The sequence below is a fragment of the Kluyvera sp. genome (genome assembly GCF_965301105.1).
Map to the genome: position 1 here is coordinate 1 of NZ_CBDKZX010000005.1, position 57671 is coordinate 57671.

Sequence of the window (57671 nt, forward strand, 5' to 3'; positions counted from 1 at the left end):
GCATTGCGATTCCGCACGGCACTACCGATACCCGCGATCAGGTGCTGAAAACCGGCGTTCAGGTTTACCAGTTTCCGCAGGGCGTAACCTGGGGTGAAGGGCAGACCGCCTATGTCGCCATTGGTATTGCCGCCAGCTCCGATGAGCACCTTGGCCTGCTGCGTCAGCTGACGCACGTGCTGAGCGATGACGAGGTAGCTGAACAGCTGAAGACCGCCACCACCGCGGAAGAACTTCGCGCCTTGTTGATGGGTGAAAAACAGAGCGAAGCGCTGAAGCTGGACAACGACATGTTGTCTCTGGACGTTGCCGCCAGCGATCTGGTGACGCTGCAGGCGCTGAACGCCGCGCGGCTGAAAGAAGCCGGTGCTGCGGATGCGAACTTCGTGGCGAAAGTGATCAACGAGCAGCCGCTGAATCTGGGGCAGGGCATCTGGCTGAGCGACAGTGCGGAAGGCAACCTGCGCAGCGCTATCGCAGTAAGCCGTGCGGCCACTCCGTTTGCTGTAGGCGAGGAGACGGCTTCCGTGCTGCTCACCGTGGCGATGGCCGATACGCAGCCGACCGCGGTGCTGAACCGCCTGGTCAACCTGCTGCTCGACAACAAAGCTGAACGTCTGCTGAAAGCTGATGCCGCCACGCTGCTGGCATTGCTGACCAGCGATGATGCAGCGGCTGATGATGTGCTGAGCGAAGAGTTCGTGGTGCGTAACGAACACGGTCTGCACGCTCGTCCGGGCACCATGCTGGTAAATACCATTAAACAGTTTAACAGTGACATCACCGTCACCAACCTCGACGGCAGCGGTAAACCGGCTAACGGTCGCAGCCTGATGAAGGTGGTCGCGTTGGGTGTCAAAAAAGGTCATCGTCTGCGCTTTACCGCCCAGGGAGATGATGCTCGCCAGGCGCTGGACGCCATTGGCGAAGCCATTGCTTCAGGCCTTGGGGAGGGCGCATAAATGAGCAGAAGAGTAGCCACAATTACCTTAAACCCGGCCTATGATTTGGTAGGGTTCACGCCAGAAATCGAACGCGGCGAAGTCAACCTGGTGCGTACCACCGGGCTGCACGCGGCGGGTAAAGGCATCAACGTGGCAAAAGTGCTGAAAGATCTCGGCATCGATGTGACCGTTGGCGGCTTCCTGGGGAAAGACAACCAGGACGGTTTTCAGCAGCTGTTCAGCGAGCTGGGTATTGCCAACCGTTTTCAGGTGGTGCAGGGCCGCACGCGCATTAACGTTAAGCTGACCGAAAAAGACGGCGAAGTTACTGATTTTAACTTCTCCGGTTTCGAAGTCACTCCGGCGGACTGGGAGCGTTTTGTCAACGATTCCCTGAGCTGGCTGGGCCAGTTCGACATGGTGTGCGTCAGCGGCAGCTTGCCTGCCGGCGTCAGCCCGGAAGCGTTCACCGACTGGATGACCCGTCTGCGCAGCCAGTGCCCTTGCATTATTTTCGACAGCAGCCGCGAAGCGCTGGTTGCGGGTCTGAAAGCCGCGCCGTGGCTGGTGAAACCGAACCGCCGCGAGCTGGAAATCTGGGCAGGCCGTAAGCTGCCTGAAATGAAAGACGTGATCGATGCCGCCCACGCGCTGCGTGAGCAGGGTATCGCCCACGTGGTGATTTCGCTGGGCGCGGAAGGCGCGCTGTGGGTGAATGCCTCCGGCGAATGGATTGCCAAGCCGCCGTCAGTGGAAGTCGTGAGCACCGTAGGGGCAGGGGATTCGATGGTTGGCGGTCTGATTTATGGCCTGCTGATGCGCGAGTCCAGCGAGCATACCCTGCGTCTTGCCACCGCCGTTGCGGCGTTAGCAGTAAGCCAGAGCAACGTCGGTATTACCGACCGTACCCAGTTGGCCGCGATGATGGCGCGTGTCGACCTGAAACCTTTTAACTAACAGCAGGGGAGAGGCGTATGAAAACGCTGCTGATTATCGATGCCAAACTCGGACAGGCTCGTGCTTATATGGCGAAGACCCTGCTGGGCGCGGCGGCGCAGAAAGCGCGCCTGGAGTTAATTGATAACCCAAACGATGCCGAACTGGCCATCGTGCTGGGTTCCACGCTGCCAGCCGATACTGCGCTGGTAGGCAAACAGGTTTATCTTGGCGATATCAATCGCGCGGTTTCTCATCCGGAACTGTTCCTGAGCGAAGCCAAATCGCACGCGCTGCCCTATGAAGCTCCGGCGCAGGCCGAGCCGACGGCAACCGGCGCGGTGAAGCGTATTGTCGCGGTGACCGCATGCCCAACCGGCGTTGCGCACACCTTTATGGCGGCGGAAGCGATTGAAACCGAGGCCAAAAAGCGCGGCCTGTGGGTGAAAGTAGAAACCCGCGGTTCCGTGGGCGCTGGCAATGCCATCACGCCGGAAGAAGTTGAACAGGCTGACCTGGTTATCGTGGCGGCGGATATCGAAGTGGATCTGGCGAAATTTGCCGGTAAGCCGATGTATCGCACCACGACCGGCCTGGCGCTGAAGAAAACCGCGCAGGAGCTGGACAAAGCGATGGTCGAGGCCAAGCCGTACCAGCCTGCTGGCCAGAGCAAATCGCCTGCCGATGCGGCGAAAAAAGAGAGCGGCGGCGGGGCATATCGTCACCTGCTGACCGGCGTTTCTTACATGCTGCCGATGGTGGTAGCGGGCGGTCTGTGTATCGCGCTCTCCTTCGCGTTTGGTATTAAAGCCTTTGAAGTCAAAGGCACGCTGGCCGCGGCGCTGATGCAGATCGGCGGTGGTTCAGCCTTTGCCCTGATGGTACCGGTGCTGGCAGGCTTTATTGCCTTCTCCATCGCAGACCGTCCGGGTCTGACGCCGGGTCTTATCGGCGGTATGCTGGCGGTGAGCGGCGGCTCCGGCTTTATCGGCGGTATCATTGCCGGTTTCCTGGCCGGTTACGTGGCGAAACTTATCAGTACTAAGCTGAAGCTGCCGCCGAGCATGGAAGCGCTGAAGCCGATTCTGATCATCCCGCTGGTCTCCAGCCTGATTGTCGGTCTGGCCATGATCTACCTGATCGGTACGCCGGTTGCGGCGCTGCTGAACTGGCTGACCCACTGGTTGCAAACCATGGGCACCGCTAACGCAGTCCTGCTGGGCGCTATCCTTGGGGCGATGATGTGTACCGATATGGGTGGTCCGGTGAACAAAGCGGCATACGCGTTCGGCGTGGGTCTGCTGTCTACCCAGACTTATGCACCGATGGCGGCGATTATGGCTGCCGGTATGGTGCCACCGCTGGCGATGGGTATCGCGACGCTGGTTGCGCGTAACAAGTTCGACAAAGGTCAACGTGAAGGCGGTAAAGCGGCGCTGGTGCTGGGGCTGTGCTTTATCTCTGAAGGGGCGATTCCGTTCGCTGCCCGTGACCCGATGCGCGTTCTGCCATGCTGTATCGTTGGCGGCGCGGTAACCGGCGCGATCTCGATGGCGGTAGGCGCGAAGCTGATGGCACCGCACGGTGGTCTGTTTGTTCTGCTGATTCCTGGCGCTATCACGCCGGTGCTGGGCTACCTGATTGCGATTGTCGCGGGTACGCTGGTGGCTGGCCTCTCTTACGCGGTGCTGAAGCGCCCGGAAGGTGAAGTTGCGGTAAAAGCGTAAGCGTTCAGTGAATGTGAAAAAGGGCCGATGATTCGGCCCTTTTTTTACGTCTGATGGCGGCTACGCCTTATCATGCCTACCCGAATCAGTAGGCCCGGTAAGCGCAGCGCCACCGGGCAATCAAGCCGCTGCGGACTCAGTCTGCTGCGCTTTCAGCCACGCAATTTCTTCCGCCCAGATATCCGGATTAATGGTTTCCAGCACCAGCGGGATACCGTCAAAACGCTCATCTTGCATGATAAAGCGGAACGCGTCGTGGCCGATGTTACCTTCACCCAGGCTGTGGTGGCGGTCAACGCGGCTGCCGAACTCGCTTTTGGCGTCGTTCAGGTGCATACCGCGCAGGTACTGGAAGCCGACAATACGTTCAAATTCCGCGAAGGTGTCTGCGCAGGCTTCTTTGGTGCGCAGGTCGTAGCCGGCGGCAAAAGCGTGGCAGGTATCTATGCATACGCCGACGCGCGACTTGTCTTCTACACCGTCAATGATGGCGGCCAGATGCTCAAACTTAAAGCCGAGGTTGCTGCCCTGGCCCGCCGTGTTCTCAATCACTGCCGTCACACCTTCGGTTTGCGCCAGCGCGATGTTGATAGACTCGGCAATCCGCGCCAGACATTTGTCTTCATCAATCTGCAACAGGTGGCTGCCCGGATGGAAGTTCAGCAACGTCAGCCCCAGTTGCTGACAGCGCGTCAGCTCGTCGATAAAGGCTTCCCGGGATTTCTCCAGCGCTTCTTCAACCGGATGGCCGAGGTTAATCAGGTAGCTGTCGTGCGGCAGAATTTGCGCCGGGGTGTAGTGGTACTTTTCACAGGCGGCTTTGAAGTCGTCGATAATCTCGGTGGTCAACGGCGCGGCGCGCCACTGACGCTGATTTTTGGTGAACAGGGCGAAAGCGGTCGCTTCGATTTCTGCGGCCCGAATTGCGGCGTTGGCCAGACCGCCTGCGGCGCTGACGTGCGCTCCGATGTATTTCATAAAAAGTAAACCCGCCATACTCAAATTGGGAGAGTGAGTATAGCGGGTTCAGGGGGGTTAGTCGTTGTCGATTATGCCATCAGGTAATGAATCGCGTAGTTAATCGCACCGCCGCCAACAATCAGCCAGATGAACAGCACCAGCGCCATCATCAGCGGTTTCGCACCGGCTTTTTTCAGTGCGCTAACGTGAGTGGTCACACCCAGCGCCGCCATGGCCATCGCCAGCAGGATGGTGTCCAGCGTAATCAGCATTTGCACAACGCTGTTGGGCAGCAGATGGAACGAGTTAAAGATAGTGACCACGATGAACATGATGGCAAACCATGGGATCGTGATTTTACTTTTCTGCGCCGCGCCTGCCGGAGCCAGCTGTTTTACTCGCGCTGCCATAAACAGCAGGAACGGAGCCAGCATCATCACGCGCAGCATTTTGGCAATCACCGCCGCGTTTTCGGTTTCCGGCGTCACCGCATGACCGGCTGCCACTACCTGCGCGACTTCGTGCATGGTCGAACCGATGTAAATGCCGTAGGTTTCAGGGGTAAACCAGTGCGCCAGCAGCGGGTACATGGCCGGGTAGATAAAGATAGCCAGCGTCCCGAAAATCACCACCGTTGCGACCGCGACGGTCACTTTGCTGGCTTCGGCTTTAACAACAGGCTCGGTTGCCAGTACCGCCGCAGCACCACAGATGCTGCTACCGGCGCCAATCAGCCAGCTGGTGTGTTTGTCCAGACCGAACACTTTCTGCCCGAGCCAGCAGGCCATCATAAAGGTACTGCACAACGTCAGGGCGTCGATAACAATTCCGCTCACGCCCACGTCAGCAATCTGGGCGAAGGTCAGACGAAAACCGTAAAGAATGATGCCCAGACGCAGTAAATGCTGTTTAGCGAACAGCACGCCGCCGTCGCACGACTGCCAGAGTTTCGGGTAAATCGTGTTACCAATCACCATCCCAAACAGGATGGCCAGCGTCAGTGCGCTCATGCCGACGCCTGCTACGGCCGGGATATTGCCGATCCAGACTGCCGCGCCGGTAATCACGGCGCTCAGTGCGAGCCCAGGGATAAAATGTTTGATACCGCGATGATGATGCGTTTCTAAGGTGACCTGTGTCATAACCTTCTCCTTTGTCTGGCTAAAAGGTTACGCTCGGCTGGCTTAAAGGTAAAATTGATTATATATTTATAATTAATCGTAATAACTGGTAAGGGCGGCTCTTGCGGGCTGAAAACATATGCATATCACGCTGCGGCAGTTAGAAGTTTTTGCGGAAGTGCTGAAAAGCGGTTCGACGACTCAGGCTTCGCAGATGTTGGCGCTGTCGCAGTCGGCGGTCAGCGCGGCGCTCACTGACCTTGAGGGGCAGCTCGGCGTTCAACTCTTCGACCGCGTCGGCAAGCGGCTGGTGGTCAATGAGCACGGACGGCTGCTGTACCCGCGCGCGCTGGCGTTGCTGGAGCAGGCGGGCGAAATTGAACAGCTGTTCCGTGAAGATAACGGCGCCATCCGCGTGTATGCGAGCAGTACTATCGGCAACTATATTTTGCCGGAGATTATCGCGCGCTATCGCAAAGATTTTCCTTCGCTGCCGCTGGAGCTGAGCGTGGGCAACAGCCAGGATGTGATTAACGCCGTGGCCGATTTCCGCGTCGATATTGGCCTGATTGAGGGGCCGTGCCATTCGGCGGATATCATTGCCGAACCGTGGCTGGAGGATGAGCTGGTGGTGTTCTCCGCGCCAGACAGCGCCTGGCTGCAGGGTGAGGTCACGCTGGAAAAGCTGGCGATGGTGCCGTGGATCCTGCGTGAGAAAGGCTCTGGCACGCGTGAAATCGTTGATTATTTACTGCTTTCACATCTGCCGCAGTTCCAGATGGGAATGGAGTTGGGTAACTCAGAGGCCATCAAACACGCCGTGCGCCATGATTTGGGCGTCAGTTGCCTGTCGCGGCGGGTGATTGCCGAGCAGCTCGAGGCCGGTACGCTGAAGGAGGTGACTATCCCGCTACCGAAGCTGAGCCGCACGCTGTGGCGCATCCATCATCGGCAAAAGCATCTTTCTAATGCTCTGAAGCGCTTTTTGCACTACTGCGATATCTAAAACCGCCAGTGGATGCTTTACTTATAATAAGAGACCAATCATGAAGGTCTCTTATAACTGCGCATTTCTACCGTGATATAGCGGAATCGTCTGCTACAATCGCGCCTCATTTTTTGGATGGATAGCATTTTCACATGGGTTCCGAAACGAAAACCACACAAGCGCCCGCGTTACGTCGCGAACTCAAGGCGCGTCACCTGACGATGATCGCCATTGGCGGTTCTATCGGTACAGGTCTGTTTGTTGCGTCCGGCGCAACCATTTCTCAGGCGGGCCCAGGCGGCGCGCTGTTTTCCTATATTCTGATTGGCCTGATGGTCTACTTCCTGATGACCAGTCTGGGCGAGCTGGCGGCTTATATGCCGGTATCCGGTTCTTTCGCCACCTACGGTCAGAACTATGTGGAAGAGGGCTTCGGCTTCGCGCTGGGCTGGAACTACTGGTACAACTGGGCGGTGACCATCGCCGTTGACCTCGTGGCCGCGCAGCTGGTGATGAGCTGGTGGTTCCCGGACACGCCGGGCTGGATCTGGAGCGCGCTGTTCTTGTGCGTTATCTTCCTGCTGAACTACATCTCTGTGAAGGGATTCGGCGAAGCGGAATACTGGTTCTCGCTGATCAAAGTGGCGACCGTGATTATCTTCATCGTCGTTGGCATTATGATGATCCTCGGTATCTTCAAGGGCGCGCAGCCGGTCGGCTGGAGCAACTGGACAACCGGTGACGCGCCGTTTGCTGGCGGCCTGTCGGCGATGATCGGCGTGGCAATGATTGTCGGTTTCTCTTTCCAGGGCACCGAGCTGATTGGTATCGCGGCGGGTGAATCTGAAGATCCGGAGAAGAATATACCGCGTGCTGTGCGTCAGGTGTTCTGGCGTATCCTGCTGTTCTATGTGTTCGCGATCCTGATCATCAGCCTGATTATTCCGTACACCGATCCAAGCCTGCTGCGTAACGACGTGAAGGATATCTCCGTCAGCCCGTTCACTCTGGTGTTCGAGCACGCGGGTCTGCTCTCTGCGGCGGCGATTATGAACGCCGTTATCCTGACGGCGGTACTGTCGGCGGGTAACTCCGGCATGTACGCCTCTACCCGTATGCTGTACACCCTGGCCTGCGATGGCAAAGCGCCGCGCATCTTCTCGAAGCTCTCCCGTGGCGGCGTGCCGCGTAACGCGCTGTATGCTACTACCGTGATTGCCGGTCTGTGCTTCCTGACCTCAATGTTCGGCAACCAGACCGTGTACCTGTGGCTGCTGAACACCTCCGGGATGACCGGCTTTATCGCCTGGCTGGGGATTGCGATTAGCCATTATCGCTTCCGCCGTGGGTACGTTATGCAGGGTCACGATATTAACAACCTGCCGTACCGCTCCGGGTTCTTCCCGCTGGGGCCGATCTTCGCCTTCGTGCTGTGCCTGATTATCACGCTGGGCCAGAACTACGAAGCGTTCCTCGCCGATACCATTGATTGGGGCGGCGTCGCGGCGACCTATATCGGTATCCCGCTGTTCCTGGTTATCTGGTTCGGCTACAAGCTGACCCGTGGTACGCACTTCGTTCGCTATAGCGAAATGCACTTCCCGGAACGCTTTAAGAAATAACGCGTCGGGTTCCCGGTGATAACAAAAACCTCTCTTCGGAGAGGTTTTTTTATGCGCGGCATTTTTGTTACGTCTTGACATAACTTTAAATAATCTTAATTGATAATTATTATCATTACTTTTATCATCCATGCCCATACAAATGGATGAAGCCACTTCCTTATCCCGGTGAAGCTGATGCCGGAGGGACCAGCCACATCTGCATAAAAAACAGGCCGCCAGTGAGCGGTATCAAGCAGCATTTGTGAGTAAGACCCTTTTGTTTTAATTCAGTATTCACCTCATGGAGAAAGGAAATGTTTAGGTTAAACCCCATCGTTCGGGGCGGACTGTGCGCGTCCGTAATGTCCCTGGCGCTGCCCGCAGCGGCCGCAGATAATGATGAAGTGCTGGTCGTGACGGCGGCGGCTACCGAACAAAGCGTAAAGGATGCCCCCGCGAGCATCAGCGTCATTACCCAGGAAGACTTGCAGCGCAAGCCGGTGCAGAACCTGAAAGATGTGCTGAAAGAAGTGCCGGGCGTCCAGCTCACCAACGAGGGGGATAACCGTCAGGGCGTCAGCATTCGCGGCCTGGACAGCAGCTACACCCTGATTCTCATCGACGGTAAACGCGTTAACTCGCGAAACGCCGTTTTCCGCCACAACGACTTCGACCTGAACTGGATCCCGGTTGACGCCATCGAACGTATCGAAGTGGTGCGCGGCCCAATGTCTTCCCTCTACGGTTCTGATGCGCTGGGCGGCGTGGTGAATATCATCACCAAAAAAATCGGCGCGAAGTGGACCGGTTCCGTCACTGCCGATACCACCATTCAGGAACATCGCGATCGCGGCGATACCTGGAACGGCCAGTTCTTCACCTCCGGCCCGCTGGTGGACGGCGTGCTGGGCATGAAGGCGTTTGGGAGCCTGTCGAAGCGCGAGAAGGATAGTCCGCAGAGTTCGACGACCAGTACCACCGGCGAATCACCGCGCATCGAGGGTTACACCAGCCGCGACGGTAACGTAGAGTTTGCCTGGACGCCGAATGAAAATAACGACATCACCGCCGGTTACGGTTTCGACCGACAGGACCGTGATTCCGATTCTCTCGACCGTAACCGTTTGGAGCGCCAGAACTACTCGCTGAGCCACAACGGACGCTGGGATTTAGGTAACAGCGAACTGAAGTATTACGGCGAAAAGGTGGTCAACAAGAATCCGGGCAATAGCAGTAATATCACTTCGCAAAGTAACACCATTGACGGCAAATACGTGCTGCCGCTGGGGGCGATTAATCAACTGGTGACCTTTGGCGGCGAATGGCGTCACGATAAGCTGAGCGATCCGGTCAACCTGACCGGCGGTTCCAGCAGCGAAACCTCCGCCAGCCAGTATGCGCTGTTCCTCGAAGACGAGTGGCGCATCTTCGAACCGCTGGCGCTGACCACCGGGATCCGTATGGACGATCACCAGACCTATGGCGACCACTGGAGTCCGCGTGCGTATCTGGTGTATAGCGCCACCGATACGCTAACGGTGAAAGGGGGCTGGGCCACCGCGTTTAAAGCGCCATCGCTGCTTCAGCTTAGCCCGGACTGGAGTTCCAACTCGTGCCGCGGCGGCTGTCGTATTGTCGGTAGCCCGGACCTGAAACCGGAAACCAGCGAAAGCTTTGAAATCGGTCTTTATTACCAGGGGGAAGAGGGCTGGCTGGAAGGCGTGCAGGGCAGCGTAACCACCTTCCAGAACGATATTGACGATATGATTAACGTGAGTCGTACGCGCGATCGCAACGCCGCGCCGGGCTACCCGAACTTTGTCGGCTTTGACAATGGCGTGCCGGTATTCTCCTACTATAACGTCAATAAAGCGCGTATTCGTGGTGTGGAAACCGAGCTGAAGGTGCCGTTTGGCGATGAGTGGAAGGTGACGCTGAACTATACCTACAATGACGGTCGCGATCTGAGCAACGGCGAGGATAAACCGCTACAGGAACTGCCGTTCCATACCGCGAATGGGCGTCTGGACTGGACGCCGGTGCAGGACTGGTCGTTCTACCTGGCGGCACGCTATAACGGCAAGCAGCGCGCGGTGAGCGAAACCTCCAAAACGCCGGGCGGTTACACCACCTGGGATCTCGGCGGGGCGTGGCAGGCAACCAAGGATATCAAGCTGCGCGCGGGCGTGCTGAACCTCGGGGATAAAGATCTGTCGCGCGACGACTACAGCTATAACGAAGATGGCCGCCGCTACTTTATGGCAGTGGATTACCGCTTCTAACCAGTGATGATGGTCGTGCCGGGTTTTACCCTGCGCGACCATATTGCGCGCTCGCGTAGGCCCGATAAGCGTAGCGCCATCGGGCAACCTCTCTTACCAGTAGCTACGCCAGTTCTGTACCGCCCGCGTGATCGCTTCCATCAGGAAGTAATCCCCCCAGCTACAGCACTCGTTCACCCCAATTCCACCTTTGAAGTAGTACACCGAATGCTTCAGCAGCCCCTGGCCCGGCGTATGTTCACGATTCACATAACCGTCGATCATATTGCCGATCATGCGTAGCGCCAGCGTCTCGTAGCTCTCCTTATCCGGATGTGTCGCCGGGAGATGTTTTACTAATTCCAGCAGCGCGCAGGCGACAATGGCTGCTGCTGAACTGTCGCGTTCGCTGGTAGGGTCGGTGAGCGCCAGATCCCAATAGCAGATAAGATCGTCTGGCAGACGATTCAGGTAATAGTTCGCCAGCGTCTGGCTGAGTTCCAGCAGGCGTTCGTCGCCGGTATACAGGTAGTTCAGCAGGAAGCCATAAACGCCCCATGCCTGGCCGCGCGCCCAGCAGGAGTCGTCGGAGAAGCCCTGATGGGTGTTGCCAAAGCGCGGTGCGCCGGTCTCAACGTCCATATACCAGGTGTGGAAGGTTGAGCCATCTTCACGCACGATATAGCGACGCGCGCGCTCAATATGCTGCTTTGCTGCCTCGGCGTAGCGCGGGTCGCCGCTCGCGCGGCTGGCCTCGTACAGCAGCGGCAGATTCATATTACAGTCGATGATCATACGCCCTTGCTGTTCGGGGTTGTTCAGCTCGCCCCAGGCCTGGATGATCCCGGCTTTTTCGTTATAGCGTTCCATCAGCGCTTCGGCAGCGAGCAGGGCGATATAGCCTGCTTCGCGGTTGCCGGTCAGGCGCTGGCCCGCCACGCATGACAGGCTGTAGAGGAAGCCCAGATCGTGGTGGTTAGTATGATCGCGGTTAATAATCCGCTGGCCGAACGAATGAATATGCTGCTCTGCAAGCGTGCGGTACTGTTCCTGCCCGGTCCATTCATAGGCCAGCCACAGCTGGCCGGTCCAGAAGCTGGTGGTCCACTCAATATTGTCGATGATGGGATAGATGCCTTTCTCGCAGGCCGCATCCGGAAAACGCTGACCAAAGTAGTCCGCGTTGCTCTCAATTGCTTTCAGCAGGTCGGGCATTATCCCGCGAATTTTACGGCCAAGTGCTTCACGTTCGCCCGGCTGGAGCGGTTGGCAGGCGAGCGGTTCTTTGCTGATCGTTTCAGACGTCATGCTGTCATATTCCCGTTTTTAATTAATCGCTTCGTGTTTGATTTCCTGGCCTACAGCGTTCTTCTTGTGGCTGTAGCAGGCAGAGAGAGTGAGGGCGGATACGCCGGTAAAGACCAGGGCGATGATGCCCATAATCAGATAGGTATGTTCAAAACCAATGGTCTGATAGGCGTAACCCGCAGGCGGCGCGACCACGATAGAGCCGACGTAAATCATCGCCTGGTAGCCCAGCAGGTACATGGTGGCGTTAACGCGTTTGTCGAAATGCTCGGCGATATACTTAAACACCGACACCAGAATCAGCGCGATTTCAATGCCGTATAGCGGTTTCACCAGGCAGATAATCAGTGGGTCGCTGGTCAGGCCGGAGATAATCAAGCGCAGGCTGATTACCAGCCCGGTGAGCAACATCCCCTGCTTCGCACCGATGCGATTGATAATGGCGGGCACCAGCATCATGCCGAAGAACTCGGCGGCGGACTGGGCGGTGCTCATATAACCGAACATGGCGTTACCTTCTTCTTTGGTGGCAAAGAAGGTGACGAAGTAACGGGAGAACTGCTGCTCGGCGATAAACATCATCCACGCCACGCCGGCAATATAGAGCGCAAACATCCAGAATTTGCGGTTCGCCAGCAGGTGCAGCACGTCGGTAATCACAATCTTATCTTTCGACAGGACGTTGTTTTCCTCCTGGCCGAAATGGTCGACCTTGAGCGTCAGCAGCACGGCGAACATACACAGCGCCGAGACGCTGCTGATGGCAAAGTTGATTTTAGGCGAGATGTTATAGAGGAAGCCGGAGAACGACGAGGCGGTGGCCCAGCCCAGCGCTGCCCACATGCGGATGCGGCCAAACTCCATGTTGTAGAGGCGGCTGAAGCGGTCAACATAGGACTCTTCCGCCGCGACGCCGGCATACCAGCCGAGGCTAAAGAATAGCGCGCCGACGATCATGCCGCTGATAAAGTGGCTTTGCAGCAGCGGCAGATAGATCCAGATATAGAAGGGAGCCATCAGCGCCGAGACAATACAGACAAAATAGAGCAGGTGCTTCTTCATGCCGATTTTGTCCATGATGTAGCCGTACACCGGCTTAATCACTACGGCGAATACGCCATTCACCGCAAACACGGTGCCAATATCGACAGCGTCCAGCCCGGCTTTGTCGCCAAGCCAGATGGCGTACAGGCCAAAGCTTGCCGCCCAGGTAAAGGTAAAGAGGAAAACAAAGAGACTTAACTTGATATACGCCGAACGAGTCGACTGAATTGTGGTTGTCATTACGGTCTCCGCCGTGATTCAGAGGTCAGGTTTATACCAGCGTGAGCGGGTTACCGTTCACGGTTAACTGTCGTGTCGCAGGGTCAAACTCCAGCCCCTCCGGCAGCGGTCGCGCTGTGCCCAGGTCGGCGCTAACGTAGCAGACCAACCAGTGGGTACCGGCGCTCAGCGACGCGGACAGGCAGGGAATATCGGCTGGGGCGGCGTACAGCACATTGCTGTTTGGCGGCGTGGTAACGACAAGCGGCTCGCGATTGCCGTACAGGTTAACCACCTGGCTGTAATCATCTGCCGTTTGCACAGTGACGGCATCGGCAAGCTGTTCGAGCCGCGTCTGGCGGTGTCGGTTGGCGGCAAATCCCCCTTCGACGCAGTTCAGCGCCCGCGGTGTGTTCACGCGGTGAATGCGGATGTGGCCGCTTTCCAGCGGGATGAGCCAACTGGTGACTTCGACGTCGTGCCACGGGCGCCACTCGCTGCGTACCCAATGTTGGGTCACTTGCGAACGCTCACACTCGCGACGGCCGCGATAGTAGTCATCCCCCGCGCTGAACAGCAGCATGGAATCGACGGCGGCGTGATTCAGCCCATAACGCCCGCGCTCCAGGGTGAAGCCGAACTGGCTGGAATAGGCGAATTTGCAGTATTTTTGCTCAAAGTTAACAAAGTTATTCTTGTCGAACTGACCGGACATCAGCATCCAGGCGTGGCGGTTTTCACTGCTGTGGACGATGATTTGCCCGGCTTCGGGAATCGGGTGGATCGTCTCCAGCGCGGGCAGCGGTTCACACTCGGCCTGCCAGAAGGCGCTCTCTTCCGGTAATGCCAGAATCAGCATTGCCTTCAGCGCCCAGTACGGTGAACCGGGGCTATTGTAGTCTTCGGCCATAATCAGGTTCGGGTAGGCATAGCCGATCGTAAATAGCCCATCTGCGTCGACAAACGGCTGCGTCTGCCAGTGCTCCAGATTGCGCAAAATCAACCCTTTGACCACGCCAGGCGTGAAGACGTCCAGCCCGGTAAAGGCCACGGCGCTCCAGAAGGCGACCTGCACAAAGCGATAGGTCAGGCTACGGCCAAACGGAATGCCCGCGCCGTCGGCAGTGAAGTAATAGCGATAATCCTGGGCAAACTGCTGGGCGCGCTGGCGATAGCGCAGGCAGCGCTCCGGGTCGATATCCTGCATAAAATGGCTGTAGATCAGGCCATAGAAATGGAAGGCGCTGGAGATGTAGTAATCACGCGGTTTACCTTTACCGTCGCAGTACCAGCCGTTGCCCAGCCAGAAGGGTTCGATGGCGTCGAGATGCCGGTGGATCACCGCCATGTCATATTCACGGCCAACGCATTTCAGACCCAGTTGAATCAGCACCGGGAAAAAGTGCCAGTTATTGTCCGGCACGGCGACATCCGCGCTTTGGCTGAGCCAGCGCACGAGGTTATCCTGTTCCGCGGCGGACAGCGCCTGCCACAGTCCGTTGTTCGGTAGCGCCAGCCCGAGGCCAAATGCGGCCATCTCAACGCAGCGCTGATCGTTATCGCCGACATCCCCCCAGTAGCCGGGATGCTGCGGGTTACAGCCGTTACGTACGCCGGTGATGAATTTATCGTGCCACTCCGGCGTTGTGCCGCCGCTAACCAGTGGAAACAGTCCCCACAGCAGACGAATAAAACCTTCCATCCCGGCCACCTCGTCCGGGTATTGCGCAGCGGTGTTTCCTGCGTGAAGGCGCGTGCAATCGGCCGACAGATGAGGAACCGCTGCCGTAATCCAACGTGTGATTTGTGCACTGTATTCTTGTTTCGTCCGCATGATGAAATCCCGTTTCATATCGTTGATGGCGGACGAATAATAGGAAGTTGCCCCGTGTGGCAAATGTGATTGCGCTCTTACTTTTACGCATCTCAGGTAATTAAAAATAATTTTATGGCGTATTTTGGCCTGAAAGTTTTACTTCGATGATGAAAGTTTAAGTTTATTAACATGCGAGGCAAACGCGGTGGCCCACTCCCAGCGAACGGAAGACACGACTTATCTTGAGCAGATCCATCTCAACGATAAATCGATTTATTTCAATCGTATGCAAAATATGCCGGCCAATTACTATCACTGGCATCAGTGTGCGGAGATTCTCTCGGTGTCGCGTGGGGTCGGGATTGCGCTGATGGAACACCAGCAGTACACGGTCAAACCGGGTCGCCTGTTTATCTTCCCGCCCGGCAAGCTGCACAAGGTGTACGTCGAGCAGGATGAACGTAACCTTTATCATCGTACGACCCTGCACTTTAACCCGCTGCTGTTAGAACCGTGGTTACGGGATTTTCCCCGTCAGCAGATGCTGCTGCGCCAGCTGTGTGGCCGCGGTGAGAAGGCGCGGGTGTTTGATGTGGGCGACCTGCAGCCGGTGATTGAAACGCTGTTACAGCGCTTTGAAACGTTGACCCACGAGGAGAGCTGGAGCACCAGCGACAGCGCCTTTCTGATTATGCAGCTAATCAGCCTGTTGCCACAGCAGGAGCAGGCAACCGGGCATAATACCTTTTCATCGACCATTATTCGCTGGCTGGAAAATCACTACCACGAACGCTGTTCGCTGGAGGAGATTGCGGCGGTAATGGGCTGTTCGCGCGGACACACCTCGCGGCGTTTTCATGATGAAACCGGCGGCACGATTCAGGAATATTTGATGATGCGGAGAATTCGCCAGGCTTGCGAATTATTGCTGCATTCGCAGCTCTCGGTGCGGGAAATTGCTGAACGGGTTGGTTTTACCGAATACGCGTGGTTTATTACCTGTTTTCGCAAAAATATGGGCAAAACGCCGTTGCAGTATCGTAAGGCGTATCCCTACACGCTGCCGGGCGCTGATTTGTAGGCCGGATAAGGCGTTTACGCCGCCATCCGGCAGGGTAGGGCAGATTACCGGATGGCGCTGCGCTTATCTACGCAAAGAGATGCTCCGCGTGGAACCGCAGATGGTCTTCAATAAAGGAGGCAATAAAGTAATAGCTGTGGTCGTAACCCGGCTGAATACGCAGGGTGAGCGGCCAGTCTTTCTGCCGCGCGGCTTCGGCAAATACCGCAGGTTGTAGCTGGTCGGCCAGGAATTGATCGTTATCGCCCTGGTCAATGAGCAGCGGCACCGGCGCTTCAGCGCGGCTTGCCAGCAACAGTTCGGTGCTGTCCCATTCGGCCCAGCGTGCAATATCGTCACCGAGATAGGCGCTAAAGGCTTTCTTTCCCCAGGGCACACGGCTTGGGTTGACGATGGGCGCAAAGGCCGAAGCGCTGCAATATTGACCCGGATTTTTGAGCGCCAGCATTAACGCGCCGTGGCCGCCCATCGAGTGGCCGCTGATGGCACAGCGTTCACTCACGTTAAACTGTTCCTGAATCAGCGCCGGCAGTTCGTCACGCAGGTAATCGTACATGCGATAGTGGGCGGCCCACGGCGCCTGGGTGGCGTTTAAGTAGAAGCCAGCACCCTGGCCAAGATCGTAAGCGGCATCGTTAGCCACGCCTTCGCCACGTGGGCTGGTATCCGGCATGACCAGCACAATACCCAATTCTGCGGCAACACGCTGCGCGCCCGCTTTGGTGGTGAAGTTCTCGTCGTTGCAGGTCAGACCGGACAGCCAGTACAGCACTGGCGGCGGCGTTTTTTTGCCTTCCGGTGGCAAAAACAGGCTGAACGTCATCGGGCAGTTCAGCGTGGTGGAATGGTGCTGCCAGCGCTGCTGCCAGCCGCCATAACAGCGGTGCTCTTCAAGCATTTCCATGCGGGCTCCTCGCGGTTTTGGTCAGAATTAATAGTCCCATCATACAGATAATTCATCGCTGGTGAGTAACTTTCACTTCCGCATAACATTTACATGTTGCATCATAAAGATAACTTTACATTCACATTTGAGGCTTTCATGCCGGTACGAATTGCGCTCAGCGGCTTTCTGGTGCTAGTGGCAACGATGGGGATTGGGCGCTTTGCTTTTACGCCTCAGGTGCCGCTGATGATTGCGGAAGGTGAGCTGACGCTGACCAGCGCCGGGCTGGTGGCGGCGCTTAACTATCTGGGTTACCTGGTGGGAGCCTGGGATGCTATGCGTACCCATCGTGGCGTTGAGGCCCGACTGTATCTTGGCATCATTGGTGCGGTGGCGCTGACCTTTCTATCCGCGTTGGCGGATAACGCCTGGCTGCACGGTGCGCTACGTTTTGTTATCGGCTGCATGAGCGGCTGGTCGATGGTGCTGACGGCGGCATGGGTGAATGAACGGCTGGCGCACTATGCCAGGCCGGGGCTCAGTGCGGCTGTGTTTGCCGGGCCGGGGGCGGGGATCGCGATAAGCGGCCTGCTGGGCGTATTTATTCATGCGCAGGCGCTGAGCGCGGCGGCGGGCTGGCAGCTGTACGGCGTGCTGGCGCTGCTGCTGGTGGCGTTGATTGGCCGCTGGTTGCCGCGGCCCGGCGAACTGCACCGTAGCGGTGAAAAGCCGGAGCCATTAACCTTAACCCGCAACCTGAAGCGGCTGGTGTGGAGCTACAGCCTGGCGGGCTTTGGCTATATTCTGCCTGCCACCTTCTTATCGCAAATGGCCAGCCAGCGTTTCCCGGACAGCCTGTTTGCTCAGTTTATCTGGCCGGTTTTTGGCCTCGCGGGGGCAACAGGGATTGCGCTGAGTATTGCTACGCGTGGCCTGGGTCACACGCACCAGCGGTTGGCGATAGTATTGTGGCTGCAGGGCGTCGGCGTGCTGGCCGCCTGGCTGCTGCCGGGGATGAGCGGGCTGGTTGTCGGCGCGCTGCTGGTTGGCGGCGGATTCCTCGCTGCGGTACAACTCTCTCTGCTTTATGGCCGCGAGCTGGCGCCAAATCACGCCCGCTATATGGCCGGGCTGCTGACCACCGGCTATGCCGTCGGGCAACTGATAGGGCCAATGACTTCGGCGCTCTCGACCTGGCTGACCCAGCGACTGGAGCCCGCGCTGGGGATTGCTGCGGTTGCGCTACTGATTGGTGGCGCGCTGGTCTGGCGTCCGCAGCCTGAAAAGTAAGAACGATTGCAATAATTATCGCGACGAATACTGGATTCTGTGCGTCGCCTCACGCACAATGAGTGCAAACTTTGCACCGACAAAAGCAAAGTGCACACCTGCAGGAGAAATAATAATGTCATCACTGAGTAAAGAAGCGGTCCTGGTACACGAAGCGTTGGTCGCCCGTGGTCTGGAAACCCCGCTGCGCCCACCGGTGCGCGAAATGGATAATGAAACCCGTAAGCGCCTGATTACCGGACATATGACTGAGATCATGCAGTTGCTGAATCTCGATTTAAGTGATGACAGTCTGATGGAAACGCCGCGCCGCATCGCCAAAATGTATGTGGACGAGATTTTCTCTGGTCTGGATTACGCCAATTTCCCGAAAATTACCGTCATTGAAAACAAAATGAAGGTCGACGAAATGGTGACCGTGCGCGATATCACGCTAACCAGCACCTGCGAACATCACTTTGTGACCATTGATGGTAAGGCGACCGTCGCCTATATCCCGAAAGATTCGGTGATTGGCTTGTCGAAAATTAACCGTATCGTGCAGTTTTTCGCTCAGCGCCCGCAGGTGCAGGAGCGTTTAACGCAGCAAATCCTGACTGCGCTGCAAACGCTGCTGGGGACCAACAACGTGGCGGTCTCCATTGACGCGGTGCACTACTGCGTGAAAGCGCGCGGCATTCGCGATGCCACCAGCGCGACCACGACCACGTCGCTCGGCGGTCTGTTCAAGTCCAGCCAGAACACCCGCCAGGAGTTCTTGCGCGCGGTGCGTCACCACAACTAATACATCAGCGGAGCAGGGGACATGGAGAGAAACGTCACGCTGGATTTTATTCGTGGCGTTGCCATTCTGGGGATTCTGCTGCTGAACATCAGCGCCTTCGGCTTGCCGAAGGCCGCCTATCTTAACCCGGCCTGGTACGGCGAGGTCACCTCGCGCGATGCCTGGACGTGGGCCATTCTCGATCTCTTTGCTCAGGTCAAATTCCTGACGCTCTTCGCGCTTTTGTTTGGCGCCGGGCTCCAGCTACTGCTACCGCGCGGTTCACGTTGGATCCAAAGCCGCTTAACGCTGTTGGCGCTGCTGGGCTTTATCCATGCGTTGCTGTTTTGGGACGGTGATATTCTGCTGGCCTACGCGCTGGTAGGGCTTATCTGTTGGCGGCTGGTGCGTGACGCCGGGGAAGTCAAAGCGTTGTTTAATACCGGCGTGATGCTCTATGTCGTCGGCGTAGCCGTGCTGATCCTGCTGGGGTTGATTGCCGACAGCGGCCAGAGCCGTTCATGGGTGCCGGATGCTTCCAGTCTGCTGTATGAACACTACTGGAAGCTGAACGGCGGGCTGGAGGCGTTCAGCAATCGCGCTGATATGTTATCCGCTAACCTGCTGGCGCTGGGCGCGCAGTATGGCTGGCAGCTGGCGGGCATGATGCTGATGGGGGCGGCGCTGATGCGCTGCGGCTGGCTGAAAGGGCAGTTCAGCCTCCGTCATTATCGCCGCTGTGCGGGCATTTGTATTCCGCTCGGTATGGTGATTAATCTGCCTGCGATTGCCGCGCAGTGGCATCTCGGCTGGGACTACCGCTGGTGCGCTTTCTTGTTACAGGTCCCGCGGGAAATCAGCGCACCCATTCAGACACTGGGCTATGCGGCGCTGGCCTATGGCTACTGGCCGCAAATCAGCCGTTCTAAACTTGCTGCAGCCGTTGTCTGCGTGGGCCGTATGGCGCTCACTAACTATCTGCTGCAAACGCTCATCTGCACCACGCTCTTCTATCATTTCGGTCTGTTTATGGAATTCGATCGCCTGACGTTGCTGGCTTTCGTGGTTCCTGTCTGGCTGGTCAACCTCGTCTTTTCCGTGTTGTGTCTGCGTCGCTTCCGTCAGGGGCCGGTGGAATGGCTATGGCGGCAGTTGACGGCGAAAGCCGCTGGTGTTTCATTCCGCAATACATTTAGATAACGATCGAGATCACAACCATTAACAAAATGGATGTAACCGTTTCCAGACGTGTGACCGCCCTCACGTAGTTGCCGCCAGCTCGCTGCCAGAATAGCGCATCTTGATGGACCCAGGAGGTGTCACGTGAACTGCAGCACTATTCAATCGGGCGGTGAGTATGGTCACCATTCGTGATGTCGCGCGCCAGGCTGGCGTTTCCGTTGCTACCGTCTCCCGGGTGCTGAACAACAGCGCACTGGTAAGCCAGGATACCCGCGAGGCAGTGATGAAAGCGGTTGCCGCGTTAGGCTATCGGCCAAACGCCAACGCGCAGGCGCTGGCCACCCAGGTCAGCGATACCATTGGTGTGGTGGTGATGGACGTCTCCGATGCTTTCTTCGGGGCGCTGGTGAAAGCGGTTGATACAGTGGCCCAGCAGTATCAAAAAAATGTACTGATTGGCAACAGCTATCATGAAGCGGACAAAGAACGTAACGCCATTGAAGTGTTGATACGTCAGCGCTGTAGCGCGCTGATCGTCCATTCAAAAGCGTTAAGCGATCGGGAGTTGAGCGAGTTCATGGCTCAGATGCCCGGCATGGTGCTAATCAATCGTATCGTCCCCGGCTATGCGCACCGCTGCGTTTGCCTCGACAACGTCAGTGGCGCGTTGATGGGCACCCGAATGCTGCTCAATCATGGCCATCAGCGTATCGGCTACCTGGCCTCCAGTCACAACATCGAAGATGACGACATGCGTCGGGAAGGGTGGGCGCGAGCCTTACTGGAACAGGGCATCGTGGCGCCGGACAGTTGGGTTGGCACCGGGACGCCAGATATGCAGGGCGGTGAGGCGGCAATGGTTGAACTGCTCGGGCGCAACGCCGGACTGACGGCGGTTTTTGCGTATAACGATAACATGGCCGCCGGGGCGCTAAGCGCGCTCAAAGATAACGGTATTGCGGTACCGCAGCAGGTTTCGGTGATTGGTTTTGATGATATCCCGATTGCGCGCTATACCGATCCTCAACTCACCACCGTGCGCTATCCGATTGTTTCTATGGCAAAACAAGCCACTGAACTGGCGTTACTCGGTGCTGCAGGAAAGCTCGACGGTGACGCTACGCATTGTTTTATGCCGACCCTGGTTCGCCGCCACTCGGTGGCTCAGCGGCAATTTGTGCATCCCATCACGAACTAAGTTGTTAATCCGATGTAACCGTTTTCAATCTGTGAGTAAATTCACAGATTGTTAACATCGCGATGGCTATAGTGGCAGCGTTTATCAGGCTGAAACATGATGTAACGGTGATTAATCACTTTTTATAGCGTAGACCAGCTGCAAACACAGAATAAATCGTACTCTGGATCGTTACTCAACACGGAAGAACAAATTTTGATCAGTGAATTTCGTCGGGTGGTAACATTCCATTAACCATGCCCGCCGACTATTTTCACCCGTACTACCCTGCATAATAAAACCGGAGATACCATGAATAAGAAGGTGTTAACCCTGTCTGCTCTGATGGCCAGTATGTTTTTCGGTGCCGCAGCGCACGCTGCCGATACCCGTATCGGTGTGACTATCTATAAATACGACGACAACTTCATGTCCGTTGTGCGCAAGGCGATTGAGAAAGACGGCAAATCTGCCCCGGATGTTCAGCTGCTGATGAACGACTCCCAGAACGACCAGTCCAAGCAGAACGACCAGATTGACGTGCTGTTGGCAAAAGGCGTGAAAGCGCTGGCGATCAACCTGGTTGACCCGGCAGCGGCGGGCACGGTGATTGAAAAAGCGCGCGGCCAGAACGTGCCGATCGTTTTCTTCAACAAAGAACCTTCACGTAAAGCGCTGGATAGCTATGACAAAGCCTTCTATGTCGGTACCGATTCAAAAGAGTCCGGTATTATCCAGGGCGACCTGATTGCTAAGCATTGGGCGGCGAACCCGAACTGGGACCTGAACAAAGACGGTCAGATTCAGTTCGTACTGCTGAAAGGCGAACCAGGCCACCCGGACGCGGAAGCGCGTACCACCTACGTTATCAAAGAGCTGAACGACAAAGGCCTGAAAACCCAGCAGCTGCAGCTGGATACCGCAATGTGGGATACCGCTCAGGCGAAAGATAAAATGGACGCCTGGCTGTCTGGCCCGAACGCCAACAAAATTGAAGTCGTGATTGCCAACAACGACGCGATGGCGATGGGTGCGGTTGAAGCGCTGAAAGCGCACAACAAATCCTCTATCCCGGTGTTTGGCGTCGATGCCCTGCCGGAAGCGCTGGCGTTGGTTAAATCGGGTGCGATGGCCGGTACCGTGCTGAACGATGCAAATAACCAGGCGAAAGCCACTTTCGACCTGGCGAAAAACCTGGCTGAAGGTAAAGGCGCCGCTGATGGCACCACCTGGAAAATTGAAAACAAAATCGTCCGCGTTCCATACGTTGGCGTAGATAAAGATAACCTTAGCCAATTCACCGGTAAGTAATCTTTAAATATATGGGGCGCACATCGGTGTGCCCCATAAATACTGACTCAGAATTATCGCGGCCAGGTATATATATGGACAACAATAATAGAGAGCCGTCAGGTGAATTCTTGTTGGAAATGAGCCAGATCAACAAGTCTTTTCCCGGCGTAAAAGCACTCGATAATGTTAACCTGAGAGTTCGTCCACACTCTATCCATGCATTAATGGGTGAGAACGGTGCGGGCAAATCAACGTTATTAAAATGCCTATTTGGGATCTATCAAAAAGATTCCGGCAGCATTCTCTTCCAGGGCAAGGAAATCGATTTTCATTCCGCTAAAGAGGCGCTGGAAAACGGTATTTCGATGGTCCACCAGGAACTGAACCTGGTATTACAACGCTCCGTGATGGATAACATGTGGCTGGGACGTTATCCCACCAAAGGCATGTTTGTCGATCAGGACAAAATGTATCGCGATACCAAAGCCATCTTTGACGAGCTGGATATTGATATTGACCCGCGTGCGCGCGTGGGCACGTTATCTGTTTCGCAGATGCAGATGATTGAAATCGCTAAAGCCTTCTCCTATAACGCCAAAATCGTGATTATGGATGAACCGACCTCATCGCTGACGGAGAAAGAGGTGAACCATCTGTTCACCATTATCCGTAAGCTGAAAGATCGTGGCTGCGGCATCGTCTATATTTCGCACAAAATGGAAGAAATCTTCCAGCTGTGCGACGAAATCACCGTTCTGCGCGACGGGCAGTGGATTGCTACCCAGCCGCTGGAAGGGCTGGATATGGACAAGATCATCGCCATGATGGTAGGGCGCTCGCTAAACCAGCGCTTCCCGGACAGGCAGAACGTACCGGGGGAAGTGATCCTCGACGTGCAGCACCTGACATCCCTGCGCCAGCCGTCGATTCGCGACGTATCATTCCAGTTGCGCAAAGGGGAAATCCTCGGTATCGCCGGGCTGGTGGGCGCCAAGCGTACCGATATCGTTGAAACGCTGTTTGGCGTACGTGAAAAGTCGAGCGGGACCATTACCCTGCACGGTAAGAAAATCAACAACCATAGCGCCAACGAAGCGATTAATAACGGTTTTGCGCTTGTTACCGAAGAACGCCGCTCAACCGGTATTTATGCTTACCTTGATATTGGCTTTAACTCTTTAATTTCGAATATCAAGAGTTATAAAAACAAAGTGGGCCTGCTGGATAATTCACGCATGAAGAGCGATACCCAATGGGTTATCGACTCGATGCGCGTAAAAACCCCAGGGCATCACACGCAAATTGGTTCGTTATCCGGTGGTAACCAGCAGAAGGTCATTATTGGACGCTGGCTGTTAACTCAGCCTGAAATTCTGATGCTGGATGAGCCGACTCGCGGTATCGACGTGGGTGCAAAATTTGAAATTTATCAATTAATCGCCGAGCTGGCAAAGAAAGATAAAGGGATCATTATTATTTCTTCAGAAATGCCAGAGCTGCTGGGTATTACTGACCGTATCCTTGTCATGAGTAATGGCCTGGTTGCCGGAATTGTAGAAACGAAAACCGCAACGCAAAACGAAATTCTCCGTCTTGCGTCATTGCACCTTTAATTTCAGGGGCTCGACATGAGTGCGTTAAATAAAAAAAGCTTTCTCACTTATCTGAAAGATGGCGGTATTTACGTTGTTCTTTTGGTTCTGCTGGCTATTATTATTATCCAGGACCCGACTTTCTTAAGTTTGTTGAACCTTAGTAACATCCTGACTCAGTCTTCTGTACGTATTATTATTGCCCTCGGCGTTGCCGGGCTGATTGTGACCCAGGGTACCGACCTGTCGGCGGGTCGTCAGGTCGGCCTCGCGGCGGTGATTGCCGCGACGCTGTTGCAGTCGATGGAGAACGCCAACAAGGTGTTCCCGGAAATGGCGACGATGCCAATCTTTGTGGTTATCCTGATTGTTTGCGCGATTGGCGCGGTGATCGGCCTGATTAACGGGATTATCATCGCTTACCTGAACGTGACGCCGTTCATCACCACGCTGGGTACGATGATCATCGTTTACGGCATTAACTCCCTGTACTACGACTTCGTGGGCGCGTCGCCGATTTCCGGCTTTGACAGCGGCTTCTCGACCTTCACGCAAGGGTTTGTCGCACTCGGTAGCTTCCGCCTGTCGTACATTACCTTCTACGCGTTGATTGCCGTTGGGTTTGTCTGGATCCTGTGGAACAAGACTCGCTTTGGTAAAAACATCTTTGCTATCGGCGGCAACCCGGAAGCGGCGAAAGTCTCCGGTGTGAACGTTGCGTTGAACCTGCTGGTGATTTATGCGCTGTCAGGCGTGTTCTACGCCTTCGGCGGGATGCTGGAAGCGGGGCGTATCGGCTCAGCAACCAACAACCTCGGCTTTATGTACGAACTGGATGCTATCGCGGCCTGCGTGGTGGGTGGGGTTTCATTCAGCGGTGGCGTGGGTACGGTGCTCGGCGTGGTGACCGGTGTTATCATCTTCACCGTTATCAACTACGGTCTGACCTATATCGGCGTCAACCCGTACTGGCAGTACATTATCAAAGGCGCGATTATTATCTTCGCGGTGGCGCTGGATTCACTGAAATACGCGCGTAAGAAATAACATATACATTAGGCAAAAAGCCCGGCGTTTGAACCGGGCTTTTTTACGTTTAAGCGTTGAGGTTATCAGGATTTTTTCTTCTGCAGTTCCAGCAGCTGCTCCGGCGTTACCGCCGGGTATCCCTGCGCATCATCCGGTACTTCCTGCTGGGCAGGAATCGGGATCAGCGGGCCTAAGAAGCGCGGCTCGCGCTTAAACAGGTAAAGATCGGCCAGCGCGCCAAAGCGGGCGCCAAATTCACGCAGACGAACGCTCCACATATCTTTCGGTGATGGCACCGCATAGCACTGCGCCTGAATGCCCATATGCAGGGCGATAAACAGCGCGCGTTCGCAATGGAAGCGCTGGGTAATGATGATGAAGTCGTTGGTGTCGAACACTTTACGGGTACGGACGATGGAATCGAGCGTACGGAAGCCGGCGTAATCCAGCACGATATCTTCCGGCGCCACGCCGGCTTTGATCAGATCGCGGCGCATGGTCATCGGTTCGTTATAGCTTTGCAGCGCGTTATCGCCGCTCAGCAGCAGATAGTTAACCTTGCCGCTGTTGTAGGCGTTAAGAGCACCCTGAATACGGTAACGGTAATACTGGTTGATCACGCCGGTGCGATAGTACTTCGCGGTGCCGAGCACCACACCCACCTGACGGTAGGGGAGATCTTGCAGCTCGTCATAGATGTAGGGCGCTGTTTTCCAGCTCATCCAGCGATCGAGACCCAGCACGGTCAACAGCAGCAGGCCGCACAGGACTAACAGGCTGTATAACACACGCTTTAACATGAACTTGGCTCAACCGTGGACGAGGGAGACATCAGGCTACTTTACCCGTCGGGCAAGCGCAAGAAACCATCGTTTAATTGCGGGGAAATTAGACAACGGAGGCGGATTACCGTTTGTAGGCCGGATAAGGCAAAGCCGCCATCCGGCAATCCGCGCCAGTCAGCCTGATGGCGCTGCGCTTATTGGGTTATGCCAACAGAACGCGATCGATATTGTGGCAGCCGAGCGCTTTCAGCGTCGCGGCGGTGGCATCCCACTGAATCAGCGGCGCGTCGGCGCGTTCTGCCAGAATGGCGCGCTGAATATCCGGGTAGTCGTAGCCGTTCAGGCTCAGCAGGTTCAGTGCGCCCTGCAACGGTGGCAGCGTTGGGTTAAACGCGGCGTTTTCAGCGTAGCTGCCGCTGAAAATGGTGCCATCGCGTAACTCCAGCGCGACGCCAGACGGCGATTGGCTGTACGGGGTATGGCTCTGATTCGCGGCTCGAATCGCAGCCTGTGCTAGTGCGTCGCCCTCGAGCGGATAACCGTGATCCTGTGCGTCCATCAGCAGGGTCTTGATCTCCAGATCTTTCGGGCCAAAGGCGTCCGGCAGGTAATCCTGCAACGTGTGTGGCTGACGGCCCGGCAGATTGATACGCAGCGCCAGTCCGCTGTTCAGCTCGTTCATAAACTGACGGCAGTGGCCGCACGGCGTGTAGTTGACGGTAATCGCTTGCAGCGCTTTTTCACCGCGCAGCCAGGCATGGCTGATGGCGCTTTGCTCGGCATGAACCGTTTGTTGCATGGTCGCGCCAAGGAATTCCATGTTGCCGCCGAAATACCAGGTGCCGCTGACACCGCGGGCAATCGCGCCAACGTTAAAGTGAGAGAGGTCTGCGCGGGCGCAAGCGGCCGCCAGTGGCAGGAGCGCGAAAGCGAGCGCGTCTTCGTCCAACCCCGTCGCCTGTTGCAGCGATGAGACCTGCCCGGCGCTTAACAGGGCAGGGAAGTGCGGATCGGCTAACAGCGGAGCGATAGCGGTCTGCAGGTCTGCCGCCAGTTGCGTAAAAGCAGATTGAAAACGTGGATGCATGGCGTTGTGCCTCATAACAATGTAATGGGATCGTAGTGTACGGGGCACGAACGCGACAATAAGTGATCAATATCTCATTGCTAGTGCAACGCATGCAATCTCAACCAAAAATGTGTGATTTGTCTCGTTTTATCCCACGACCGCCAGAATAATCGGGAACAGGAATGGTGCGATCAGCGAGGTAATAATCCCGCAGATGACCAAAGCCAGTGAACTAAATGCCCCTTCCTGGTAGTCCAGCTCCGCGCAGCGGGCGGTACCGAGGGCGTGCGACGCGGTGCCCATCGACAGGCCGCGTGAGGCTTTAGTGGTAATGCGCATCAGATTCAGCAGCGTATGGCCAAATACCGCGCCGAGGATCCCGACATAAATCACGCACACCGCGCTAATGGCTGGAATACCGCCGATGCTGCCGCTCACCGCCATCGCAATCGGGGTCGTGACCGATTTCGGCAGAATAGAGGCGGCAATTTGCGGCGATGCGCCCATCATCAGCGCCACGGTGGTGCCGGTAATCATCGCCACCGCGCTACCGATAAAGCAGATAGTGATGATGGATTTCCAGCGCGCGCGAATCTGGTGCAGCTGTTCGTACAGCGGGTAGGCGAGGGCGACCACCGCCGGTTGCAGCAGATCGTTCAGTACTTCGCTGCCTTTGAAATAGTGGTCGTACGGGATTCCGGTCAGCATCAGGAACGGAATGATCACCACCATAGAAACCAGCAGCGGGTTGAGCAGCGGCATTTTGAAACGCGCGCCCAGCTTACGGGCGGCAAAAAAGACAACCAGGGTCAGCGGCAGCGACCACCATATATAATGGAGCATTATTTTTTCGCCTCTTCTTGCCCAACGACGTTACGTTCCCCGTGTACCAGATGTGAGCTCCAGCTCACCACGACCAGCACCACCAGGGTACTGATCGTGCAGGAGACTACCACCGGGCCAAACTGCGCGCTGAGCAGCGCGAAATACTGCATCACGCCAACGCCAATCGGCACAAACAGCAGCGCCATATAGCGAATAAGCACGTAGCAACCGGGGTTGACCCATTTGGCGGGCAGAATTTGCAACGCCAGCAGGACGAACAGGATAAGCATGCCGATAATGCTACCGGGGATGGTGATGGGCAGCAGCGAAGAAACAAAAATTCCGGCATAAAGGCAGGCGTAAATCAGCACGAATGCACGCAGGTATTGCCAGATAATATTCAGTGATTTGAGCATGGGATTCACCTTTGGTGGAATGCATTCATCATACAATTAAACCCTGAAATGTGCTACCGATCACAACATGAAATCTGAGCATAGCTGATATAGATAAGCGGAACATCAGCCATTTATCCGCGGGTTAGCCCTCATGGTGTACCGGATGCGATAAAAAGTGGAGAAAACGGCTCAGCGCCAGCGACGGGAGATCCTTCTTGCGCCAGAATACGCCAACGCTGCCTTTCTGCTCAATGCGCGGCAGCGCCAGAATCGAGAGCTGTCCCTGACGTTGATAGCGTTCGGCCAGACGTAAGGAGAGAATCGAAATCATATCGCTGCTTTGCAGCAGGTTAACGCTGATGTTCATGGACGCTGATTCGATGGTATTTTCCGGCAACATCACGCCGTTTTCCACCAGCGCATTATCGATACTCTGGCGGATGGGTGTGCCGTTTGGCCAGACTATCCAGCGCCACGGGGCCAGATCGTTCCAGGTCAGGCTGGGGAGGTGCGCCAGCGGATGGTCGGTGCGCGCCACAAAGCACACCGGTTCGGTATACAGCACTTCATAGTTCAGAGGCAGTTCCAGTGCCCGGCCGCCGATACGTCCCACCACCACATCCACCACGCCGGACTGTAAATCATGCAGCAGCGGCGTCATTACCTTTTCTTCAATATTCAGATGTAGCGTCGGCATTTCGGCCAGCAGTGGGAAAATCGCCTGGGAAACGCAGTCGGTGGCCACCGGCGAGCAGCCAATTTTCAGGCTGCCGACCAGCCCGCCTTGCTTAAAGCGCTCCATCTCAAACTGTGAACGTTCGATATCGTTGATTAGCCGCTGGGCGTGCTGAAGCAGCAGCTTGCCGCCTTCCGACGGACGTAACCCTTTACTGTGCCGCTCGAACAGCGTCAGACCCAACTCTTCCTCAAACTGGGTCAGCCACTTCGACAGCGCGGGCTGCGTGATGTGCATTCTTTTCGCCACCTGGGTGAGATTTCCCTGCTCGCCGAGCGCCACCAGGATATGCAAATGATGTAGCTTCAGTTTCTGCGTCCAGTCCGCCATCAGGTATAACCTCCAGGTTATGGTTAAGCATGAAATGCCATTGTACAACTCATTTCTCTTATCACAAAATGGCAACATAAAAGCAAAAAAAGAAACATCTTACCCTGTGCCGTTCGGGCCAGACGCGCGAACGGCGAAATGGATAACCTGCATTTACCGAGGCCCTCCCTATGACGCAACGACGTGAACTTCAGGCGCTAATCGACGCCGCCCCTATCGGCGCGATGCAGTGGCGCGTCATTATTTGCTGTTTCCTGGTGGTGATGATGGACGGGTTTGATACCGCCGCCATCGGCTTTATCGCCCCGGCCATTCGTGAACACTGGCAACTGAGCGCCGCCGATCTTGCCCCGCTGTTTGGCGCCGGTTTGCTGGGCCTGACCGCAGGCGCGCTGCTGTGTGGCCCGCTCTCCGACAAACTTGGGCGTAAACGGGTGATTGAATGGTGCGTCGCGCTGTTCGGCCTCTTCAGCCTGTTGTCCGCCTTCTCGCCCAATCTGGAAATGTTAATTGTACTGCGCTTCTTAACCGGCCTCGGCCTCGGCGGCGCGATGCCTAACACCATTACTATGACCTCGGAATATCTGCCGTCCCGCCGTCGCGGTGCGTTGGTCACCCTGATGTTCTGCGGCTTTACCCTCGGTTCGGCGCTCGGCGGTATCGTCAGCGCGCAGCTGGTGGCGGTGATTGGCTGGCATGGCATTCTGGTGCTGGGCGGCGTGCTGCCGCTGGCGCTGTTCTTCGGCCTGCTGGTCGCGCTGCCGGAGTCGCCGCGCTGGCTGGTCCGTCGTCAGCGTCCGCCAGCACAAATCAGCCGTACGCTCAGTGCCATGACCGGCGAGCGCTACGAAGACACCGAGTTCTGGCTGGATGAGCCCGCCGCCACGCAAAAGGGCAGCATCAGCCAGCTATTCGCCGGGCGTCAGCTCACCATCACGCTGATGCTGTGGGTGGTGTTCTTTATGAGTTTGCTGATCATCTACCTGCTTTCGAGCTGGATGCCGACGCTGTTGAACCATCGTGGTATCGATTTGCAACACGCCTCGTGGGTGACGGCGGCGTTCCAGGTCGGCGGTACGCTGGGCGCGCTGTTGTTGGGCGTACTGATGGATAAATTCAATCCTTTCTGGGTGCTGGCCGTCAGCTATGCGTTGGGTGCGGTATGCATTGTGATGATTGGCCTGAGCGAAAACGGTTTGTGGCTGATGGCGCTGGCGATTTTTGGCACCGGCATCGGTATCAGCGGGTCGCAGGTGGGGCTTAACGCGCTGACCGCGACGCTCTATCCCACGCAAAGCCGCGCCACCGGCGTGAGCTGGTCCAACGCCATTGGCCGCTGTGGCGCCATCGTCGGTTCGGTCTCCGGCGGCATGATGATGGCGATGAATTTCTCATTCGACACCCTGTTTTTTGTGATTGCCGTACCGGCCGCCGTTAGCGCCGTCATGCTGACATTGCTGACGCTGGTCGTACGCCAGTCATCCCGAGTACCCGAATCGCAGCCCGTTATGGGCGCGGTGAAAAGTTAAGGAGAATAATAATGACCGCGGATGTAAAACACGATCGCCAACAGTTCAACCAGCACATTTCCGGGCAAAACCTGACGCCGCTGTGGGAATCGTTGCATCACCTGGTGCCTAAAACGCCGAACGCCAACTGCGCACCGGCCTACTGGAACTACCAGGAAATTCGCCCGCTGCTGCTGGAAAGCGGCACGCTGATTGGCGCGAAAGAGGCGGTGCGCCGCGTGCTGGTGCTGGAAAACCCCGGCCTGCGCGGTCAGTCATCGATTACCTCGTCGCTGTATGCGGGCCTGCAGCTGATCATGCCGGGCGAGGTGGCGCCAAGCCATCGCCATAACCAGTCGGCACTGCGTTTTGTGGTGGAAGGTCATGGCGCGTTTACCGCCGTTGACGGAGAGCGCACCCAGATGAGCCCCGGTGACTTTATCCTCACCCCGCAGTGGCGCTGGCACGACCACGGCAACCCGGGCGACGAACCGGTTATCTGGCTCGACGGTCTGGACCTGCCGCTGGTGAACTATCTCGGCTGCGGCTTTGCCGAAGATTACCCGGAGGAACAGCAACCGGTGACGCGTAAAGAGGGGGATTACCTGCCGCGCTACGCCGCCAACATGCTGCCGCTGCGCCACCAGGTGGGCAACTCATCGCCGATTTTCAACTACCGCTATGACCGCAGCCGCGAGGCGCTGCATGACCTGATGCGTCTGGGCGAGGCCGACGAGTGGGATGGCTACAAGATGCGTTACGTCAACCCCGTCACCGGCGGCTACCCGATGCCGTCGATGGGCGCTTTCCTGCAACTGCTGCCGAAAGGCTTCCAGTCGCGTCAGGCGCGGACCACCGACAGCACCATCTACCACGTGGTGGAAGGCAGCGGCGAAGTGACCATCGGTGAGCAGACCTTCAGCTTTAAAGCGAAAGATATTTTTGTTGTGCCGACCTGGCACAGCGTGTCGTTCAACACGCCCGAAGAGACAGTGCTATTCAGTTTCTCGGACCGACCTGTCCAGGAAGCCCTGGGTCTGTTCCGCGAAGCGCGCTATTAATCAGGAGAAGAAAAATGAGCAAATACGTATTTGAACCCCAGGCCCCGGTAGCGATTCCGGTTGTTGGCAGCGATGAGCAGTTCCCGGTACGCCGCGTTTACTGCGTAGGCCGTAACTATGCCGCTCACGCCCGTGAAATGGGCTTTGATCCGGATCGCGAACCGCCGTTCTTCTTCTGCAAACCGGCCGATGCGGTGGTCCCCGTTGCCGCGGGCGAAACCCTGAACCTGGCCTACCCGGCGCAGACCGACAACTATCACTATGAAATTGAGCTGGTGGTTGCCATTGGTAAAAAAGGAAGCGATATCCCGCTGGAAAAAGCCGAAGAGTACATCTGGGGCTACGCCACCGGTCTGGATATGACCCGCCGCGACCGCCAGATGGAGATGCGTCAGATGGGGCGTCCGTGGGAAATCGGCAAGGCATTTGACCTCTCTGCGCCGATTGCGCCGCTGCATAAAGTCGCCGACGCGCCGTCGCTGGAAAAAGCGCCAATCTGGCTGCAGGTTGATGGCAAAGATCGCCAGCGCAGCGATATTGAACATCTGATTTGGGATGTGAAAGAGACCATCAGCTATCTGTCCGGCTTCTTCGAGCTGCAACCGGGCGACCTGATCTTCACCGGTACGCCGGAAGGTGTGGGCGCGGTGGTGAAGGGCGAAACCATCACCGGTAACGTCGAAGGGTTAACGCCCATTGCGGTGAAAATTGTTTGAGGTGACTGATGAAGCTGTACAGTTTTTTTAATAGTTCGGCCTCTTACCGCGTCCGTATTGCGATGGCGCTGAAGGGCATTGACCACCAGACGGTAGGCGTCAACATCCGTATCGGCCAGCAGAACGCGCTGGAGTACCGCCGCCTGAACCCGGTGGGGCTGGTGCCTGCGCTGATTACCGACGACGGTGAGTCGCTGGGGCAATCGCTGGCGATTATTGACTGGCTGGACAGACATTTCCCGCAGACGCCGCTGCTACCGGCGAACGATCCGCAGCGCATGCGCGTGCTGGAAGTGGTGTACGCCATCTGTTGCGACATCCACCCCATCAACAACATGCGCGTATTGCGCTATCTCAGCGATGAGCTGAAGGTCAGTGAAGAACAGAAAAAACGCTGGTATGCACACTGGATCCAGCAGGGGCTAAGCGCGGTTGAGCAACTGCTGCGTCGAAGCCAATCCGGGGCGTTTTGTTTTGGCGATGCGCCGACGCTCGCCGACTGCTGCCTGGTGCCGCAGTGGGCTAACGCCGAGCGCATGGGCTGCGATCTGAGCGGATTCCCGCGCTGTAAAGCGGTCTATGACGCCTGTACGGCGCTGCCGGCGTTTATCGCCGCCGCTCCGGAAAACCAGCAGGACAAGATCCCGGCGTAGTCAGAAAAGGAGAATTATCATGGCAAAAGTCACGCGTGCAATCATTGTCGGCGGCGGTATTGGCGGTGCGGCCACCGCGCTGTCGCTGGCGCGTCAGGGCATTCAGGTGATGCTGCTGGAGCAGGCGCATGAGATCGGCGAAATTGGCGCCGGGATCCAGCTGGGGCCGAACGCGTTTTCCGCGCTCGATAGCCTGGGTGTGGGCGACGTCGCCCGTCAGCGTGCGGTCTTTACCGATCACATCACGATGATGGATGCGGTCAACGGTGAAGAGGTGATCCATATTGAGACGGGACAGGCGTTCCGCGATCACTTCGGCGGCCCGTATGCGGTTATTCACCGTGTGGATATCCATGCCACGGTCTGGGAAGCGGCACTCCAGCATCCGGGGGTGAAATATCGCACTTCCACTCATGTGGTGGACATTCGTCAGACGGCGGATGATGTCACCGTATTTGATGATAAGGGCAATAGCTGGACGGCGGATATTCTGATCGGCTGCGACGGCGTGAAATCTGTGGTGCGTCAGAGCCTGCTCGGCGATACGCCGCGCGTCACCGGTCACGTGGTGTACCGCGCGGTGGTGGAACGCGACGATATGCCGGAAGACCTGCGCATCAACGCGCCGGTGCTGTGGGCAGGCCCACACTGTCACCTGGTGCACTATCCGCTGCGCGGCGGTAAACAGTATAACCTGGTCGTGACCTTCCACAGCCGCGAGACGGAAGAGTGGGGCGTGCGCGACGGCAGTAAAGAAGAAGTGATGTCGTACTTCAAAGGCATTCACCCGCGTCCGCGCCAGATGCTGGACAAACCGACCTCCTGGCGACGCTGGTCCACCGCCGACCGCGAGCCGGTGGAGAAGTGGGGTAACGATCGCATTACGCTGGTGGGCGATGCCGCACACCCGGTAGCCCAGTATATGGCGCAGGGCGCCTGCATGGCGCTGGAAGATGCGGTGACGCTGGGTAAAGCGCTGACGCAGTGTGACGGTGATGCCGCCCGCGCGTTTGCACTGTACGAGTCTGTGCGTATTCCGCGTACCGCACGTATCGTCTGGTCCACCCGCGAAATGGGCCGCCTGTACCATGCGGCGGGCGTTGAGCGTCAGGTGCGTAACCTGCTGTGGAAAGGGAAAACCCAGGACGAGTTTTACCGTGGGATTGAGTGGCTGTACGGCTGGAAAGAAGATAACTGTCTGGAACCGCGATAGCCGCGATGGGCTTTCTCTTTTAAGGATTGCCTCTTATACAAAAATTAGTGGGACAGGACCGAATATATATTAGTCAGGTGAAAGGTTCCGTTCACTTTACGCCAGGCAGAACATAACGTCTTTTCACCGGTGAACGGGCCAAGGGGGGCGGCCGCGCCCCCCTTGACAATCCCCGCGGCCCCGCGGGGAAATCGGTGCTTCGCACTACGCTCACCTACGAACTCCAGCCTACGGCACGGCGAAACTCGACGTCCTGTCTCGGTTCGCCTCAGTCCGCCATCCATGGCGTCCTGACCTTGTCTTCCATTCTCCGGTTCGCCGATTTCCAGCGGGGACTCATCGGTTTCAGTGGCTCTGGTTTTTGCTGTTAACTAAAAGACCGCACTGGTGTTGGTGGCGTCTAAATCGCCGAAGCGTTCCCTGAAGGCCGGGGCAGCCCACAGGGATGTGGGCTGAGGGCGCGGCTTTACAGGGATGTTACCTCGCGCCCGACCCGAAAGCCGTAAGGGATAAGCTGAGGGCACCGCGAAGCGGCGATTTTGCCGCCAGAGCCCGGGGGTGCAGGGGGCGGCGGCGACTGGCCGCCCCTTGCGCGCTCCCTGCGCCCGTGCAATTTATGTGGCGGGAACCGGATAAGGAGCGCAACGGAGTAATAAATCCGCATACATCTCCCTCATCCCTGATAACTGTCGTCGGGAATTGTGTATAAGAGACAGCTTCAGGGAGAGGAGGTCGAATGGGCCGCAAACTAACCCACCAGCGCCTTATCTTTGGCTAACATAAACGGCCGCAGATACCCCACGGCGTTAGAGAGCGGTATCACGTCATCGCTCAACGCAATATGCAATGTCTCGCGAATATACGCCCGGCGCGCTTCGATACGCGCCCACAGTTGCGGATAATCCCGCGCGATCTGCTGCTGCAACGCCGCGTCCGCCAGCGCCACGCTCTCTTCGGCGCTCACCCCGGTATACCCCGGCACCGACGGAATAATATCGATCTGCACGATCATGCCGCTTTTCAGCGTCTCGGCGGAGTCAGGATAAACCGGTGATGACATCCACTCCTCATCGGCGCTCAGGTGCCCCGGATTCAGATGCCAGCCGTATTGCGCTTTCGGCAGCACGCGTTCGACTAAATCGTACAGCTCGCCGCCCGACATACCGATCTTAATATGTTCAAGCCACGTTGCTACCGCGCCGAAGTAAGGCTTTGCCACCCGGTCTAAATAATCGCGCTGGTTTTCAGGCAGCTCGCTTTCATCGGCAATGACAAACCCGGTTCGACTGGATAGCCCGCCCTTAAACCCGGTGGTCATCGACAGCGGCTGGCCGCGCTCGACTTTTTTCCATGAAGGGTAGAGGTTAGCCTTCTCAAAACGCTGCCCGGTTGCGGCGATGGTGACGACTGACGGTGCCTGCCCTTCGGCGGCGAGCAACGCGCCCAGCTCCACCTCACGAATACCCACCTCAACGGCATCCAGCGCTGCCAGCATGCAGCGAGAAGCCAGGTTCGCGCCGTACTCATAATGGGCGATTTCGTTGGCGTTATTCACCACTCTCACCCCTTTGTCGCCGCCAATAAACAGATGCGCGGCGTTAATCAACTCGGCGTGAGTGCTCTGTTTTATTGCGTCGACGATAAACCACGGCAGGTCGAACAGCTTCGTGTTGTCGCTCCCGGCCGCCGTAAACATCTTCCAGCCCACGAGGCCCACTTTCGACATCGCGCTCAGCCCTGTTTCGCTAAACAGTTGTGCCAGCGGTTTTTCGTTATCCATTGGCTGATTCGGCAGCGAGAACAGCGGGCAGTGCTTTAGCGTGACCGGAATACGCGAGTGAGCCGCCATCTTCAGGTTTTCATTACCGAGGATCGCAGTGGCGTGCCCGGATTTATGCAGCACCAGCAGACCTTCCTCAAAACGTGGGATAAATCCGGTCAGGTATTCAAAATTACTGCCGTGCTCTTTATCGGCGTAGATGATCAGCGCGTCAAAACGTTCTTCCTGCATCCGTTCGAGCAGCTTCGTTTTGCGCTCAAGCAGGGTGGCATCGGTCAGCGTGACCGGCGGTACGTCGCTGAAGCCGCGCGGCGGCTGGATACGCTTTAGCTGGATATCCCTGGTATTCATTATTCACCTCCTGATGTGTCGACTGGCAGTGGAAAGCGGCATACTAAGACGTTACCATAGCGCCTCTTTTTTTTCCGGATAACAATATGCGTGTTTTACTGGCACCGATGGAAGGTGTGCTCGATTCCTTAGTGCGCGAGCTGCTGACCGAAGTGAATGATTACGATCTGTGCATCACCGAATTTCTGCGCGTGGTGGACCAACTGCTGCCGGTAAAATCGTTCTACAAGCTCTGTCCGGAACTGCATAACGAGAGCCGCACGCCTTCCGGCACCCGCGTGCGTATCCAACTGCTGGGGCAATATCCCGAGTGGCTGGCGGAGAACGCCGCCCGCGCGGTGGAGCTCGGTTCCTGGGGCGTGGATCTCAACTGCGGCTGCCCGTCGAAAACCGTTAACGGCAGCGGCGGCGGGGCCACGCTGCTAAAAGACCCGGAGCTTATCTATCAGGGCGCAAAAGCCATGCGCGAAGCGGTGCCGGCGCATCTGCCGGTAACGGTTAAAGTGCGTCTGGGCTGGGACAGCGGCGCGCGGCAGTTTGAAATTGCCGACGCGGTGCAGCAGGCTGGGGCCACTGAACTGGCGGTGCACGGGCGCACCAAAGAAGATGGCTATAAGGCCGAGCGCATCAACTGGCAGGCGATTGCCGATATCCGCCAGCGCCTTTCCATTCCGGTTATTGCTAACGGTGAGATCTGGGATTACGACAGCGCGCAGGCGTGCATGGCCGTGACCGGCTGCGACGCGGTGATGATTGGTCGCGGCGCGCTGAACGTGCCAAACCTCAGCCGGGTTATCAAATACAACGAGCCGCGGCTGCCGTGGCCGCAGGTGGTCGATTTACTGAAAAAATACGCCTATCTGGAAAAGCAGGGCGATACCGGCTTGTATCACGTGGCGCGCATCAAGCAATGGCTGGGCTATCTACGCAAAGAGTACGCTGAAGCCACCGAGCTGTTTACCGCCGTGCGCGCGTTGCAGGAATCGAAGCTGATTGCCCGGGCGATTCACGACTGGCAGGCATAAAGTATCCGATCTGCATCACAATTTTCCCGTCGCTCCATTGAGCAAAGCGACCGTTAAATGAAATACTCGTAGCCGATTGTTACTGCTACGGCAGGCAAAACCTGATTATCTGACGTTTGTCAGGTGTCAGGTTTTTTTGTTTCTGGGGTTCATAAATGCAGATCGCCAAAGTTCTTAATAATAATGTGGTGGTGGTTCTGGATGAACACCGGCGTGAGCAGGTGGTGATGGGGCGAGGGCTAGCCTTTCAGAAACGCGTCGGGGACTTATTGGATGAGTCGAAAATCGAGAAAATTTTTGCCCTGCAAAGCGATGAGCTGGCGGGGCGTTTAGGTGAATTACTCAGTCAGATCCCGCTGGAGGTGATGACCACCTGCGACCGGATCATCGAACGGGCGCGCGAGCGGCTCGGAAAATTGCAGGAAAGCGTCTACATCACGCTGACCGATCACTGCCATTTTGCCATTGAGCGGCAGAAAAACGGCGTCGCGCTGCGCAACGTGCTGCTGTGGGAGACCAAACGGCTCTACCCGAAAGAGTTTGCGCTGGGCCAGGAGGCGCGGGCGCTGATTGCCCAGCGTCTCGGCGTTGAGCTAGCGGAAGATGAAGCCGGGTTTATCGCCCTGCATCTGGTGACCGCGCAGCTCAACAGTGAAATGCCGGAAGTGATGCACGTCACCCGGGTAATGCAGGAAATTTTGCAACTGGTGAAGTATCAGCTGCGGCTGGAGTACAACGAAGAGTCGTTAAGCTATCAACGCTTCGTGACTCACCTGAAGTTTTTCGCCCAGCGGATGCTCACGCGAACGGTGGTAGAAGACGACGACGCAGAGCTGCACAGCGCGGTGAAGGACAACTACGCCAAAGCGTGGAAGTGCGCGGAGACCGTCGCCCTGCATCTGCAAAACAGCTACCAACGGTCGCTGACGACGGAAGAAATTATGTTTCTCGCCATTCACATTGAACGGGTGAGAAAAGAGGGGCGTTAGCCCTTCCACAACTGGATTGTTACTGCATCATGCAGGCAAAACCTGAGCGCGACGTCTTACCGGCGTCGTTCTCGGGTTTTTTTGTTTTTAATACTCGGTCAAGGAATATTGCATGGAATACAAAGCACTCGCGCAGGATATTCTCAGCCACGTTGGTGGCAAAGAGAATATTGTGAGTCTGGTTCACTGCGCCACGCGGCTGCGTTTTAAGCTTAAAGAGAGCGGTAAGGCGGATGCTGAAGCGCTGAAGGCCAACCCGGGCGTCATCATGGTGGTGGAGAGCGGCGGTCAGTTTCAGGTGGTGATTGGCAACCACGTCCACGACGTCTGGCAGGCGGTGCGCTATGAAGCGGGGATCACCGATGACAGCGAACCGGTAGCGGTGAAGGGGGAAAAAACCTCTCTCCTCGGCCAGGTGATTGACGTGGTTTCCGGTATTTTTGCCCCGTTTATCGGCGTGATGGCGGCGACGGGTCTGCTGAAGGGGCTGCTGGCGCTGGCGGTGGTGTGCGGCTGGCTTAATCCTGAGCAGGCGACTTACAAAATCTGGTTTGCCGCCAGCGACGCGCTGTTCTTCTTCTTCCCGCTTTTCCTGGGCTATACCGCCGGGAAGAAGTTTGGTGGTAATCCGTTTATCTCGATGGTGATTGGCGGCGCGTTAACGCATCCCTTGATGATTCAGGCCTTCGAAGCCGCGCAGGCACCGGGAGCGAGCGCCGAATATTTTCTCGGGATCCCGGTGACGTTTATCAACTACAGCTCGTCGGTTATCCCGATTATTCTCGCCGCGTGGGTCAGCTGCTGGATTGAACGGCGCAGCAACGCGCTGCTGCCGTCGGCGATGAAAAACTTCTTCACCCCGGCGATTTGTCTGGCGATTGTGGTACCGCTGACCTTCCTGATTATTGGCCCGGTGGCGACCTGGCTCAGCCATATGCTGGCGAACGGCTACCAGGTGGTGTACGAAGTCGCGCCGTGGCTGGCCGGGGCCGCATTGGGCGGGTTGTGGCAGGTTTGTGTGATCTTTGGCCTGCACTGGGGGCTGGTGCCGCTGATGATCAATAACATGACCGTCCTTGGCCACGACTCCATGCTACCTATCATTCTCCCCGCGGTGCTGGCGCAGGTGGGGGCGGTGCTGGGTATTTTTCTTGCTACCCGCGATATGCGTCAGAAAGTGCTGGCGGGATCGGCGTTTTCCGCAGGACTTTTTGGTATCACCGAACCGGCGATTTATGGCCTGACGCTCCCGCTGCGTCGCCCGTTTATTTTTGGCTGCGTGGCCGGCGCGTTGGGCGGGGCGATTACCGCGTTCAGCAATAGCTACGCATTCTCGTTCGGTCTGCCGAACATCTTCTTCCCGGCGCAGATGATCCCGCCAGGCGGTATTGATGCCAGCGTGTGGGGGGGGCTGATTGGCACCGCAGTGGCCTTTATTCTCGCCTGTGCGCTGACCTTCTTTGCCGGATTACCGCGTAAAACGATTGAGCCGATGGCGGTCGTGAAAGCCGGTGAAAATGACGTGTTGTCGCCAATGACCGGCACCGTGCTGGCGCTGGATCAGGTGCCGGACAGCACGTTCGCCAGCGGCCTGCTCGGCAAGGGCGTGGCGATTATCCCGAGCGAGGGCAACGTGATCGCGCCGTTCAGCGGTGAGGTGGCGTCTATTTTTCAGACCAAACATGCCATCGGTTTATTGAGCGACAGCGGGATTGAACTGCTGATCCACGTGGGGATCGACACCGTTAAGCTCGACGGCGCGCCGTTCACCGCCCACGTCAAAGAGGGCGACAAAATTCAGGCGGGCGATCTGCTCTTAACCTTCGACCGCCAGATGATTCTGGACGCCGGTTACGACCTGGCGACGCCGATTATTATCAGCAACAGCGATGACTATCCGGAGCTGGATATTGTTGCCGCCAGCGCGGTAAGCGCCGGTCAGCCGCTGTTAACCGTACAGCATTAATCACAGGAGAGAGAGATGAAAACATTCCCACAGACGTTCCTTTGGGGCGGCGCGACCGCGGCAAACCAGGTTGAGGGCGCATATCTGGAAGATGGCAAAGGATTGTCAACGTCCGATGTCCAGCCTAAGGGCATTTTTGGCGAGGTGGTTGAGCGCGTCACGGGCGACAGCGGTATTAAAGATATCGCCATCGATTTCTATCACCGTTATCCGCAAGATATCGCTCTGTTTGCGGAAATGGGCTTTAACTGCCTGCGCGTTTCGATTGCCTGGACGCGTATTTTCCCGAACGGCGATGACGCGCAGCCGAACGAAGCCGGGCTGGCCTTCTACGATAAGCTGTTCGACGAGATGGCCCGTTACAACATCACGCCGCTGGTGACGCTCTCGCACTACGAGATGCCGTGGGCGCTGGTGAAAAACTACGGCGGCTGGGGCAACCGCAAGGTGATTGATTTCTTTGAACGCTACGCGCGTACGGTATTTGAGCGCTATAAGGGCAAGGTCAAACTGTGGCTGACCTTCAACGAAATCAACATGTCGCTGCACGCGCCGTTGACCGGCGTAGGCCTGCCGGCGGGCAGCAGCAAGGGTGAAATCTATCAGGCGATTCATCATCAGCTGGTGGCCAGCGCGCTGGCGGTTAAAGCCTGCCACGAGATCGTGCCGGAAGGCAAAATCGGCAATATGCTGCTGGGCGGCCTGATGTACCCGCTGAGCTGCAAACCGGAAGATGTATTTAAAACGCTACAGGAAAACCGCAGCTGGCAGTTCTTTGGCGACGTGCAGTGTCGCGGCGCTTATCCGGGCTATATGCTGCGTTATTTCCGCGATAACGGTATCGCGTTGGACATCACCGACGCCGACCGTGAGGCGCTGCGCACCACCGTCGATTTTGTCTCCTTCAGCTACTACATGACCGGCTGCGTGACCGCCGATGACGCGCTGAATAACCAGGCGCGCGGTAATATTCTCAATATGGTGCCGAACCCGCACCTGGCAAGTTCGGAATGGGGTTGGCAGATCGACCCGCTGGGCCTGCGCACGCTGCTGAACGTGCTGTGGGATCGCTATCAGAAGCCGCTATTTATTGTTGAAAACGGTTTAGGGGCGAAAGACAAAGTGGAAGCTGACGGCAGTATTAACGATGACTACCGCATTAGCTACCTGAACGATCACCTGGTGCAGGCGCGAGAGGCGATTGAAGACGGCGTTGAGTTGATGGGCTTTACCAGTTGGGGGCCGATTGACCTTGTCAGCGCGTCGAAAGCCGAGCTGTCCAAACGCTACGGTTTTATCTACGTCGATCGTCACGATGATGGCACCGGTACGCTAGCGCGCAGCAAGAAGAAAAGCTTTGACTGGTATAAAGAGGTGATTGCCACCAACGGTGCGAGTCTGAAAGCGTAAGCTTCGGTGAATTGCCGGATGGCGCCGGGCTTATCCGGCCTACAATGCTAACGATCTGTAGGCCGGATAAGGCGTAGCCGCCATCCGGCAATCCCAACTCACACCGGCTTACGCGCGCGCAATAAAAAGATCATCGGCCGCTCTTTTTCTTCATCCAGCGCCGGATTTGCGGCAATCTGTTGCGCCGTTGGTCCCCACTCATCCAGATGTTCCACAACCAGCCCGGCGGCGACCAGCGCGTTAATCCAGCTGGCGAGCTTGCGGTGCTGTTTTTTCACGCCGTCGGCAAACCAGTTGCTGATGCGTTCACCCTCCTGCTGATAGTGACTCACCGGCCAGCTTTTTTGCCCGTTCTCGTCCAGCCGCCAGCCCTGCTGCAACGGCGCGGTGTAGATCGGATGCTCGGCGGAGAACACCAGCACGCCGCCTGGCGTCAACGCCTGGTAAACGGTGGCCAACAGCGGGGCAATATCGGGCAGATAGTGCAACGCCAGCGAACTGTACACCAGGTCGCAACTGTTGGCGGCAAGCGTTAAGTTTTGTAGATCTTCACAGCGGTAGGTAATGCCTTCGCCATCGGTCATTTCCTGCGCGCGTGCCAGCATACGGCTGGAAAGATCGTAGCCGATAACGTCTGCTGCACCCTGATCGCGCGCCCAGCGGCAAAACCAGCCGTAGCCGCAGCCGAGATCAACCGCGCGTAAACCGGCGAGGGGCGGCAGCATTTGCTGGATTGCTGGCCACTCTGGCGCGCCGTCCAGTCCTTTCACCGAACGGTCGAGCGTGGCGTAACCTGCGAAAAAGTTCGGGTCGTCGTAGATGTTCTGACTCATGTTCACTCCATGACGCTAAAGTGTTATTAGCTGTTTTTAAGTATGTCTATTTATGTTCCCACACGCTTTACTAAAAGGATTTGATTCATTTAAATTATTATCACTTTCCTTCTTTTGTAACCGACCTATCACATGAACTTGACTCTGAAAAAAAGCGTGCTGTCGGGCTTGCCCCTGCTCATCGCGCTAGCTGGCTGCGCGCCGTCGCACGATATTGGCAGCCCAATTAAGCAGCAGGCTCCGGCCTCCAGCGTGGCGACGGATTTACCCGCCGCAGTGAAAAATGGCTGGCCGCAGAGCAACTGGTGGCAAGACTATCACGACGCCCAGCTCAATAACTTGATTAGCCGCGCGCTGGCGAATGCGCCAGATATGCAAATTGCCGATCAACGCATTAAGCTGGCGGAAGCGCAGGCCCGGATGTCGAAGTCGTCGCTGGGCCCCGAAGTGGATTTCGGCGCGGACCTTGAGCGACAGAAAATGTCGGCAGAAGGGCTGATGGGCCCGTTTGCCACCGACTTAGACGGTAATACCGGGCCATGGTACACCAACGGGACTTTCGGTTTGACCGCCGGTTGGGATCTCGACCTGTGGGGGAAAAACCGTGCTGAAGTGAAAGCGCGCATTGGGGAAGTGAAAGCGCAGGTGGCCGAGCTGGCGCAAACTCGCGAGTTGCTCTCCAGCAGCGTGGCGCGTCTGTACTGGCAGTGGCAGACCGAAGCCGCCATCCACAGCGTTCTTGAGCAAGTGAAAAGCGAACAAAATAATATCGTTAGCGTCGACACCGCGTTGTTTGAGCACGGTATTACTAACTCCGCCGAAGGGGCCGAAAACGATATCAACGTCAGCAAAACGGATCAGCAGTTGGCCGACGTTGAAGGCAACATGAAAGAGATTGAGGCGCGGCTGATGGCGCTGACCAATAGCCAAAGTCAGTCGTTGAATCTGCGCAAGGTTGAGCTGCCTGCCGTGGCCAGCAAAATGCCGTCGCAGTTAGGCTATGATCTGCTGGCTCGCCGCCCGGATTTACAGGAAGCGCACTGGTATATCGAAGCCTCGCTCAGTGAAATTGACGCGGCGAAAGCGGCCTTCTATCCGGACATCAACCTGATGGCCTTCCTGCAGCAGGACGCGCTGCACTTGAGCGATCTGTTCCGCCATTCTGCGAATCAGATGGGCGTGACCGCAGGGTTGACGCTGCCAATCTTCGACAGCGGTCGTCTGAATGCAAACCTCGATATTGCCAGTGCGCAGAATAATCTGTCGGTGGCGAAATACAACAAAGCGGTTGTTGATGCGGTGAATCAGGTGGCGAAAACCGCCAGCCAGGTCGAAACGCTGATGGCGAAAAACCAGCAGCAAGCGCAGGTTGAGAAAGACGCGCAGCGCGTGGTGAATCTGGCGCAGGCGCGGATGAATGCCGGGATTATTCCAGGGTCGAAGGTGAGTCTGGCGAAACTGCCAGCCTTACAGGAGCGAATCAGCGCTCTGCGTTTGCATGGCCAGTGGGTGGATGCCAGCATTCAGTTGACCTCCGCGCTGGGCGGCGGTTATCACATCACCGATAAGCCGTAAGCGGCGGCGAGTTTATTTCCCCCTGTGCTGAAATGCAGGGGGAAATGAAAAACCAATATTCATATTAAATAATATTACTTGCTATTATATTTGCCAAAAATCTAATTTTTAATTTAATTAAAAATAAATGCCTTGCGTTAATTAAAATATGCTAGCGATCTCGTATTTATATTTAAATAAATGACAGCGCGTTTCCCACCCACTAGTATCGCTCACCAGAAAAACAATATCTCTGGTCTTATTTTTTTATTATTGAAAAACATATTCATCTTTTAAATATTATAGCCAGTTCCTCCTGATTTTATTGTGACATTAATAAGCAGAGGACGATTGCGTGAAAAAATTAATAACTCTTGGGATGCTGGCGTTTGTCAGCGCATCGGCGAGCGCGGTAACGATTGACTTGCGTCATGAATATACCGACACCTCGCAGGGACAGAAAGACAGGGTGCTGATTTCGCACCGCTTCGCCAACGGTTTTGGTTTCTCCGTCGAAGCCAAAACGAAATCAGGCGGTGAACATTCGGATAAAGCGTTTAATGATGTCGTTGATAATGGTGATGAGTATGTTATTAGCTATCAGTTTAACGCGATGCCAAATATTGCTATTCAGCCGGGTTTTGCCTTAGAAACGTCATCATCGAAGGCGATATATAAACCGTATATTCGTGGGCAATATAATTTCGAAAATGGTTTTTATGTCGCCGGGCGTTACCGCTACGAATATACGCGTGATACGTCCAGCACGAAAGACGATGAACATGTGAACCGTGGCGATCTGTGGTTAGGTTATAAAACCGGGCCGTGGACGTTTGAAGGAAATTATCTGTATAAGAAAAGCGAAGATTATAATCGCTACGATAACGGTAAAGATGACTATGAGCTGGATTTCAAAGTGGCTTATAGCATCGATAAAAACTGGAAGCCTTACGCGCAGATCGGTAACGTCTCCGTCAGCAGCGACGAAGACGATCGCCAGACCCGTTATCGTGTGGGCGTGCAGTACACCTTCTGATCCTCATTACCTCTGGGCCTTACCGGGGCGCTTCGGCGCCCCGGTTATTCATCCGTCGAACGTTTTTCCCGCCGTTTGAACCACCAGCGCAGCGCGACCACTAGCGCCACCGCCAGCGCCAGCCAGATAATGTGCTTCAGATGTTTATCCAGATGATGCAGCCACGGGCCGATAGCTTCGCCGCCCAGGTAGCCGAGGGTGGTGAACAACAACGCCCAGATCAACGCGCCGAGAATGTTCAGCGGCAGGAAAATCTTTGGCGGTAGGCCGCTGGCGCCAATTAGCAGTGGGCCAATGACACGAAAGCCGTACATAAAACGCGTACCGATGACAAATAGCTTCGGACGGCTGTTAATCAGCCGCTGCGCCTTCCGAATACGCGCCTGATGGCGTGAAAACCGTTTAAGCAGACGCCCGCCGAACTTCCGGCCTAAAAGATACAGCACCTGATCGCCGATCATCCCGCCCAGCGCCACCGAAATCACAACCAGCGGAAATTTCAATAGCCCCTGATGCGCCGCCACGCCACCGAGTAGCGTAATAGTTTCGCCTTCCGCCATACTGCCAATAATCAGCGCCGCGTAGCCATAGTGGGAAATCAGGTTATTGATATCCATACAAACACTCACTCCTTACCACATCATACTATTCATCATACACCCTCAGGGCGAGATTGCAGGGGCCGCTATTTTTTGCGTTGTACATAAAATAATCATTGGTGTGAATTATACTTACAGCAACGTGGTACGAAGCCGTGCAGAGGAGGCGTTATGAACCATGTATGGGGACTGTTCTCCCACCCTGACAAAGAAATGCATGTTATCCGCAGCGAGAACGAAACCGTTTCTCACCACTATGTGCATCATGTGCTGGTCATGGCGGCCATTCCGGTGGTCTGCGCCTTTATCGGCACCACCCAACTGGGCTGGAATTTTGGCGACGGCAACGTGGTCAGGCTGTCGCTGATGACGGGCCTGGGCATGGCGGTACTCTTCTATGCGCTGATGCTGGTGGGCGTCGCGGTGATGGGACGGGTGATCTGGTGGATGGCGCGTAACTATCCACAGCGTCCATCCCTTAAGCGCTGTATGGTGTTTGCCGGCTACGTCGCGACGCCGATTTTCCTGAGCGGTATCGTGGCGCTTTACCCGCTGGTATGGCTGTGCGCGCTGGTCGGGACGGTCGCGCTGTTTTATACCGGTTATCTGCTTTACATCGGTATCCCGACTTTCCTTAACATTGACCGGGAAGAGGGGCTAAGCTTCGCCAGTTCGACCCTGGCTATCGGCGTGCTGGTACTTGAAGTGCTGCTGGCGCTAACGGTGGTGCTGTGGGGCTACGGCTACCGGCTATTCTGAGTTCTGATATGCATTGCTGATGTGAATTAAATTACGTCAGCAATGCAGCATTTGTTCACCATTATTTTCTGGCAGATGCCGCGTTCTACGCGCTATGATGGGCCATTCCGCTTCGCAACCGTTTGGTGCGAAGCGGTTGTCCATCATAATGTGCATAAATAACCGCCAGATAACTCACCATGCAGAAATTTCGCGTTTCCCTGCTCAGCCTCGCTCTCGTGCTGGCTGTGCCTTTTGCGCCTCAGGCGAGTGCTAAAACCGCCGTCTCCGCCGTGGCCTCGCAGCCGGAAATTGCTTCCGGTAGCGCGATGATTGTCGACCTTGAAACGAATAAAGTGATTTATGCCAACCAGCCCGATCTGGTGCGTCCGATGGCCTCCATCACCAAGCTGATGACGGCGATGGTGGTGCTGGACGCCCATCTGCCGCTGGATGAGATGCTGACCGTGGATATCAGCCACACGCCGGAGATGAAGGGCATTTATTCCCGCGTGCGTTTGAACAGCCAGATTAGCCGTAAAAACATGCTGCTGCTGGCTCTGATGTCTTCCGAGAACCGCGCGGCTGCCAGCCTGGCGCACCATTATCCGGGCGGTTATGACGCATTTATTCGCGCCATGAATGCCAAAGCCAAATCGTTGGGGATGACTCGTACTCGCTATGTCGAGCCGACGGGGCTGTCCATTCATAACGTTTCGACCGCACGCGATTTGACTAAACTGCTGATTGCCACCAAACAGTATCCGCTGATTGGCCAACTGAGCACGACCAAAGAAGACACGGCGACCTTCGCCCATCCGGCGTATACGCTACCGTTCCGCAACACGAATCATCTGGTGTACCGCGATAACTGGAGCATTCAGCTGACCAAAACCGGCTTTACCAATGCGGCGGGTCACTGCCTGGTGATGCGCACCGTGATGAACAAACGTCCGGTGGCGATGGTGGTCATGGATGCGTTCGGTAAATATACCCATTTCGCCGACGCCAGCCGTCTGCGTACCTGGGTTGAAACCGGAAAGGTGATGCCGGTTCCTGCCGCGGCGCTGAGCTATAAAAAGCAGAAAGAGGCCCAGGTGGAAGGCAATATCGCGAAAGCCCAGCTTAGCGGGCAAACCACCCAGGACGATTAAACGTTCTTTATTCCGGCAGCGTCCAGTCACCGTCGTTGAGTGGGCGCTGCATAATCACCGTATCCCGCCAGTCACCCATCTTGTAGCCGACGCTGCGCAACTGTCCCGCCACTTCGAAGCCGTGTTTTTTATGCAGTCGCAGCGAAGCGGTGTTGTTATTTCCGTCGCCAATTACCGCCAGCATCTGCCGCCATGGTCCTTGTTCGCATACAGCGATTAATGCCGTCAGCAGGCGGCTGCCGATACCGTGGGCGGTCATTGTGGTGTCGATATAGATAGATTCTTCCAGCGTATAGCGATAGGCCGGGCGAGGGCGATAGGGGCTGGCATAGCAGTAGCCGACGATAACCCCACGATACAACGCCACCAGCCACGGCAATCCTTGTTGCTGAATGGAGTTCATGCGTTGCTGCATTTCATCAATGGAAGGCGGCACCTCTTCAAATGAGGCGCGGCCATTAAGTACGTGCCAGGCATACAGCGCGGCAATGGCTTGTACATCGTCAGCCTGCGCGTCACGAATTTCAATATCGGCGTCGCGAGTGACATCAAGCGTAGACATGCTTGAATTCCTTATGGTTTCCATCGTTAATCTGGCTCGCAGTCGGCCGGATAGCGCTACGCTTATCTGGCCGACAACGAATTTCCCAACGTCATATCACGCGTCGGTTTTCTCGCCCCAGTATTTGAGCTTACTGGTTTTACCGATCCCCGGGTTCATGCTGTTGGTCGGGTCGTTTTCCCGGTAGTGGCGTTTGAGGTTTTCATCGGCTTCATACAGATGCCCGACGTTATGTTCCGCCGGATACTGGGCTCCACGTTCGCGCAGCAGCGCCAGCATCTGCTCTTTCAACTCGTGAGCATCGACGCCTTTTTTCACGATGTAGTCCTGGTGGAAAACGTGGCACATAAAGTGGCCGTAGTAGAGCTTATGCACCAGTTTACTGTCGATTTCCGGCGGCAGATGCTCGAACCATTCGGTGTCGTTGCGGCGTAGCGCAATATCCAGCGCCAGAATATCCTCCACTTCATCCGCGTGTACCGCCTGGTAACGGATGGCCGCTCCTGCCGCCGCGAAGCGGTGCAGGAACGCTTTGCTGCCTTCTTCCGGCGTACAGACAAAGAAGTCGCCTTCCGCCTGCTTGAAGTACTCCACCAGCCAGGCTTTAGCCTCGTCAATGCCGTCGCCGGACATTTTCAGCAGCAGGTGGTGCTCGTATTTATCGCGCCATGTTTTCATCCGTTCCGGCAGATGCGCCGGGAAAGCGTGGCCTAGCTTCTGCATAAAGCGGTCGGTGAAGTGCGGCTTGAACAGGGACACTTTTTCCAGCATGGCGTCGGCGCGGCCCTTCATGGTGAAGAAGAACGGCATTTTGTCAGTGCCGAGCTTGTCGATCATCAGGAAGGTGTCTTTACCGTATTGCTCGGCGATATCGTAAATATCGCGATGCATATATTCGCCTGCCACCGGCAGGTTGTTAAATTCAGCCAGAATATGGCGGCGAATTTCGGTCAGCACGTCCGGCTGATTCGTTCCGATGTAGAACACCTGTTGACGTTTTTCTGCCGGGAAGGTGTCGAGACGCGCGGCGAATACCGCCAGCTTGCCCGCGCAGCCGGAGGATTCAAACAGACGCTCCGGGTCGGCGTTGTAGCGCGCCGGGGTATCGGCGTTGACGTCGCGCACGCGGTTGACGTAGTCGTGATCGTGCGCGTGACGGCCATCGTGACGCACATCGCTGTCCTTCACGCGATCGTCATCAAGTTTGCTGAGGATCTGCTCCGGGGTTTCACCCAGATCGATGCCCAGATGGTTAACCAGCGTCAGCTTGCCGTTTTCATCAATGCGCGCAAACAGCGACATCTCGGTGTACGCCGGGCCGCGCTGCACCAGCGAACCGCCGGAGTTATTGCAGATCCCGCCGATCACCGACGCACCGATGCAGGAGGAGCCAATCACCGAATGCGGTTCACGGCCCAGCGGCTTGAGCGCTTTTTCCAGTGAATAGAGCGTGGTACCAGGCCAGGCCAGCACCTGCTCGCCTTTATCCAGCAGATGCAGTTTATCGAGGCGTAGGGTGCTGATAATGACGATATCGCGGTCGTAGTCGTTGCCGCTGGGCGTTGAACCTTCGGTCAGGCCGGTATTGGCGGCCTGCATCAGAATAATTTTGTCCGCATTGACGCAGGCGTTGAGCACGCGCCATAGCTCCAACAGCGAGCCTGGAAACACCACGGCCAGCGCATCGCCGTGCCCGGAACGGAAGCCTTTACGGTAGCGGGCGGTTTTGGCCGGGTCGGTGAGCAGGTGAGCGTGACCAACCAGGCGCGAGAGTTCGTTAATCAGCGCGTTATTATCATTTGTAGTTTGAAAAGCCATTCTCCACTCCTTGTGGTGGGACAAATTGTCGTTTCTAAGAATAGCGCTTTGTATGATCATTGGGGGAGTGAATGTTTCTAAAAATCAGAGAATAACCTTAGCTTTCTGTTCCGCGCTCCTTTACCTTTATGGCAAACTGCGGCTTTTCATCGACTCTCAGCCGCTCTCCCCGGCATGGATACAAGAGACTACAAAAATATGAAATGGCTATTTTCTGTTGGCGTCGCCGTGAGCCTGGCGCTGCAACCCGCTCTGGCGGAGGATTTGTTCGGTAACCATCCACTCACCCCGCAGGCGCGGGATGCGTTTGTGACCGAACTGCTGAAAAAAATGACGGTCGATGAAAAGATTGGCCAGTTGCGCCTGATTAGCGTTGGGCCGGACAACCCGAAAGAAGCCATTCGCGAGATGATCAAAGACGGTCAGGTCGGCGCGATTTTCAATACCGTGACCCGCCAGGATATCCGTGCGATGCAGGATCAGGTGATGTCCCTTAGCCGCCTGAAAATTCCGCTGTTCTTTGCCTACGACGTGGTACACGGCCAGCGTACCGTATTCCCGATTAGCCTTGGCCTTGCCTCTACCTTCAACCTCGACGCAGTGAAAACCGTGGGCCGCGTGTCAGCCTATGAAGCGGCGGATGACGGCCTGAATATGACCTGGGCGCCGATGGTTGATGTCTCGCGCGACCCGCGCTGGGGCCGCGCTTCCGAAGGGTTTGGCGAAGACACTTATTTAACCGCCGTGATGGGCGAAAATATGGTGGAAGCGATGCAGGGTAAAAGTCCGGCGGATCGCTACTCGGTGATGACCAGCGTTAAACACTTCGCCGCTTACGGCGCGGTGGAAGGCGGCAAAGAGTACAACACCGTCGATATGAGCCCGCAGCGTCTGTTCAACGACTATATGCCGCCGTACAAAGCGGGGCTGGATGCGGGCAGCGGCGCGGTGATGATCGGCCTGAACTCGCTGAATGGCACGCCGGCGACGTCCGACACCTGGCTGCTGAAAGACGTGCTGCGCAACCAGTGGGGCTTCAAAGGGATCACCGTCTCCGATCACGGGGCGATTAAAGAGCTGATTAAACACGGCGTTGCCGCCGACCCGGAAGACGCCGTTCGCGTGGCGCTGAAGGCCGGTATCGATATGAGCATGAGCGATGAATACTACAGCAAGTATCTGCCGGGGCTGGTGAAATCCGGCAAGGTGACGATGGCCGAGCTGGACGACGCCACCCGCCACGTGCTGAACGTCAAGTACGATATGGGGCTGTTTAACGATCCGTACAGCCATCTGGGGCCGAAAGCGTCAGACCCGCAGGACACGAACGCCGAAAGTCGCCTGCATCGTGCCGAAGCGCGCGAGGTTGCGCGCCAGAGCCTGGTGCTGTTGAAAAACCGTCTCGAAACGCTGCCATTGAAGAAAAACGCTACCGTGGCGGTGGTGGGCCCGTTGGCCGACAGCCAGCGTGACGTGATGGGGAGCTGGTCTGCCGCCGGTGTGGCTGGACAGTCCGTGACCGTACTGACCGGGATTAAAAACGTGATGGGCGGCGAAGGCAAAGTGCTGTACGCCAAAGGCGCGAACGTGACCAGCGACAAAGGCATCATCGACTTCCTCAACCTCTATGAGGAAGCGGTGAAGGTCGACCCGCGCTCGCCGCAGGCGATGATTGACGAAGCGGTAGCCGCAGCGAAGCAGTCCGACGTGGTTGTGGCGGTGGTGGGCGAAGCGCAGGGCATGGCTCACGAAGCCTCCAGCCGTACCGAACTGTCAATTCCGAAAAGCCAGCAGGATCTGATTGCGGCATTGAAAGCCACTGGCAAACCGCTGGTTCTGGTGCTGATGAACGGTCGTCCGTTGACGCTGGTGAAAGAGGACCAGCAGGCCGACGCTATTCTGGAAACCTGGTTCGCCGGTACCGAAGGCGGTAACGCCATCGCCGACGTGCTGTTTGGCGACTACAACCCATCCGGGAAGCTGCCGATGTCCTTCCCGCGCTCCGTGGGGCAGATTCCGCAGTACTACAGCCACCTGAACACCGGTCGTCCATACAACGCCGACAAGCCAAACAAGTACACCTCGCGCTACTTTGACGAAGCCAACGGCCCGCTGTATCCGTTCGGCTACGGTCTGAGCTACACCACTTTCTCGGTCTCCGACGTGAAAATGTCCGCACCGACCATGAAGGCTGACGGCAGCGTCACCGCCAGCGTGCAGGTGACCAACACCGGCAAACGTGAAGGGGCGACGGTAATTCAGATGTACCTGCAGGACGTGACCGCGTCGATGAGCCGCCCGGTGAAACAGCTGAAAGGCTTTGAGAAGGTGACGCTGAAACCTGGTGAAACTCAAACCGTGAGCTTCCCGATTGACGTTAACGCGCTGAAGTTCTGGAACCAGCAGATGAAATACGCCGCTGAGCCGGGCAAGTTTAACGTCTTTATCGGCGTGGATTCGGCGCGTGTGAAGCAGGGCGAATTCGAGCTGCTGTAAGGCGAGCCTTCAGTTCAGTACAAACTATCAGGCCGCACTCAACGGTCCCCTCTCCCCAGCGGGGAGAGGGTTAGGGTGAGGGGGCAACCCCTCAAACCCCACTCCCGCATCATTTTGTGATCCCCCTCGCTATTCTCTGCCCATCACCGTGCAATCTGCGCTAAACGGCCCGTTTAACGCGCTAACTAAGCTTCTTTTTGTGACGTTCCTCACTTATCACCCACCCCGACACATCGCGTTTTGTGCGCTTGCTCAAAACCCGTCTCAGGCCGCCATAACAGGCGTGACCCCATTCACTAATACGTAAAAAAGCCCGCTTCTGCCCCGCGAGAGGCGCGGCGAATCCGCGTTAAATGCAGCTATCTCAACATTCGCAGGTAGCCACATGAAGATTTCACTGCATAACACCTCTCTTGACCGCAGCGGTAAAACGCCGCTGACCGCGCAGCTGCAGCAGCTGATTGACGAAATTGACCGCGCCGGCGGCGGCACGCTGGTGGTGTCGGCGGGTGACTGGATGACCGGCACGCTGATTCTACCGTCCAACTTTACCCTGCATCTGGAGGCAGGCGCGCGTTTGCTGGCCAGCCCTAACGCTGAGGATTATCCGGCAGAGTTGACGCAAACTGTTGCTGAACTCTCCCGCATGGCGCTGATTTATGCCCGTAACGCTCATCACATTTCGCTGAGCGGCGAAGGCTGTCTGGCGGGGGGCGCGAGCGCCTGGTTCGCAGAGCGCGCCGATGAGCAGGGTTATCGCCAGCCGAAAACCATGCGCCCGCGCATGCTGGTGCTGGAAGGCTGCCAGCAGGTGCGCATTCGTGATATCACCATCAGCGACTCGCCGATGTGGACCGCGCATCTGGTGAGCTGTAATCAGGTATTCATTCAAAATCTGACCATTGATAACGATCTGGCGCTGTCCAACACCGATGCGCTGGATATCGACAGCTGCCAGCATGTGCACATTAGCGATAGCTACTTCAGTGCTGCCGATGATGGCATCTGTATCAAAACGACCCGCAAACCGCAGGAACTCCAACAGGCGACCCGCCACGTGGTGGTCAGCAATTGCCTGATTCGTTCGAAAAGTTGCGCTATCAAAATCGGCACCGAAACCTTCGCCGATATCAGCCATATCGCCGTGCACAACTGTTCAATCTTTGAGTCCAACCGCGGCATCGGCCTGGTCTCCCGCGATGGCGGCCGTTTCAGCCAGATGATTTTCAGCAACATTCTGTTCGACTGCCGCCACGGTCACCCGTGCCACTGGGGAAAAGCCGATCCGGTCTTTATCTCGGTGCGCCATCGCGACCCGCAGGTTCAGCCGGGCCAGGTTGAAGACATCACCTTTAGCCAGCTCTCCGGCGTGAGCGAAGGGGCCATCAACCTGCACGCGGAAACACCGGGCGATATTCATCATGTCACCTTCAACGGGCTGTCGCTGCAGCAGCTTTCCGGCCCTTCTGACGAGCAGGGCTGCTATGACGTGCGCCCACCGTGCAACCCGGCGAGCCCAACTGGCATGGGGCTCGATAACGCCTACCGCGTGAACCCGCAAACCGGCCGCGCCTGGGGTGTCGATGCCTATCCTGGCGGCCTACCGGCGTTCTACGCCAACGGTGTACAGGATCTGACGCTTAACGATCTGCGCATTCGTCGCCCGACGCCGCTGCCGCAGGGATGGAACATCAACGCCATCGTGCAGGAAAACGCCGACGCCTGAAGCTATTTGATGACGGCGCGGCTTTCGCCTCGCCGTTCTGTACTGTTCAAGGGGATGGAAAATGATAAAAAAAGTGCGGGAGATAAAACTCCACAACTACATCTGCTATGGCCTTGCGGATGTGATCGGTTCAGGCGCGTTTACTCTGGTGAGCGCCTGGCTGCTGTTCTTCCTGACAACATTCTGCGGCCTGACGCCCATTGAGGCAGGCTCGCTGTTTGCGGTGGCGCGTATCGTCGACGTCATCATGTGCCCGTGCATGGGGTACATTTCCGATAACTTCCACAAAACGCGCCTCGGCCGTCGTTTTGGTCGCCGTCGCTTCTTTCTGCTGCTGAGCATTCCGCTGGTGGCGGTTTACAGCCTGCTGTGGGTTCAGGGTTTCAACTACTGGATCTACCTGCTGGTGTACATCCTGTTTGAAATCGTCTATTCGATGATTCTGATCCCGTACGACACCCTGTCGGCGGAGATGACCTCCGATTTTACCAAACGCTCTAAACTGACCAGCGCACGTATGTACATTGCCCAGTTCGCCGGCTTCACCGCCGCGTTCCTGCCGGGGCGTCTGCTGGCCTACTTTGGTTCCGACTCGGCTATCTCTTTCTTCTACGCCGGGGCTATCTTCACGGTCGCCTTTATGGTGGTGCTGTTCTTCGTTTATTTCGGCACCTGGGAACGTTCAATTGAAGAGATTGAGCTGAGTGAGCGCAGCGTTGAGAGCGAAGAGAAGCAGCCGCTGGGCAAACGTCTGTTCGATATCTACTACGATTTTGTGTCCACGCTGAAAATCAAAACCTTCCGCTCCCACCTCGGCATGTACCTTGGCGGCTCTGTCGCGCAGGATATCTTCAACTCCGTCTTTACCTACTTCGTGGTGTTCGCGCTGGCGACCTCGTCAGTGGTGGCCAGTAACCTGTTGAGCGTGATTAACGGTCTGCAGTTCTTCGGCGTCGGCGTGGCAACCTGGCTGACGCTGCGTTACTCCCCGTCCCGGGCGTTTGCTACCCAGGCATTGATGGCGCTGGTGGCCTTTGCGCTGTTCGCCCTGACCTATGTCTATGGCTCCACCAGCATGTCGCTGCTGTATCTGGCGGCGGGCGTGGCGGGTCTGGCGCGCGGCGGTATCTACTCCATTCCGTGGAACAACTACACCTTCGTGGCCGATGTGGATGAGATTCTGACCTGCAACCGTCGTGAAGGGATCTTCGCGGGCTTTATGAGCCTGCTGCGTAAAGCGTCTCAGGCATTCTCCATCTTCCTGGTGGGCGTCGCGCTGCAAATGTCCGGCTTTATTACCGGGCACAGCAGCCAGCCGCAGTCGGCGATCAATATGATCCTCGCCATCATGATTGTGCTGCCGGTGGTTCTCACCCTGTGGGGCATCTGGTCCGCCTTCCAGTTTAAGGTGAACAGCCGTACCCACGCGGTGCTGAACGACGAAGTGGCGCGCCTGAAGCAAGGCGGCAGCAAAGCTACGGTTACCGCCGACACCAAAGCGGTGATCGAAAGCCTGACCGGAATGCCGTATGACCAGTGCTGGGGCGATAACACCGTCGGGCACGTCAACCGCAGCCTGTTGAAAGCGAAACAGCAGCAGTTAGAACAGTTACATAACGTGTAAGTACTTTCCCGGGCGAGCATCGCGACCCCGGGAATTTTGTGGATAACAGAAATGACCGATCAAAGTTTATATATTCAACAGGGTATCTGGGCGCGTCTGGGTCTGCCGCGCGAGCTGGTGTGGGGATTTGTCGGCGTCTTCCTATTTATTACCGGCGCCACCATTGAACAAAGCTGGCTGGCATCACTGCTACAGCAGCGCGGCCTTGATGCGGTGCATATCAGCCTGCTGTCTTCGGTCTTTGGCCTGTGCGTGGCGGCGATCTCCTGGTTCTCCGGAATTGGCGCGGGCGTGCTGGGCGTTCGTCGCCTGATGTGGCTGGCGACGATTCTCTATTTTGTCGGTTCGGTGCCGTTTATCTTTGTCGCGCTGCCTGATAGCAACTATCCGCTAATGATGGTGAGCTACGCGGTACGCGGCATGGCTTATCCGCTATTTGCCTATTCGTTCCTGGTGTGGATCAACCAGCGCTGTGAAAGCCGCATTCTGGGGCGCGCCGTTTCCTGGTTCTGGATTGCCTTCGGCGTCGGTATGACCATCGTCGGGCCATGGTTCTCGGGCTTTATGATCCCGCGCCTGGGGGAAACGACCACGCTGCTGTCCGGCTTTATTTTCGTGCTGGCGGGTTGCGGCTGCGCGCTGATCCTCAACCGCGATAAGCCTCAATGGCAGCAGGGGCAGGCGGTTGGCCAGGCGCTGGCGGAAGGCCTCATTGTGCTGGTCCGTGAGCCGAAAATGCGTATCGCCGTGGTGGTGAAAAGCATCAATGATATCGGCAAATTCTCGCTGGTGATCTTGATGCCGGTGTATCTGCCGCGCTTTGGGTTCAGCATTGAAGAGTGGCTGACCATCTGGGGGCTGGTGAATGTGATTAATATCTTCGCCAACTACTTCTTCGGCTGGCTGGGCGACACCATTGGCTGGCGCAACACGGTAGTGTGGTTTGCCGGCACGCTGTGCGGGCTGGCGGCATTGGCGGTCTGCTACGCGCCGGTGTTGTTCGGCCACAGTAGCGCAGCGCTGATTGCCGCGCTGGCGATTTATGCCATCGGCCTTGGCGCGTTCGGCCCGTTAAGCGCGCTTATTCCTTCACTGCTGCCGGAAAACAAAGGCGCGGCGATCTCCTGCCTCAATCTCGGATCCGGCCTCAGCAACTTCGTCGGGCCGTTTATCGTGACGCTGTGCGTGAATCCGCTGGGCGTTGAAGGCACGCTGTGGGTAATTGCGCTGCTGTATTTTGCCGCCAGTTTGCTGACGATCCCGTTAAAAATGCCGGAACAGGGCTGAATTCTCCATTTTCGTCTACGCTTTTTGCTTAAGCGCCTGTTAATTGAGCGCAAAATAAGAGGAAAGCGTATGACGATTGCAAGGGGATGGACGCTGGCATTGCTGGCCGCGGTAAGCCTGCCGGCGCTGGCTGCCGAGCCGGTGAAAGTAGGATCAAAAATTGACACCGAAGGGGCGCTGCTCGGTAATCTGATTTTGCAGGTGCTGG

47 protein-coding genes and 1 pseudogene (1 of these 48 running past the window's edge) are annotated in these 57671 nt (G+C 56.6%); 32 read left to right on the top strand and 16 right to left on the bottom strand.

Annotated elements, in window-relative coordinates; genetic code table 11:
* The 3 genes from fruB to fruA form a co-directional block, all read left to right on the top strand.
* Positions 1 to 962: fused PTS fructose transporter subunit IIA/HPr protein (gene fruB / locus ACW14G_RS03235; RefSeq protein ID WP_455648479.1), on the top strand; the 962-nt coding region annotated here is incomplete at its 5' end.
* Positions 963 to 1901 (top strand): 1-phosphofructokinase, encoded by a 939-nt coding sequence (gene fruK, locus ACW14G_RS03240; RefSeq protein ID WP_064544086.1) that lies wholly within the window; start codon positions 963 to 965, stop codon positions 1899 to 1901. It begins immediately after the preceding gene.
* Positions 1902 to 1918: 17 nt separating this feature from the next.
* On the top strand, positions 1919 to 3607 hold the full coding sequence (gene fruA / locus ACW14G_RS03245) for a PTS fructose transporter subunit IIBC (protein WP_167575420.1): 1689 nt from the start codon (positions 1919 to 1921) through the stop codon (positions 3605 to 3607).
* A 120-nt stretch (positions 3608 to 3727) separates the two neighbouring features.
* Here the strand turns inward: fruA and nfo are convergent, their stop codons facing one another.
* Positions 3728 to 4585, bottom strand: a complete 858-nt coding sequence (gene nfo / locus ACW14G_RS03250) for a deoxyribonuclease IV (protein ID WP_223803004.1) — start codon at positions 4583 to 4585, stop codon at positions 3728 to 3730.
* Between the two features lie 71 nt (positions 4586 to 4656).
* The gene (locus ACW14G_RS03255) at positions 4657 to 5709 is read right to left on the bottom strand and encodes a YeiH family protein (RefSeq protein ID WP_249023009.1); all 1053 of its coding nucleotides are present in this window, start codon (positions 5707 to 5709) and stop codon (positions 4657 to 4659) included.
* Between the two features lie 118 nt (positions 5710 to 5827).
* On the opposite strand from ACW14G_RS03255, the gene yieE reads away from it, so the two are divergent.
* The 3 genes from yieE (at position 5828) to cirA (ending at position 10562) form a co-directional block, all read left to right on the top strand.
* Positions 5828 to 6694, top strand: coding sequence for a DNA-binding transcriptional regulator YeiE (gene yieE, locus ACW14G_RS03260; RefSeq protein ID WP_163447601.1), 867 nt, complete (start codon positions 5828 to 5830; stop codon positions 6692 to 6694).
* 134 nt (positions 6695 to 6828) lie between these two features.
* A complete protein-coding gene (locus tag ACW14G_RS03265) occupies positions 6829 to 8298 on the top strand; it encodes an amino acid permease (RefSeq protein WP_163447602.1) in 1470 nt (489 codons plus the stop codon).
* Positions 8299 to 8594: 296 nt separating this feature from the next.
* Complete coding sequence (gene cirA, locus ACW14G_RS03270; RefSeq protein ID WP_223803001.1) at positions 8595 to 10562, top strand: catecholate siderophore receptor CirA; 1968 nt, start codon at positions 8595 to 8597, stop codon at positions 10560 to 10562.
* A 93-nt stretch (positions 10563 to 10655) separates the two neighbouring features.
* On the opposite strand, the gene ACW14G_RS03275 is transcribed toward cirA, so the two are convergent.
* Genes ACW14G_RS03275 through ACW14G_RS03285 form a run of 3 tightly spaced genes read right to left on the bottom strand, consistent with a single transcriptional unit; the run spans position 10656 to position 14946 of the window.
* A complete protein-coding gene (locus ACW14G_RS03275) occupies positions 10656 to 11849 on the bottom strand; it encodes a glycoside hydrolase family 88 protein (RefSeq protein ID WP_249023010.1) in 1194 nt (397 codons plus the stop codon).
* Between the two features lie 18 nt (positions 11850 to 11867).
* Entirely contained in the window at positions 11868 to 13133 is a 1266-nt protein-coding gene (locus ACW14G_RS03280; RefSeq protein ID WP_064544102.1) for an oligosaccharide MFS transporter, read from the bottom strand.
* A gap of 31 nt (positions 13134 to 13164) precedes the next feature.
* A complete protein-coding gene (locus tag ACW14G_RS03285; RefSeq protein ID WP_419057900.1) occupies positions 13165 to 14946 on the bottom strand; it encodes a DUF2264 domain-containing protein in 1782 nt (593 codons plus the stop codon).
* Between the two features lie 187 nt (positions 14947 to 15133).
* Here ACW14G_RS03285 and ACW14G_RS03290 point away from each other — a divergent pair, with 187 nt between their 5' ends.
* On the top strand, positions 15134 to 16009 hold the full coding sequence (locus ACW14G_RS03290) for an AraC family transcriptional regulator (RefSeq protein ID WP_249023012.1): 876 nt from the start codon (positions 15134 to 15136) through the stop codon (positions 16007 to 16009).
* A 67-nt stretch (positions 16010 to 16076) separates the two neighbouring features.
* On the opposite strand, the gene fghA is transcribed toward ACW14G_RS03290, so the two are convergent.
* A complete protein-coding gene (fghA, locus tag ACW14G_RS03295) occupies positions 16077 to 16913 on the bottom strand; it encodes an S-formylglutathione hydrolase (protein ID WP_163447606.1) in 837 nt (278 codons plus the stop codon).
* Positions 16914 to 17051: 138 nt separating this feature from the next.
* Here fghA and ACW14G_RS03300 point away from each other — a divergent pair, with 138 nt between their 5' ends.
* The 7 genes from ACW14G_RS03300 to mglC all read left to right on the top strand — a co-directional run bounded on the left by ACW14G_RS03300 (position 17052) and on the right by mglC (position 25239).
* Complete coding sequence (locus ACW14G_RS03300; RefSeq protein ID WP_249023013.1) at positions 17052 to 18185, top strand: YbfB/YjiJ family MFS transporter; 1134 nt, start codon at positions 17052 to 17054, stop codon at positions 18183 to 18185.
* A gap of 115 nt (positions 18186 to 18300) precedes the next feature.
* Entirely contained in the window at positions 18301 to 18969 is a 669-nt protein-coding gene (gene folE / locus ACW14G_RS03305) for a GTP cyclohydrolase I FolE (protein WP_064544110.1), read from the top strand.
* Between the two features lie 21 nt (positions 18970 to 18990).
* Positions 18991 to 20148, top strand: a complete 1158-nt coding sequence (gene yeiB, locus ACW14G_RS03310) for a DUF418 domain-containing protein YeiB (RefSeq protein WP_249023014.1) — start codon at positions 18991 to 18993, stop codon at positions 20146 to 20148.
* A 157-nt stretch (positions 20149 to 20305) separates the two neighbouring features.
* Entirely contained in the window at positions 20306 to 21328 is a 1023-nt protein-coding gene (gene galS / locus ACW14G_RS03315) for an HTH-type transcriptional regulator GalS (protein ID WP_163447608.1), read from the top strand.
* Between the two features lie 291 nt (positions 21329 to 21619).
* A complete protein-coding gene (gene mglB / locus ACW14G_RS03320) occupies positions 21620 to 22618 on the top strand; it encodes a galactose/glucose ABC transporter substrate-binding protein MglB (protein WP_064544116.1) in 999 nt (332 codons plus the stop codon).
* Between the two features lie 74 nt (positions 22619 to 22692).
* Positions 22693 to 24213 (top strand): galactose/methyl galactoside ABC transporter ATP-binding protein MglA, encoded by a 1521-nt coding sequence (gene mglA, locus ACW14G_RS03325; RefSeq protein ID WP_223802996.1) that lies wholly within the window; start codon positions 22693 to 22695, stop codon positions 24211 to 24213.
* A gap of 15 nt (positions 24214 to 24228) precedes the next feature.
* Positions 24229 to 25239, top strand: a complete 1011-nt coding sequence (mglC, locus tag ACW14G_RS03330) for a galactose/methyl galactoside ABC transporter permease MglC (RefSeq protein ID WP_163447610.1) — start codon at positions 24229 to 24231, stop codon at positions 25237 to 25239.
* Positions 25240 to 25304: 65 nt separating this feature from the next.
* Here the strand turns inward: mglC and sanA are convergent, their stop codons facing one another.
* The 5 genes from sanA to ACW14G_RS03355 all read right to left on the bottom strand — a co-directional run bounded on the left by sanA (position 25305) and on the right by ACW14G_RS03355 (position 29364).
* A complete protein-coding gene (gene sanA, locus ACW14G_RS03335) occupies positions 25305 to 26021 on the bottom strand; it encodes an outer membrane permeability protein SanA (RefSeq protein ID WP_163447611.1) in 717 nt (238 codons plus the stop codon).
* 187 nt (positions 26022 to 26208) lie between these two features.
* Positions 26209 to 27093, bottom strand: coding sequence for a cytidine deaminase (gene cdd / locus ACW14G_RS03340; RefSeq protein ID WP_163447612.1), 885 nt, complete (start codon positions 27091 to 27093; stop codon positions 26209 to 26211).
* A 129-nt stretch (positions 27094 to 27222) separates the two neighbouring features.
* A complete protein-coding gene (locus ACW14G_RS03345; protein ID WP_163447613.1) occupies positions 27223 to 27918 on the bottom strand; it encodes a CidB/LrgB family autolysis modulator in 696 nt (231 codons plus the stop codon).
* A complete protein-coding gene (locus tag ACW14G_RS03350; RefSeq protein ID WP_163447614.1) occupies positions 27918 to 28316 on the bottom strand; it encodes a CidA/LrgA family protein in 399 nt (132 codons plus the stop codon). Before ACW14G_RS03350 ends, ACW14G_RS03345 begins: the two co-directional genes overlap by 1 nt.
* A 124-nt stretch (positions 28317 to 28440) precedes the next feature.
* On the bottom strand, positions 28441 to 29364 hold the full coding sequence (locus ACW14G_RS03355) for a LysR substrate-binding domain-containing protein (RefSeq protein WP_249023015.1): 924 nt from the start codon (positions 29362 to 29364) through the stop codon (positions 28441 to 28443).
* 170 nt (positions 29365 to 29534) lie between these two features.
* Between ACW14G_RS03355 and mhbT the strand changes: the two genes are divergently transcribed.
* The 5 genes from mhbT to ACW14G_RS03380 are packed head-to-tail and all read left to right on the top strand — an operon-like array spanning position 29535 to position 34515.
* The gene (mhbT, locus tag ACW14G_RS03360) at positions 29535 to 30893 is read left to right on the top strand and encodes a 3-hydroxybenzoate transporter MhbT (RefSeq protein ID WP_167575425.1); all 1359 of its coding nucleotides are present in this window, start codon (positions 29535 to 29537) and stop codon (positions 30891 to 30893) included.
* An 11-nt stretch (positions 30894 to 30904) separates the two neighbouring features.
* On the top strand, positions 30905 to 31933 hold the full coding sequence (gtdA, locus tag ACW14G_RS03365; protein WP_249023017.1) for a gentisate 1,2-dioxygenase: 1029 nt from the start codon (positions 30905 to 30907) through the stop codon (positions 31931 to 31933).
* Positions 31934 to 31947: 14 nt separating this feature from the next.
* Positions 31948 to 32649, top strand: coding sequence for a fumarylacetoacetate hydrolase family protein (locus ACW14G_RS03370; RefSeq protein WP_064544141.1), 702 nt, complete (start codon positions 31948 to 31950; stop codon positions 32647 to 32649).
* 8 nt (positions 32650 to 32657) lie between these two features.
* Positions 32658 to 33302 (top strand): maleylacetoacetate isomerase, encoded by a 645-nt coding sequence (maiA, locus tag ACW14G_RS03375; protein ID WP_167575428.1) that lies wholly within the window; start codon positions 32658 to 32660, stop codon positions 33300 to 33302.
* A gap of 19 nt (positions 33303 to 33321) precedes the next feature.
* Complete coding sequence (locus tag ACW14G_RS03380) at positions 33322 to 34515, top strand: 3-hydroxybenzoate 6-monooxygenase (protein ID WP_163447619.1); 1194 nt, start codon at positions 33322 to 33324, stop codon at positions 34513 to 34515.
* Positions 34516 to 35263: 748 nt separating this feature from the next.
* On the opposite strand, the gene ACW14G_RS03385 is transcribed toward ACW14G_RS03380, so the two are convergent.
* Positions 35264 to 36646 (bottom strand): M24 family metallopeptidase, encoded by a 1383-nt coding sequence (locus ACW14G_RS03385; RefSeq protein ID WP_249023018.1) that lies wholly within the window; start codon positions 36644 to 36646, stop codon positions 35264 to 35266.
* Between the two features lie 86 nt (positions 36647 to 36732).
* Here ACW14G_RS03385 and dusC point away from each other — a divergent pair, with 86 nt between their 5' ends.
* From dusC to ACW14G_RS03405, 4 genes and pseudogenes are all read left to right on the top strand, one after another.
* Positions 36733 to 37671, top strand: a complete 939-nt coding sequence (gene dusC / locus ACW14G_RS03390) for a tRNA dihydrouridine(16) synthase DusC (RefSeq protein WP_163447620.1) — start codon at positions 36733 to 36735, stop codon at positions 37669 to 37671.
* Between the two features lie 155 nt (positions 37672 to 37826).
* The gene (bglG, locus tag ACW14G_RS03395; protein WP_163447621.1) at positions 37827 to 38660 is read left to right on the top strand and encodes a transcriptional antiterminator BglG; all 834 of its coding nucleotides are present in this window, start codon (positions 37827 to 37829) and stop codon (positions 38658 to 38660) included.
* A 26-nt stretch (positions 38661 to 38686) separates the two neighbouring features.
* Positions 38687 to 40626: pseudogene (bglF, locus tag ACW14G_RS03400) on the top strand (PTS beta-glucoside transporter subunit IIABC).
* Positions 40627 to 40641: 15 nt separating this feature from the next.
* Positions 40642 to 42036 (top strand): glycoside hydrolase family 1 protein, encoded by a 1395-nt coding sequence (locus tag ACW14G_RS03405; RefSeq protein WP_249023019.1) that lies wholly within the window; start codon positions 40642 to 40644, stop codon positions 42034 to 42036.
* A 98-nt stretch (positions 42037 to 42134) separates the two neighbouring features.
* Here ACW14G_RS03405 and ACW14G_RS03410 read toward each other — a convergent pair whose 3' ends face one another.
* Positions 42135 to 42869, bottom strand: coding sequence for a class I SAM-dependent methyltransferase (locus tag ACW14G_RS03410; RefSeq protein ID WP_163447624.1), 735 nt, complete (start codon positions 42867 to 42869; stop codon positions 42135 to 42137).
* 132 nt (positions 42870 to 43001) lie between these two features.
* Between ACW14G_RS03410 and mdtQ the strand changes: the two genes are divergently transcribed.
* A complete protein-coding gene (mdtQ, locus tag ACW14G_RS03415) occupies positions 43002 to 44444 on the top strand; it encodes a multidrug resistance outer membrane protein MdtQ (protein WP_249023020.1) in 1443 nt (480 codons plus the stop codon).
* Between the two features lie 358 nt (positions 44445 to 44802).
* Positions 44803 to 45459 (top strand): oligogalacturonate-specific porin KdgM family protein, encoded by a 657-nt coding sequence (locus ACW14G_RS03420; protein WP_163447495.1) that lies wholly within the window; start codon positions 44803 to 44805, stop codon positions 45457 to 45459.
* A 44-nt stretch (positions 45460 to 45503) separates the two neighbouring features.
* Here ACW14G_RS03420 and ACW14G_RS03425 read toward each other — a convergent pair whose 3' ends face one another.
* Positions 45504 to 46076 (bottom strand): DedA family protein, encoded by a 573-nt coding sequence (locus ACW14G_RS03425; RefSeq protein ID WP_163447494.1) that lies wholly within the window; start codon positions 46074 to 46076, stop codon positions 45504 to 45506.
* Between the two features lie 153 nt (positions 46077 to 46229).
* Here ACW14G_RS03425 and ACW14G_RS03430 point away from each other — a divergent pair, with 153 nt between their 5' ends.
* Positions 46230 to 46817, top strand: a complete 588-nt coding sequence (locus tag ACW14G_RS03430) for a Yip1 family protein (protein WP_249023021.1) — start codon at positions 46230 to 46232, stop codon at positions 46815 to 46817.
* A gap of 179 nt (positions 46818 to 46996) precedes the next feature.
* Entirely contained in the window at positions 46997 to 47950 is a 954-nt protein-coding gene (gene pbpG, locus ACW14G_RS03435; protein ID WP_065357401.1) for a D-alanyl-D-alanine endopeptidase, read from the top strand.
* A gap of 7 nt (positions 47951 to 47957) precedes the next feature.
* On the opposite strand, the gene ACW14G_RS03440 is transcribed toward pbpG, so the two are convergent.
* Together ACW14G_RS03440 and dld are read right to left on the bottom strand one after the other, a co-directional pair.
* Positions 47958 to 48512 (bottom strand): GNAT family N-acetyltransferase, encoded by a 555-nt coding sequence (locus ACW14G_RS03440; RefSeq protein ID WP_249023023.1) that lies wholly within the window; start codon positions 48510 to 48512, stop codon positions 47958 to 47960.
* Positions 48513 to 48608: 96 nt separating this feature from the next.
* Positions 48609 to 50330: a D-lactate dehydrogenase gene (dld, locus tag ACW14G_RS03445; protein WP_249023024.1), complete on the bottom strand. Its 1722-nt coding sequence runs from the start codon at positions 50328 to 50330 to the stop codon at positions 48609 to 48611.
* A gap of 198 nt (positions 50331 to 50528) precedes the next feature.
* Between dld and bglX the strand changes: the two genes are divergently transcribed.
* From bglX to osmF, 5 genes are all read left to right on the top strand, one after another.
* Complete coding sequence (bglX, locus tag ACW14G_RS03450; RefSeq protein WP_163447491.1) at positions 50529 to 52826, top strand: beta-glucosidase BglX; 2298 nt, start codon at positions 50529 to 50531, stop codon at positions 52824 to 52826.
* Between the two features lie 385 nt (positions 52827 to 53211).
* On the top strand, positions 53212 to 54552 hold the full coding sequence (locus ACW14G_RS03455; RefSeq protein ID WP_249023025.1) for a glycoside hydrolase family 28 protein: 1341 nt from the start codon (positions 53212 to 53214) through the stop codon (positions 54550 to 54552).
* 61 nt (positions 54553 to 54613) lie between these two features.
* Complete coding sequence (locus tag ACW14G_RS03460) at positions 54614 to 56176, top strand: MFS transporter (protein WP_167575437.1); 1563 nt, start codon at positions 54614 to 54616, stop codon at positions 56174 to 56176.
* A gap of 51 nt (positions 56177 to 56227) precedes the next feature.
* Positions 56228 to 57463, top strand: a complete 1236-nt coding sequence (locus ACW14G_RS03465; protein ID WP_064544176.1) for an MFS transporter — start codon at positions 56228 to 56230, stop codon at positions 57461 to 57463.
* 69 nt (positions 57464 to 57532) lie between these two features.
* Positions 57533 to 57671, top strand: the 5' end (the start) of a protein-coding gene (osmF, locus tag ACW14G_RS03470; RefSeq protein WP_249023026.1) for a glycine betaine ABC transporter substrate-binding protein OsmF. 773 nt of this gene lie beyond the right edge of the window; the window shows 139 of its 912 coding nt (coding positions 1-139); the start codon lies at positions 57533 to 57535; its stop codon lies off the right edge, out of view.

Excerpts from the sequence above, each read along its gene's own strand:
- maiA (WP_167575428.1), top strand. The coding sequence starts at position 32,658 with ATGAAGCTGTACAGTTTTTTTAATAGTTCGGCCTCTTACCGCGTCCGT.
- ACW14G_RS03430 (WP_249023021.1), top strand. The coding sequence starts at position 46,230 with ATGAACCATGTATGGGGACTGTTCTCCCACCCTGACAAAGAAATGCAT.
- dld (WP_249023024.1), bottom strand. The coding sequence starts at position 50,330 with ATGGCTTTTCAAACTACAAATGATAATAACGCGCTGATTAACGAACTC.
- ACW14G_RS03255 (WP_249023009.1), bottom strand. The coding sequence starts at position 5,709 with ATGACACAGGTCACCTTAGAAACGCATCATCATCGCGGTATCAAACAT.
- ACW14G_RS03410 (WP_163447624.1), bottom strand. The coding sequence starts at position 42,869 with ATGAGTCAGAACATCTACGACGACCCGAACTTTTTCGCAGGTTACGCC.
- ACW14G_RS03275 (WP_249023010.1), bottom strand. The coding sequence starts at position 11,849 with ATGACGTCTGAAACGATCAGCAAAGAACCGCTCGCCTGCCAACCGCTC.
- ACW14G_RS03345 (WP_163447613.1), bottom strand. The coding sequence starts at position 27,918 with ATGCTCCATTATATATGGTGGTCGCTGCCGCTGACCCTGGTTGTCTTT.
- pbpG (WP_065357401.1), top strand. The coding sequence starts at position 46,997 with ATGCAGAAATTTCGCGTTTCCCTGCTCAGCCTCGCTCTCGTGCTGGCT.
- mglA (WP_223802996.1), top strand. The coding sequence starts at position 22,693 with ATGGACAACAATAATAGAGAGCCGTCAGGTGAATTCTTGTTGGAAATG.
- ACW14G_RS03455 (WP_249023025.1), top strand. The coding sequence starts at position 53,212 with ATGAAGATTTCACTGCATAACACCTCTCTTGACCGCAGCGGTAAAACG.
- mhbT (WP_167575425.1), top strand. The coding sequence starts at position 29,535 with ATGACGCAACGACGTGAACTTCAGGCGCTAATCGACGCCGCCCCTATC.
- ACW14G_RS03370 (WP_064544141.1), top strand. The coding sequence starts at position 31,948 with ATGAGCAAATACGTATTTGAACCCCAGGCCCCGGTAGCGATTCCGGTT.
- mglB (WP_064544116.1), top strand. The coding sequence starts at position 21,620 with ATGAATAAGAAGGTGTTAACCCTGTCTGCTCTGATGGCCAGTATGTTT.
- nfo (WP_223803004.1), bottom strand. The coding sequence starts at position 4,585 with ATGAAATACATCGGAGCGCACGTCAGCGCCGCAGGCGGTCTGGCCAAC.
- ACW14G_RS03425 (WP_163447494.1), bottom strand. The coding sequence starts at position 46,076 with ATGGATATCAATAACCTGATTTCCCACTATGGCTACGCGGCGCTGATT.
- ACW14G_RS03265 (WP_163447602.1), top strand. The coding sequence starts at position 6,829 with ATGGGTTCCGAAACGAAAACCACACAAGCGCCCGCGTTACGTCGCGAA.
- fghA (WP_163447606.1), bottom strand. The coding sequence starts at position 16,913 with ATGGAAATGCTTGAAGAGCACCGCTGTTATGGCGGCTGGCAGCAGCGC.
- mglC (WP_163447610.1), top strand. The coding sequence starts at position 24,229 with ATGAGTGCGTTAAATAAAAAAAGCTTTCTCACTTATCTGAAAGATGGC.
- yeiB (WP_249023014.1), top strand. The coding sequence starts at position 18,991 with ATGGAGAGAAACGTCACGCTGGATTTTATTCGTGGCGTTGCCATTCTG.
- gtdA (WP_249023017.1), top strand. The coding sequence starts at position 30,905 with ATGACCGCGGATGTAAAACACGATCGCCAACAGTTCAACCAGCACATT.
- fruK (WP_064544086.1), top strand. The coding sequence starts at position 963 with ATGAGCAGAAGAGTAGCCACAATTACCTTAAACCCGGCCTATGATTTG.
- ACW14G_RS03465 (WP_064544176.1), top strand. The coding sequence starts at position 56,228 with ATGACCGATCAAAGTTTATATATTCAACAGGGTATCTGGGCGCGTCTG.
- ACW14G_RS03300 (WP_249023013.1), top strand. The coding sequence starts at position 17,052 with ATGCCGGTACGAATTGCGCTCAGCGGCTTTCTGGTGCTAGTGGCAACG.
- sanA (WP_163447611.1), bottom strand. The coding sequence starts at position 26,021 with ATGTTAAAGCGTGTGTTATACAGCCTGTTAGTCCTGTGCGGCCTGCTG.
- bglG (WP_163447621.1), top strand. The coding sequence starts at position 37,827 with ATGCAGATCGCCAAAGTTCTTAATAATAATGTGGTGGTGGTTCTGGAT.
- cirA (WP_223803001.1), top strand. The coding sequence starts at position 8,595 with ATGTTTAGGTTAAACCCCATCGTTCGGGGCGGACTGTGCGCGTCCGTA.
- mdtQ (WP_249023020.1), top strand. The coding sequence starts at position 43,002 with ATGAACTTGACTCTGAAAAAAAGCGTGCTGTCGGGCTTGCCCCTGCTC.
- ACW14G_RS03285 (WP_419057900.1), bottom strand. The coding sequence starts at position 14,946 with ATGCGGACGAAACAAGAATACAGTGCACAAATCACACGTTGGATTACG.
- ACW14G_RS03350 (WP_163447614.1), bottom strand. The coding sequence starts at position 28,316 with ATGCTCAAATCACTGAATATTATCTGGCAATACCTGCGTGCATTCGTG.
- ACW14G_RS03440 (WP_249023023.1), bottom strand. The coding sequence starts at position 48,512 with ATGTCTACGCTTGATGTCACTCGCGACGCCGATATTGAAATTCGTGAC.
- ACW14G_RS03420 (WP_163447495.1), top strand. The coding sequence starts at position 44,803 with ATGCTGGCGTTTGTCAGCGCATCGGCGAGCGCGGTAACGATTGACTTG.
- ACW14G_RS03460 (WP_167575437.1), top strand. The coding sequence starts at position 54,614 with ATGATAAAAAAAGTGCGGGAGATAAAACTCCACAACTACATCTGCTAT.
- ACW14G_RS03355 (WP_249023015.1), bottom strand. The coding sequence starts at position 29,364 with ATGGCGGACTGGACGCAGAAACTGAAGCTACATCATTTGCATATCCTG.
- dusC (WP_163447620.1), top strand. The coding sequence starts at position 36,733 with ATGCGTGTTTTACTGGCACCGATGGAAGGTGTGCTCGATTCCTTAGTG.
- fruA (WP_167575420.1), top strand. The coding sequence starts at position 1,919 with ATGAAAACGCTGCTGATTATCGATGCCAAACTCGGACAGGCTCGTGCT.
- ACW14G_RS03280 (WP_064544102.1), bottom strand. The coding sequence starts at position 13,133 with ATGACAACCACAATTCAGTCGACTCGTTCGGCGTATATCAAGTTAAGT.
- galS (WP_163447608.1), top strand. The coding sequence starts at position 20,306 with ATGGTCACCATTCGTGATGTCGCGCGCCAGGCTGGCGTTTCCGTTGCT.
- ACW14G_RS03405 (WP_249023019.1), top strand. The coding sequence starts at position 40,642 with ATGAAAACATTCCCACAGACGTTCCTTTGGGGCGGCGCGACCGCGGCA.
- folE (WP_064544110.1), top strand. The coding sequence starts at position 18,301 with ATGTCATCACTGAGTAAAGAAGCGGTCCTGGTACACGAAGCGTTGGTC.
- yieE (WP_163447601.1), top strand. The coding sequence starts at position 5,828 with ATGCATATCACGCTGCGGCAGTTAGAAGTTTTTGCGGAAGTGCTGAAA.
- bglX (WP_163447491.1), top strand. The coding sequence starts at position 50,529 with ATGAAATGGCTATTTTCTGTTGGCGTCGCCGTGAGCCTGGCGCTGCAA.
- ACW14G_RS03380 (WP_163447619.1), top strand. The coding sequence starts at position 33,322 with ATGGCAAAAGTCACGCGTGCAATCATTGTCGGCGGCGGTATTGGCGGT.
- cdd (WP_163447612.1), bottom strand. The coding sequence starts at position 27,093 with ATGCATCCACGTTTTCAATCTGCTTTTACGCAACTGGCGGCAGACCTG.
- ACW14G_RS03385 (WP_249023018.1), bottom strand. The coding sequence starts at position 36,646 with ATGAATACCAGGGATATCCAGCTAAAGCGTATCCAGCCGCCGCGCGGC.